Annotated in this window: 57 protein-coding genes; 39 read left to right on the plus strand and 18 right to left on the minus strand. The window is 66.1% G+C overall.

Going from position 1 to position 55661, the window contains the following annotated elements; translation table 11 throughout:
• The first annotated feature begins 220 nt into the window (after positions 1 to 220).
• Positions 221 to 403, plus strand: coding sequence for a CsbD family protein (locus GGR90_RS17005; RefSeq protein ID WP_167922606.1), 183 nt, complete (start codon positions 221 to 223; stop codon positions 401 to 403).
• An 81-nt stretch (positions 404 to 484) separates the two neighbouring features.
• Here GGR90_RS17005 and GGR90_RS17010 read toward each other — a convergent pair whose 3' ends face one another.
• The 3 genes from GGR90_RS17010 to GGR90_RS17020 all read right to left on the minus strand — a co-directional run bounded on the left by GGR90_RS17010 (position 485) and on the right by GGR90_RS17020 (position 2480).
• Positions 485 to 1234, minus strand: coding sequence for a hypothetical protein (locus tag GGR90_RS17010; RefSeq protein ID WP_167922607.1), 750 nt, complete (start codon positions 1232 to 1234; stop codon positions 485 to 487).
• Positions 1235 to 1365: 131 nt separating this feature from the next.
• Entirely contained in the window at positions 1366 to 1917 is a 552-nt protein-coding gene (locus tag GGR90_RS17015; RefSeq protein ID WP_167922608.1) for a GNAT family N-acetyltransferase, read from the minus strand.
• Between the two features lie 164 nt (positions 1918 to 2081).
• Entirely contained in the window at positions 2082 to 2480 is a 399-nt protein-coding gene (locus GGR90_RS17020) for a glycine zipper 2TM domain-containing protein (RefSeq protein ID WP_167922609.1), read from the minus strand.
• 181 nt (positions 2481 to 2661) lie between these two features.
• On the opposite strand from GGR90_RS17020, the gene GGR90_RS17025 reads away from it, so the two are divergent.
• Entirely contained in the window at positions 2662 to 2883 is a 222-nt protein-coding gene (locus GGR90_RS17025) for a hypothetical protein (RefSeq protein WP_136174006.1), read from the plus strand.
• 36 nt (positions 2884 to 2919) lie between these two features.
• A complete protein-coding gene (gene rarD / locus GGR90_RS17030; protein WP_167922610.1) occupies positions 2920 to 3837 on the plus strand; it encodes an EamA family transporter RarD in 918 nt (305 codons plus the stop codon).
• A 34-nt stretch (positions 3838 to 3871) separates the two neighbouring features.
• Here rarD and pyrC read toward each other — a convergent pair whose 3' ends face one another.
• Positions 3872 to 4894, minus strand: coding sequence for a dihydroorotase (gene pyrC / locus GGR90_RS17035; RefSeq protein ID WP_167922611.1), 1023 nt, complete (start codon positions 4892 to 4894; stop codon positions 3872 to 3874).
• 58 nt (positions 4895 to 4952) lie between these two features.
• Between pyrC and ygfZ the strand changes: the two genes are divergently transcribed.
• The 4 genes from ygfZ to GGR90_RS17055 all read left to right on the plus strand — a co-directional run bounded on the left by ygfZ (position 4953) and on the right by GGR90_RS17055 (position 7758).
• Entirely contained in the window at positions 4953 to 5678 is a 726-nt protein-coding gene (gene ygfZ, locus GGR90_RS17040) for a CAF17-like 4Fe-4S cluster assembly/insertion protein YgfZ (protein WP_167922612.1), read from the plus strand.
• Positions 5679 to 5710: 32 nt separating this feature from the next.
• On the plus strand, positions 5711 to 6292 hold the full coding sequence (locus tag GGR90_RS17045; RefSeq protein ID WP_167922613.1) for a hypothetical protein: 582 nt from the start codon (positions 5711 to 5713) through the stop codon (positions 6290 to 6292).
• Between the two features lie 34 nt (positions 6293 to 6326).
• The gene (locus GGR90_RS17050) at positions 6327 to 6887 is read left to right on the plus strand and encodes a retropepsin-like aspartic protease family protein (RefSeq protein WP_167922614.1); all 561 of its coding nucleotides are present in this window, start codon (positions 6327 to 6329) and stop codon (positions 6885 to 6887) included.
• Between the two features lie 205 nt (positions 6888 to 7092).
• Positions 7093 to 7758 carry an MBL fold metallo-hydrolase gene (locus GGR90_RS17055; protein ID WP_167922615.1) on the plus strand — a complete coding sequence of 222 codons (666 nt, stop codon included), beginning with the start codon at positions 7093 to 7095 and terminating at the stop codon, positions 7756 to 7758.
• Between the two features lie 109 nt (positions 7759 to 7867).
• On the opposite strand, the gene GGR90_RS17060 is transcribed toward GGR90_RS17055, so the two are convergent.
• Positions 7868 to 8305: an MAPEG family protein gene (locus GGR90_RS17060; protein ID WP_209023855.1), complete on the minus strand. Its 438-nt coding sequence runs from the start codon at positions 8303 to 8305 to the stop codon at positions 7868 to 7870.
• A gap of 44 nt (positions 8306 to 8349) precedes the next feature.
• Between GGR90_RS17060 and GGR90_RS17065 the strand changes: the two genes are divergently transcribed.
• The 6 genes from GGR90_RS17065 to GGR90_RS17090 all read left to right on the plus strand — a co-directional run bounded on the left by GGR90_RS17065 (position 8350) and on the right by GGR90_RS17090 (position 11693).
• On the plus strand, positions 8350 to 8487 hold the full coding sequence (locus GGR90_RS17065; RefSeq protein ID WP_167922616.1) for a hypothetical protein: 138 nt from the start codon (positions 8350 to 8352) through the stop codon (positions 8485 to 8487).
• A gap of 146 nt (positions 8488 to 8633) precedes the next feature.
• Complete coding sequence (rpmF, locus tag GGR90_RS17070; RefSeq protein ID WP_011541714.1) at positions 8634 to 8813, plus strand: 50S ribosomal protein L32; 180 nt, start codon at positions 8634 to 8636, stop codon at positions 8811 to 8813.
• 22 nt (positions 8814 to 8835) lie between these two features.
• On the plus strand, positions 8836 to 9870 hold the full coding sequence (gene plsX / locus GGR90_RS17075; RefSeq protein ID WP_167922617.1) for a phosphate acyltransferase PlsX: 1035 nt from the start codon (positions 8836 to 8838) through the stop codon (positions 9868 to 9870).
• Positions 9867 to 10832, plus strand: a complete 966-nt coding sequence (locus GGR90_RS17080) for a beta-ketoacyl-ACP synthase III (protein ID WP_167922618.1) — start codon at positions 9867 to 9869, stop codon at positions 10830 to 10832. The genes plsX and GGR90_RS17080 overlap by 4 nt, the downstream gene beginning before the upstream one ends.
• Positions 10833 to 10983: 151 nt before the next feature.
• Positions 10984 to 11277, plus strand: a complete 294-nt coding sequence (locus GGR90_RS17085) for an integration host factor subunit alpha (RefSeq protein ID WP_037556786.1) — start codon at positions 10984 to 10986, stop codon at positions 11275 to 11277.
• A 29-nt stretch (positions 11278 to 11306) separates the two neighbouring features.
• Positions 11307 to 11693 (plus strand): MerR family transcriptional regulator, encoded by a 387-nt coding sequence (locus GGR90_RS17090; protein ID WP_245198786.1) that lies wholly within the window; start codon positions 11307 to 11309, stop codon positions 11691 to 11693.
• A gap of 200 nt (positions 11694 to 11893) precedes the next feature.
• Here GGR90_RS17090 and GGR90_RS17095 read toward each other — a convergent pair whose 3' ends face one another.
• From GGR90_RS17095 to GGR90_RS17105, 3 genes are all read right to left on the minus strand, one after another.
• Positions 11894 to 12445 carry a SixA phosphatase family protein gene (locus tag GGR90_RS17095; RefSeq protein WP_167922620.1) on the minus strand — a complete coding sequence of 184 codons (552 nt, stop codon included), beginning with the start codon at positions 12443 to 12445 and terminating at the stop codon, positions 11894 to 11896.
• 57 nt (positions 12446 to 12502) lie between these two features.
• A complete protein-coding gene (locus tag GGR90_RS17100; protein ID WP_167922621.1) occupies positions 12503 to 15238 on the minus strand; it encodes an ATP-dependent DNA helicase in 2736 nt (911 codons plus the stop codon).
• Positions 15239 to 15424: 186 nt separating this feature from the next.
• Positions 15425 to 15793, minus strand: a complete 369-nt coding sequence (locus tag GGR90_RS17105) for a PilZ domain-containing protein (RefSeq protein WP_167922622.1) — start codon at positions 15791 to 15793, stop codon at positions 15425 to 15427.
• Positions 15794 to 15899: 106 nt separating this feature from the next.
• On the opposite strand from GGR90_RS17105, the gene GGR90_RS17110 reads away from it, so the two are divergent.
• Complete coding sequence (locus GGR90_RS17110; protein ID WP_167922623.1) at positions 15900 to 17516, plus strand: lysine--tRNA ligase; 1617 nt, start codon at positions 15900 to 15902, stop codon at positions 17514 to 17516.
• On the plus strand, positions 17513 to 18004 hold the full coding sequence (locus tag GGR90_RS17115; protein ID WP_167922624.1) for an asparaginase domain-containing protein: 492 nt from the start codon (positions 17513 to 17515) through the stop codon (positions 18002 to 18004). Before GGR90_RS17110 ends, GGR90_RS17115 begins: the two co-directional genes overlap by 4 nt.
• Here GGR90_RS17115 and GGR90_RS17120 read toward each other — a convergent pair whose 3' ends face one another.
• Positions 18005 to 19036 carry a fatty acid desaturase family protein gene (locus GGR90_RS17120; RefSeq protein WP_167922625.1) on the minus strand — a complete coding sequence of 344 codons (1032 nt, stop codon included), beginning with the start codon at positions 19034 to 19036 and terminating at the stop codon, positions 18005 to 18007. It lies immediately after the preceding gene.
• A 147-nt stretch (positions 19037 to 19183) separates the two neighbouring features.
• Between GGR90_RS17120 and GGR90_RS17125 the strand changes: the two genes are divergently transcribed.
• Positions 19184 to 21823 (plus strand): EAL domain-containing protein, encoded by a 2640-nt coding sequence (locus tag GGR90_RS17125; protein WP_167922626.1) that lies wholly within the window; start codon positions 19184 to 19186, stop codon positions 21821 to 21823.
• A 10-nt stretch (positions 21824 to 21833) separates the two neighbouring features.
• Here the strand turns inward: GGR90_RS17125 and GGR90_RS17130 are convergent, their stop codons facing one another.
• The 4 genes from GGR90_RS17130 to GGR90_RS17145 all read right to left on the minus strand — a co-directional run bounded on the left by GGR90_RS17130 (position 21834) and on the right by GGR90_RS17145 (position 25774).
• On the minus strand, positions 21834 to 23105 hold the full coding sequence (locus GGR90_RS17130; protein WP_167922627.1) for a metal-dependent hydrolase family protein: 1272 nt from the start codon (positions 23103 to 23105) through the stop codon (positions 21834 to 21836).
• A 236-nt stretch (positions 23106 to 23341) separates the two neighbouring features.
• Positions 23342 to 24325, minus strand: coding sequence for an RcnB family protein (locus GGR90_RS17135; protein ID WP_245198788.1), 984 nt, complete (start codon positions 24323 to 24325; stop codon positions 23342 to 23344).
• A 111-nt stretch (positions 24326 to 24436) separates the two neighbouring features.
• On the minus strand, positions 24437 to 24982 hold the full coding sequence (locus tag GGR90_RS17140) for a (2Fe-2S)-binding protein (RefSeq protein WP_167922628.1): 546 nt from the start codon (positions 24980 to 24982) through the stop codon (positions 24437 to 24439).
• A 27-nt stretch (positions 24983 to 25009) separates the two neighbouring features.
• Positions 25010 to 25774: a class II aldolase/adducin family protein gene (locus GGR90_RS17145; protein WP_167922629.1), complete on the minus strand. Its 765-nt coding sequence runs from the start codon at positions 25772 to 25774 to the stop codon at positions 25010 to 25012.
• A gap of 276 nt (positions 25775 to 26050) precedes the next feature.
• On the opposite strand from GGR90_RS17145, the gene rpsU reads away from it, so the two are divergent.
• From rpsU to GGR90_RS17160, 3 genes are all read left to right on the plus strand, one after another.
• Positions 26051 to 26257, plus strand: a complete 207-nt coding sequence (gene rpsU / locus GGR90_RS17150) for a 30S ribosomal protein S21 (RefSeq protein ID WP_037510267.1) — start codon at positions 26051 to 26053, stop codon at positions 26255 to 26257.
• Positions 26258 to 26410: 153 nt separating this feature from the next.
• Positions 26411 to 26872 carry a hypothetical protein gene (locus GGR90_RS17155; protein ID WP_167922630.1) on the plus strand — a complete coding sequence of 154 codons (462 nt, stop codon included), beginning with the start codon at positions 26411 to 26413 and terminating at the stop codon, positions 26870 to 26872.
• A 139-nt stretch (positions 26873 to 27011) separates the two neighbouring features.
• Positions 27012 to 27542, plus strand: coding sequence for an FKBP-type peptidyl-prolyl cis-trans isomerase (locus GGR90_RS17160; protein WP_167922631.1), 531 nt, complete (start codon positions 27012 to 27014; stop codon positions 27540 to 27542).
• Positions 27543 to 27579: 37 nt separating this feature from the next.
• On the opposite strand, the gene GGR90_RS17165 is transcribed toward GGR90_RS17160, so the two are convergent.
• From GGR90_RS17165 to pyrE, 5 genes are all read right to left on the minus strand, one after another.
• On the minus strand, positions 27580 to 28701 hold the full coding sequence (locus tag GGR90_RS17165) for an AI-2E family transporter (protein WP_167922632.1): 1122 nt from the start codon (positions 28699 to 28701) through the stop codon (positions 27580 to 27582).
• Between the two features lie 17 nt (positions 28702 to 28718).
• Complete coding sequence (gene lepB / locus GGR90_RS17170) at positions 28719 to 29567, minus strand: signal peptidase I (protein WP_167922633.1); 849 nt, start codon at positions 29565 to 29567, stop codon at positions 28719 to 28721.
• Between the two features lie 7 nt (positions 29568 to 29574).
• The gene (acpS, locus tag GGR90_RS17175) at positions 29575 to 29976 is read right to left on the minus strand and encodes a holo-ACP synthase (protein ID WP_167922634.1); all 402 of its coding nucleotides are present in this window, start codon (positions 29974 to 29976) and stop codon (positions 29575 to 29577) included.
• Between the two features lie 157 nt (positions 29977 to 30133).
• Positions 30134 to 30883 carry a pyridoxine 5'-phosphate synthase gene (locus GGR90_RS17180; RefSeq protein WP_167922635.1) on the minus strand — a complete coding sequence of 250 codons (750 nt, stop codon included), beginning with the start codon at positions 30881 to 30883 and terminating at the stop codon, positions 30134 to 30136.
• Positions 30880 to 31470: an orotate phosphoribosyltransferase gene (gene pyrE, locus GGR90_RS17185; RefSeq protein ID WP_167922636.1), complete on the minus strand. Its 591-nt coding sequence runs from the start codon at positions 31468 to 31470 to the stop codon at positions 30880 to 30882. The genes GGR90_RS17180 and pyrE overlap by 4 nt, the downstream gene beginning before the upstream one ends.
• Positions 31471 to 31703: 233 nt before the next feature.
• Between pyrE and coxB the strand changes: the two genes are divergently transcribed.
• From coxB to GGR90_RS17285, 20 genes are all read left to right on the plus strand, one after another.
• Positions 31704 to 32777, plus strand: coding sequence for a cytochrome c oxidase subunit II (coxB, locus tag GGR90_RS17190; RefSeq protein WP_167922637.1), 1074 nt, complete (start codon positions 31704 to 31706; stop codon positions 32775 to 32777).
• Between the two features lie 15 nt (positions 32778 to 32792).
• Entirely contained in the window at positions 32793 to 34460 is a 1668-nt protein-coding gene (gene ctaD, locus GGR90_RS17195) for a cytochrome c oxidase subunit I (protein WP_167922638.1), read from the plus strand.
• A gap of 59 nt (positions 34461 to 34519) precedes the next feature.
• Positions 34520 to 35431 carry a heme o synthase gene (locus GGR90_RS17200; protein ID WP_167922639.1) on the plus strand — a complete coding sequence of 304 codons (912 nt, stop codon included), beginning with the start codon at positions 34520 to 34522 and terminating at the stop codon, positions 35429 to 35431.
• A complete protein-coding gene (locus GGR90_RS17205; protein ID WP_167922640.1) occupies positions 35428 to 35577 on the plus strand; it encodes a hypothetical protein in 150 nt (49 codons plus the stop codon). The genes GGR90_RS17200 and GGR90_RS17205 overlap by 4 nt, the downstream gene beginning before the upstream one ends.
• Positions 35574 to 36143 (plus strand): cytochrome c oxidase assembly protein, encoded by a 570-nt coding sequence (locus GGR90_RS17210; protein WP_167922641.1) that lies wholly within the window; start codon positions 35574 to 35576, stop codon positions 36141 to 36143. Before GGR90_RS17205 ends, GGR90_RS17210 begins: the two co-directional genes overlap by 4 nt.
• 80 nt (positions 36144 to 36223) lie before the next feature.
• Complete coding sequence (locus GGR90_RS17215) at positions 36224 to 37099, plus strand: cytochrome c oxidase subunit 3 (protein WP_167922642.1); 876 nt, start codon at positions 36224 to 36226, stop codon at positions 37097 to 37099.
• Between the two features lies 1 nt (position 37100).
• Positions 37101 to 37496 (plus strand): DUF983 domain-containing protein, encoded by a 396-nt coding sequence (locus GGR90_RS17220; protein ID WP_245198790.1) that lies wholly within the window; start codon positions 37101 to 37103, stop codon positions 37494 to 37496.
• The gene (locus tag GGR90_RS17225; RefSeq protein ID WP_167922644.1) at positions 37489 to 38133 is read left to right on the plus strand and encodes an SURF1 family protein; all 645 of its coding nucleotides are present in this window, start codon (positions 37489 to 37491) and stop codon (positions 38131 to 38133) included. The genes GGR90_RS17220 and GGR90_RS17225 overlap by 8 nt, the downstream gene beginning before the upstream one ends.
• Before the next feature lie 27 nt (positions 38134 to 38160).
• On the plus strand, positions 38161 to 39558 hold the full coding sequence (gene thrC, locus GGR90_RS17230) for a threonine synthase (RefSeq protein WP_167922645.1): 1398 nt from the start codon (positions 38161 to 38163) through the stop codon (positions 39556 to 39558).
• A 4-nt stretch (positions 39559 to 39562) separates the two neighbouring features.
• Positions 39563 to 40441: a class I SAM-dependent methyltransferase gene (locus GGR90_RS17235; RefSeq protein WP_167922726.1), complete on the plus strand. Its 879-nt coding sequence runs from the start codon at positions 39563 to 39565 to the stop codon at positions 40439 to 40441.
• Positions 40442 to 40612: 171 nt separating this feature from the next.
• Positions 40613 to 43591 (plus strand): TonB-dependent receptor, encoded by a 2979-nt coding sequence (locus GGR90_RS17240; RefSeq protein WP_245198792.1) that lies wholly within the window; start codon positions 40613 to 40615, stop codon positions 43589 to 43591.
• Positions 43592 to 43688: 97 nt separating this feature from the next.
• Positions 43689 to 45224, plus strand: a complete 1536-nt coding sequence (locus GGR90_RS17245) for a tryptophan halogenase family protein (protein WP_167922646.1) — start codon at positions 43689 to 43691, stop codon at positions 45222 to 45224.
• 12 nt (positions 45225 to 45236) lie between these two features.
• Positions 45237 to 45956 carry a SapC family protein gene (locus tag GGR90_RS17250; RefSeq protein ID WP_167922647.1) on the plus strand — a complete coding sequence of 240 codons (720 nt, stop codon included), beginning with the start codon at positions 45237 to 45239 and terminating at the stop codon, positions 45954 to 45956.
• Positions 45949 to 46980, plus strand: a complete 1032-nt coding sequence (locus GGR90_RS17255; RefSeq protein ID WP_167922648.1) for a cupin-like domain-containing protein — start codon at positions 45949 to 45951, stop codon at positions 46978 to 46980. Before GGR90_RS17250 ends, GGR90_RS17255 begins: the two co-directional genes overlap by 8 nt.
• Positions 46977 to 48479 (plus strand): tryptophan halogenase family protein, encoded by a 1503-nt coding sequence (locus GGR90_RS17260; RefSeq protein ID WP_167922649.1) that lies wholly within the window; start codon positions 46977 to 46979, stop codon positions 48477 to 48479. Before GGR90_RS17255 ends, GGR90_RS17260 begins: the two co-directional genes overlap by 4 nt.
• Complete coding sequence (locus tag GGR90_RS17265; RefSeq protein WP_167922650.1) at positions 48479 to 49423, plus strand: glycoside hydrolase family 16 protein; 945 nt, start codon at positions 48479 to 48481, stop codon at positions 49421 to 49423. The genes GGR90_RS17260 and GGR90_RS17265 overlap by 1 nt, the downstream gene beginning before the upstream one ends.
• Positions 49423 to 50484 (plus strand): LacI family DNA-binding transcriptional regulator, encoded by a 1062-nt coding sequence (locus GGR90_RS17270; protein WP_167922651.1) that lies wholly within the window; start codon positions 49423 to 49425, stop codon positions 50482 to 50484. Before GGR90_RS17265 ends, GGR90_RS17270 begins: the two co-directional genes overlap by 1 nt.
• Positions 50477 to 51670: an MFS transporter gene (locus tag GGR90_RS17275; protein ID WP_167922652.1), complete on the plus strand. Its 1194-nt coding sequence runs from the start codon at positions 50477 to 50479 to the stop codon at positions 51668 to 51670. The genes GGR90_RS17270 and GGR90_RS17275 overlap by 8 nt, the downstream gene beginning before the upstream one ends.
• Before the next feature lie 90 nt (positions 51671 to 51760).
• Positions 51761 to 54241 (plus strand): glycoside hydrolase family 3 protein, encoded by a 2481-nt coding sequence (locus GGR90_RS17280; protein ID WP_167922653.1) that lies wholly within the window; start codon positions 51761 to 51763, stop codon positions 54239 to 54241.
• A gap of 46 nt (positions 54242 to 54287) precedes the next feature.
• Positions 54288 to 55595, plus strand: coding sequence for a sugar MFS transporter (locus GGR90_RS17285; protein ID WP_167922654.1), 1308 nt, complete (start codon positions 54288 to 54290; stop codon positions 55593 to 55595).
• Positions 55596 to 55661 lie beyond the last annotated feature (66 nt).

Consider the following 55661-nt stretch of genomic DNA (forward strand, 5'->3'; position numbering starts at 1 on the left):
AGTCATCACTTATGGCCAAGCTTGCGCACTAAGGCGCAAAAGGCACAATCAGCTTTGGAAGCGCGGAGCTAAACGTCCGCTTCCCACCCCAAAGCCGACTTCGGCCAGCGATCTTCGCTCCCGAACGGCTCGCCTCACGCAGCGGAACATATGCGGACGCGCGTCGTTGGTTGGGCAAGAGGCGCGTCCCTACGCCTCTGTAAAAGCAAGGAGATACCCCATGGGTGAATTCACCGAAAAGGCGAAAGGCCTCGCCAACGAAGCCGCCGGCAACGCGAAGCAGGCGACCGGCAAGGCGACCGATAACGAGCGCCTTCGCGCCGAAGGCGAGGCGCAGGAGCGCAAGGGCGAGGCCCAGAATCTGAAGGGCAAGGTCCAGGGCGCGCTCGGCGACAAGATCTGACCGCTTGCTCGTCACGCAAGCCACGAAAAAGGCCCCGGGAACCCTCTCCCCGGGGCCTTTTTCATGTTTGCAAGATGAGGCTTATTTGCCGCCCGAGGCGACGAGATCGACGTCGGTCATGCCGCCGTCGCGGCGCATCATCAGAACATAGGCGAGATCGCCCTTGGTTCCGCCGAGCATATGTTCATTGCCGTTGACGCGGTGGTCGCTGGTATAGCCCGCGCGGATCGCCATCGTGTGATAATAGTCGAGCACCGCCTGCATCGAGGCGGCGGTCTGGAAATTGACGACGCGGATGTTGCATTTGCCGCCGGCGATGCCCGCGGCCTCGCGCAGTGTCGCGCGCGGGTAGACCTTGAACGCAGCGGGCAGGCGGTTCGCCCAGGCGTTGCTGTAGGTCAGCTTGGCGTCGCAGGCGCCCTTTTGCTGATCGCGCGCGAGGGCGCCGATGGTGACCGGGCGGGCCTCTGCCTCGCAGCCGTTGCAGCCGGCCTCCATGGGAAGCGCCTTGGGCGCGGTGAGCAGTTTGCCGGCCTTCAGCGCCGCGGCGGCTTCGGCGGCGGTTGCGGCCTTGCCGCTCCTGACACCGGGGACGCCGCCGTCGATCGGCCGGTTGCCCGGGCCGACGGCGTTGCGGTTCGATTGGCCCGTGAGCGCCGGATCGACCATGATCTTGTCTTCGAGCGAACCCTTGATCGCCGGGTCGGCGTTGGTCAGCCCGTCGTCGAGCGGGGCGAGATCGGCCTCGGCATCGGGGTTGTCGCGGCAGCCGCCGAGCGGCGCCGCCGCGATCAGCAAACCGGCAACGAGCCATTTTCCGCGCAATATCATCGCTAACACTCCCTTAATCTTTTCCCGGAATGCCCGATCCTGGTTAAAAAGGGACAAAGAAAATGCGTTAATATCGGGGGTTTGTTAGCAGAAAACTGTCTCGGGGCGAGACGCTTTTGGATGTTGCGCGCTCAAGGACGGAGTTCGTGGCGCTTGCTCCGCCACGCGTCGGCGCTCTGCGTCCAGGCGTCCACGGGGGCGTCCTCGAACGGGGCGGGGAGTCGGGTCGGGCCACTGTTCGTCGCGCCGAGGCGTTTGGCGAGCGCCTGCGAGCGCGTGTTGGCGGGGTCGATGCTGTGCATCAGTTCGGGCCATTTCAGGAATTCGACCGCGAAGTCGCAGGCGGCGACGCTACCTTCGAACGCATAGCCCTTGCCGGCGAACCGCGCGCTGACGCCATAGCCGATTTCGGGCGCCGGCCAGCCGTCGGGCTCCCACGGGCCGAGGCGGCCGACCCATAGGCCGGTGTCGCGCTCGACCACGGAGAACATCGAAAAGCCGCGGATATGCCACGCGCCCGCGAGCGTGCACCATTGGCGCCACGCCGCCGAGCGCGGGCACGCGCCGCCGATGAAGCGCATCGTTTCCTCTTCGGCGCACATTTCGGCGAAGGCGTCGAAATCCTCGGCCGCGGGCGGGCGGAGGATCAGGCGCTCGGTGACGAGCAAGGGTCCGTTGAGCATGGCGATCCTCTCTCTGCCGCGAGCGTAGGCGACGCTTCTGCGGCAAGAGGCGGCGCGCGGCAAGCGCATACGCTTGAGGACACCGGCGGTAAGCCGGTGTCCTCGCCATCAGCGTGCGCGGGCTGGAGGGGTCTCGAACCCGCGCGCGAGACGGTTTCCGTTATTTAGCGGCAGCGATATTTGTCGCGGTCGATCTCGCGGCCGAGCAGCGCGCCGCCCGCGGCGCCGAGCACGGTGCCGAGCAGCTTGTCGCCGCTGCCGGCGATTTCATGGCCGGCGAGACCGCCCACCGCACCGCCGATCAGGAGGCCGGTCGTGCCATTGTCCTTCTTGCAGCGATAACGGCCGTTGTTATCGCGCCAGATGCGGGTGTCGCGATCGATGCGCTCGTCCCGCGCATAATGGCGGCGATCCTTGCGCTTGCGATAGAAGTCCGACGCCTGCTCGAACTCGTGATAGCCCGGCGCCTTGGCGGGGGTCGTCACGCCGGCGTGGAGCGGCGTGGTGCCAAGGACACTGGCGGCGACGAACGCGCCCATCAGGCCTTTTGTGAAGATACGCATAATATAGTCCTTTCCTGGTTCCGCAATTCCGTCCCTTGGCGAGATCGGGTGCTTCGGGAAGAAAACGACCCGGCTCCCGATCGCGTTGCATGAACCCAAGGCAACAAGACGAAGCGAGCGCGACCATCGACGAACCGAAAGGCTCTTGCCGCATCGCGGGCGGCGTGCGAGAACCATGTCCATGCTCAATATCGGATCGCTCATCATCGGCGCCATCGCCTTGGTTCTGGCTGTTTTTGCGTTCATTCCGCTGCTCGGATGGGCGAATTGGGTGATCATCCCGTTCGCCGTCATCGGGCTCGCACTCGGCGCGATGTCGGACAAGACGAGCGGGCGGAACCTCAATATCGTCGTCATCGTCATCGGCGTCATCCGCCTGATGCTCGGCGGCGGCATCATCTGATCCTTTAGACACCAAATCCTTTAGAGGCCAAAAGCCATGGCACAGACACCGGCCCCCGCGGGGAGCAATGAGGGCGGGCTGCCCTATGCGGTGGCCGCCTATGGCATCTGGGGCTTCGTTCCGCTCTTCTTCAAGCTGATCAGCAGCGTCCCGCCGGTCGAGGTGCTCGCGCAGCGGATCATCTGGTCGCTGCCGCTCTGTTTCGTGATCATGCTCTTTCGGCGGCAGATCGGCGAATATCTGGTCGCGCTCAAGGATTGGCGGACGCTGCGGCTGCTGCTTGCGAGTTCGCTGCTGATCGCGGTCAACTGGCTCGTCTATATCTATTCGATCTTCACCGACCATGTGCTGGCGGCGAGCCTCGGCTATTATCTCAATCCGCTCGTCAATGTGATGCTCGGCATGATCTTCCTCGGCGAACGGCTGTCGCGGCTGCAGCTGGTGGCGGTGGCGATCGCGGGGGTTGGCGTCGCGATCCTGCTCGCGGGGGCGCTCGACACGCTGTGGATCAGCCTGACGCTCGCCTTTTCGTTCGGCACCTATGGCCTCATCCGCAAGGTGGTGCCGGTGGGGTCGCTCCCCGGGCTTTCGGTCGAGACGACGGTGCTGCTTTTGCCGTCGCTTGGCATCGCGGCCTGGTATCTGTGGGCGGGCGACGGGCGCGGTTTTGGGTCGGACAGCTCGATTAGCCTGCTGTTGATGGCGGGCGGCGTCATCACCGCGGTGCCCTTGCTGCTCTTTGCCACCGCAGCGCGGCGGATGAGCTATGCCGCGCTCGGCTTCGTCCAGTTCCTCGCGCCGACGCTCCAGTTCCTGCTCAGCCTGTTCGTTTTTCACGAGCCGCTGAAGCCCGCGCAACTCGCCTGTTTCGTGCTGATCTGGATCAGTATCGCGGTGTTCAGTTTCGACATGCTGCGCAAGATGCGCGCCGAGCGGATGATCGAGGTGGCATAATCACCGTCGCCCCCGCGAAGGCGGGGGCAACGGATCAGGCCAGCCGCCAGCCCAGCGTTTCGCCCGCGTGGAAGGGGACGACTTCGCCGATGCGGTCGGGGACGAGTGTCTCGCCGCGCTCGAGCGTGACCGTGCCGGTATTGAGCGGCAGGCCGTAGAAGCGCGGGCCGTGCTCGCTCGCAAAGCCTTCGAAATGGGCCAGCGCGCCGTCCTCGTCGAAGGCCTGGATATAGCTTTCGAGCGCGTAGGGGGCGTTGAAGATGCCCGCGCAGCCGCACGAGGCTTCCTTCGTGTGAACCGCATGCGGCGCGCTGTCGGTGCCGAGGAAGAATTTGGGCGAGCCCGAGGTCGCGGCGGCGCGCACCGCGAGCCGGTGATGCTCGCGCTTCGCAACGGGCAGGCAATAGGCGTGCGGGCGGATGCCGCCGACGAGCATCGCGTTGCGGTTGATGTGGAGATGCTGCGGCGTGACCGTCGCGGCGACATTGGCGGGGGCGCCCGCGACGAACTGCGCGGCTTCGGCGGTGGTGATATGCTCGACGACGATCTTGAGCGCGGGAAGGGCGCGAACGAGCGGTTCGAGCGTGCGTTCGATGAACACCGCCTCGCGGTCGAAGATGTCGACGTTATGGTCGGTGACTTCGCCGTGGATCAGGAGCGGCATGCCGATGTCCTGCATCCGTTCGAGCACGCCCATGATGTTCGCGACGTCGGTGACGCCGTGCGCGCTGCCGGTGGTCGCGTGCGCGGGATAGAGTTTGGCGGCGGTAAAGACGCCCTCTTCATGGCCGCGCGCGATTTCGTGCGCGTCGCTGTGGTCGGTGAGATAGGCGACGATCAGCGGGGTGAAGTCGAGCTCCGCCGGCACCGCGGCGACGATGCGGTCGCGGTACGCCCGGCCTTCGTCGGCGGTGGTCACCGGCGGCGAGAGGTTCGGCATGACGATCGCGCGCGCGAACTGGCGCGCGGTATATTGCGCGACATGTTCGAGCATCGCGCCGTCGCGCAGATGGACGTGCCAGTCGTCGGGGCGGCGGATCGTCAGGCGGTCGGTCATCGAAAAGACTCGTCGATAGTGGGCTTGGCTTTGGCTGGGGCGTCCCTAGATTATCGCCATGGCCAATACCACCCTTCACGATCGCGCGCTCATCCGTCTCTCCGGGGAGGACGTCCGCGGCTTTCTGCAAGGTCTCGTCACCAACGACACCTCGGGCAATCTGCCGGTGTGGGCGGCGCTGCTGACCGCGCAGGGCAAGGCGTCGTTCGATTTCCTGATCTGGGCCGACGAAGAGGACATCTTGATCGACTGCGAGCGCGATGCGGCCGAGGCGCTGGTCAAGCGCCTGACCCTCTATCGTCTGCGCCGACCGATCATAATCGCGATCGAGCCCGGTCTCGCGGTGCATTGGGCGCCGGCGGGCGACCTGGGCGCGCCCGATCCGCGGCTGGCGGCGCTCGGCCAGCGGTGGCTCGGACCGGCTGGTGAAGGCGGGGGCGCCGACACCGCGTGGCGCGCGCACCGGCTGGCGCTCGGCGTGACCGAGGGGCGCGGCGAACTGGGCGACGGCACGACCTTGTGGCTCGAATGCAATGCCGCCGAACTGAACGGCGTCAGCTTTACCAAGGGCTGTTACGTCGGGCAGGAAAATACCGCGCGGATGAACTGGCGGCAGAAGGTCAACCGGCGGATCGTCGTGGTGCCGATCGCCGAGGCTGATGAAAAGCGGCAGTTGGTCGCCTATTCCGAACTCGGCTGGTCGGTCGAGCATCGGCGAACCGAGAGTATCGACGCCGCCGAGGCGCCGGGATGGATGCGCGAGGGGCTCGCCGCGGGCGCATGACAGACGCAGGCTTTGCTGCTAGATTGACGGCCATGCGCGCCATGCTGATTTCGTCGGCGCTTGCCGCCGCCTTTGCCCTGTCCGCCGCCGCCGGTGCGGCGCCGACCTCTTTATTGCCCGTCGCGCCCGAAGCGCCCGCACCCGCCGCCGCGCTGGCGCCGCTGGCGGAGGATTCGGTCTGGACGCCGCGTTTCGAGGCTGCGGCGGGCGAACTTGCCGCTGCGCTGCGCTCGGGCGACGAGACGCGGTGGGGGCCGCTGCTCGGCGGGAAATGGCTGAGCGCCGCCGATCGCGAGCGGATAAGGAGCCTGCTCGGCGATCGCGACAGCCCGTTTCGCCATGCGCTGTTTGCGAAGAACCTCCAGCATCGCGTCATCCTTGGTTGGGACGCGGCCGCATCGATGAGCGCCGACGAGCGCGCGGCGATCGAGGCGGGGCAGGAGGCCGAGGCGCTGGTTTGTTGGTCGGCGGGCGGGACAGGCGCGTGGCCCGCGACGGCGCGCGAGGCCGACAATCGCCCGGGGCGGCCCTATGCCTGTGCGCGGATTTCCTACAGCGTCCGCGGCGACGCGCCGACATGGCGTGCGTTTATCGAGCGGGGCGAGCCCGCTTAACCAATCTCCAACCCGAATCTGCGACAAGCCGCCCATGATCGGGCGGTTTCTTGGCTTGGCGGTCGCCATCACGGCGGTGTCGGTGGGCGTGGCGAGTATCGCCAGCCGTTCGGCGCGCGATGGAGATGGCGCGCCGGTGGCGGAAGCGCAGGACAATAGCAATTGGACGACGCAGCGAGAAAAGCGCGGCTGGTCTTCGGGGCCTTCGGCGCCGGGCGCGCAGACATCGGGCGGCGAAGTGCGCCTCGGGCGGTCGGGCGACTCGCATTTCTATGCCGATACCGAGGTCGACGGAACCAATATCCGGATGATGGTCGACAGCGGCGCGTCGATCGTGGCGCTGACGCGGCGCGATGCCGAAGCGATCGGGATCGATGTCGACAGCCTGCCGATCGGCGGCATGGCGCGCACCGCGGGCGGCGACGTGCCGATGCGAACCGTCATGCTCGATAGCGTCGTGGTCGAAGGGATCGAGGTCCGGCAGGTTCCGGCGGCGGTGGTCGATGCCGACATGGGGGTGTCGCTGCTGGGGCAGAGCTTTCTGGCGAAGCTCGATGCGGTGAACGTCGAAGGCGACACGATGACGCTGCGCTGAGGCGGTTTAAGGGGTGGAAGGGGACCGCCATCTATTCCCGCTCGTGTCGAGCGAAGTCGAGACGCCCATCGACGTAGCGCCTAGCCCGAGGGGCATCTCGACTTCGCTCGATGCGAACGGGGATTGTGGCTCCTTGGTCCACTTCCGGTCGCTGCTGCCGCTCCCACTCTTGTCATTTCCGCCGTATTTCTCCACATCGGCCGGCATGAACGCTCCCAATCCTCCGATGCGCGCGGCGATCGTGCCGGTTACCGCTTTTCAGCAGAATTGCACCTTGCTGTGGTGCACCGCGACCAACAAGGCGGCCTTCGTCGATCCGGGCGGCGACCTTCCCAAGCTCAAGGAAGCGGTCCAACAGACCGGGGTGGAGGTCGAGAAGATCCTCGTCACCCATGGCCATATGGACCATTGCGGGCAGGCGGGGATGCTCGCGAAGGAATTGGGCGTGCCGATCGAGGGGCCGCACGAGGACGACCGGTTCTGGATCGAACAATTCGCGGAGGATGGCGCGCGTTTCGGCATGGTCGGCGAGGTGTTCGAGCCCGACCGCTGGCTGGTCGATGGCGATACGGTCACCGTCGGCAATCTTAAGATCGATGTCATCCACTGTCCGGGGCACACGCCGGGGCATGTCGTGTTTCATCATGCCCCGTCGAAGCTGGCGATCGTCGGCGATGTGATCTTTCAGGGATCGATCGGGCGCACCGACTTTCCGCGCGGCAATCACCAGCAATTGCTCGATTCGATCACGGGGAAGCTGTGGCCGCTCGGCGGCGACACGACCTTTCTGCCCGGACACGGCGCGCACAGCAATTTCGCGCACGAACGGCGGACGAACCCGTTCGTGAGCGATATGGCTTTGGGCGGCTGAGTCCCCCTCCCGCTTGCGGGAGGGGTTAGGGCAGGGCTTGTCGCTTTTCCCCCAGGTTGGACCGGAACAGGCCCTCCCCCGACCCCTCCCGCAAGCGGGAGGGGAGAAATTACTTCGGCGCCGCTGCCACCGTTTCGACCTCGGTCGCGGTGATGTTCACCGGCGTGAGATAGACGATCGCGAGCGCGGTGAGCGCGAGGCCGAGCTGGGTGAGCATGGTGACGATCGTGCCGACCATGCGGCCCCACATCATCCCGTCCATGCCGAGCGCGTGCAGGATGCGGCCGACGAGGTAGAGCGCGCCGACGCCCCACAGCCAAATCGACGAGCCGAAGCCAAGTTCGACGAGCGCGAGCAGGATCAGCACGAAGGCGGTGTTTTCGACGAAATTGCTGTGCGCGCGCATCCGGCGGGTGAGCAGATCGTTGCCGCCGTCGCCGATGAAGAGCTTTTCCTTCGTGCGCACGCGGCCGACGCGAAGCGCGAGCCACAGGTTGAGCAGCGCCGCGCCGGCGGCGATCGTCAGGCTGATCGGCAAGATTATCATATGGTTTCCCCCCATGCGCCGGTTGGTCCGGCGGTGGGAGAGATGTGGCATTGCCCCGGGAGCAGGGCAAGCCCGCGCCGAAGAATGAAGTCGCCGCCGTCACCGCGCGCAATGGGCTTGCCTTTGCGGGCAAAAACGCTATAGCCGCGCCCGATCCGGCACCCGACACCATCTGGCGTTGAGGCACCTTCCGGCGGAAGATTTTTCCTGCGTCATCTGGGCGGGAATGGGCTTCGGCGCGGCGGGCGGGCCAGTCATTTCCGGCAACGGGCGTGACAAATCCGGGTAGCCGATTCGTGACACACTATTTGAGAATGCAGGAAAAATCATGGCCGTTCCCAAGCGAAAAACCTCGCCCTCGAAGCGCGGCATGCGTCGCAGCCACGACAGCCTGAAGGTTGAAGCCTTTCAGGAATGCCCGAACTGCGGCGAGCTGAAGCGCCCGCACAACCTTTGCAACGCCTGCGGCCATTATAACGGCCGCGAAGTGGTGTCGGTCGGCGCGTAATAAACAGGCCGGAGGGCATTAGATGGCACTGACACCGCGAATCGCAATCGATGCGATGGGCGGTGACGTCGGCGTGCGCATGATGCTCGCCGGCGCCGCGATGGCGCGCCACAAGCACGACGGCCTCCGCTTCATCCTCGTCGGCGACGAGGAGCGGATCAAGGCGGCGCTCGAAAACCACCCGAACCTGCGCGCGGCGTCGGATATCATCCACACCGACGGCGTGGTGACGGGCGAGGACAGGCCGAGCCAGGCGCTGCGCAAGGCGAAGAGCACTTCGATGGGGCTTGCGATCGACGCGGTGAAGCGCGGCGATGCCGGCGGCGCCGTGTCGGCGGGCAACACCGGCGCCTTGATGGCGATGGCGAAGCTCGCGCTGCGCACGATGCCGGGGATCGACCGGCCGGCGCTCGCGGCGCTGCTGCCGACGCTCGGCGACAACGACGTCGTCATGCTCGACCTCGGCGCCAACACCGATTGCGACGCCAACAATCTGATCCAGTTCGCGGTGATGGGCGCCGCCTATGCGCGCACCGCGATGGGGCTCGAGCGCCCGCGCGTCGCGCTGCTCAACATCGGCACCGAGGAGCTGAAGGGCACCGGCGAGATCCGCGATGCGGCCGCGCGGCTGCGCGAGGCGCACGGGCTGCCGATGGAGTTCGCGGGCTTCATCGAGGGCGACAAATTGTCGCGCGGCGATGTCGATGTGATCGTCCACGACGGTTTTTCGGGCAATATCGCGCTCAAGACGATCGAGGGGACGGCGCGTTTCGTGACCGATCTGCTCCGCCGCGCCTTCACCAGTTCGACGCGCTCGAAGATCGGCTTTCTGATCTCGCGCCCCGCGACCGAGCTGCTGCGCCACCATCTCGACCCCAATAATCACAATGGCGCGGTGTTCCTCGGCCTCAACGGCGTGGTGCTCAAGAGCCATGGCAGCGCCGATGCCAAGGGAGTCGCGAACTGCGTCCACCTGTGCGCCGAGCTGATCGAAAAGGATATTACGCGTCAGGTGACCGAGGATCTCGCGAATTTCCGCAGCGGCGGCGCGGCATGACGCGGCGCGCGATCCTGACCGGCACCGGATCGGCCTTGCCGCGCACGCGCGTGTCGAACGCGGAACTGGCGCGGCGCGTCGACACGAGCGACGAGTGGATCGTCGAGCGCACCGGCATCCGTTTCCGCCACATCGCCGAACCCGATGAGACGACCGCGACGCTTGGCGCCGATGCGGCGAAGCAGGCGCTGGCGGCGGCGGGGCTCGAACCCGCTGACATCGGGCTGATCATCGTCGCGACCGCGACCCCCGATAATACGTTCCCGGCGAGCGCGACCAAGGTGCAGGCGCTGCTCGGCGTGCCCGATTGCATCGCCTTCGACGTCGCCGCGGTCTGCTCGGGCTTCCTTTATGCGGTGTCGGTCGCCGATTCGATGCTGCGCACCGGCGCGGCAAAGCACGCGCTGGTGATCGGCAGCGAGACGTTCAGCCGCATCCTCGACTGGGAGGACCGCACGACCTGCGTGTTGTTCGGCGACGGTGCGGGTGCGATCGTCCTGTCGGCCGAAGAGGTCGCCGACGACCGCGGCATCCTCGCGACGCGGCTGCATGCCGAGGGAAAATACGCAGATATGCTCTATGTCGACGGCGGGCCGTCGACCACGGGCACCGTGGGCCATGTCCGGATGCAGGGGCGCGAAGTGTTCCGCCATGCGGTCACCAACCTGGCATCGGTGCTGGGCGAAGTGATGGGCGACGTCGGCCTGTCGGCGGCGGACATCGACTGGGTCGTGCCGCATCAGGCGAACAAGCGGATCATCGATGCGACCGCGAAAAAGCTGGGTTTGCCGGCCGAACGCGTCGTGCTGACGGTCGACCAGCATGCGAACACCTCGGCGGCGTCGGTGCCGCTCGCGCTCGACCTCGCGGTGCGCGACGGGCGCATCAAGCGCGGCGATCTGGTGGTGCTCGAGGCGATGGGCGGCGGCTTCACCTGGGGCGCGGCGGTGCTGCGCGTCTGACGCTTCGCTCCGGCGCGTCAACTTCTCGCTCCATCCGTTTCAGTTTGGCGGATTAATTCCGATTTGTTACATAAGCGCGTGGGACTCGTGACGGTGGGGGCTGTCAGGGAACCAGTCGCGCATTTTCGCTTCAGAGGGGGAAGGGATCAACATGACCGCAGGGACGCTTACGCGAGCCGATATCGCCAGCCGCATCAACCAGCAGATCGGGCTGTCGCGCAATGAATCGGCGGCGATCGTCGAATCGATTCTCGACCATATGTCCGACGCGCTCGCGGTCGGGCAGAATGTGAAGATTTCGGGCTTCGGCACCTTTGTGCTGCGCGACAAGGCGCAGCGGATCGGCCGCAATCCCAAGACGGGGATCGAAGTTCCGATCCTGCCGCGGCGCGTGATGACGTTTCGCGCCAGCCAGACGATGCGAGCGCGCGTTGCCGGCAAATAGGTTCCGCCCTATCGATGTCGGGGTCTGACATGGCCGACGATGACGGCAAGGCGGCGGGCGCCATGCTGGCGATCGGCGAACTCGCGGTGCGCATCGGCGTGCCGACGCATGTGCTGCGATATTGGGAAACGCGTTTCCCGCAACTGAAGCCGCTCCAGCGGTCGGGCCGTCGCCGCTATTACCGCGCCGAGGATGTCGCGCTCGCCGAGCGTATCCATCATTTGCTGCATGTGCAGGGCTTTACGGTCGATGGCGCGCGCAAGGCGCTGTCTTCCGAGCCGGGCGCCGCGCCCGCCGCCCCGCGCCCGCCGTTGCCGCGCGAGACGCTTGAGGCGGGGGCACCGGTACGGGCGGGGGGCATTCCGGTCGAAGCACTCGTGGCGCTGCGCCAGAGGCTGGCTGCGGCGCTGGGTTGAAGTAAGGGCGGTTGCGGCCGGCGAGGCGGCTTTTGGGATGGTGAGCTGTCATTCCCAACATTCGTCATTCCCGCGAAAGCGGGAACCCGGGGTGGGATCAACTGGCGCACGCTCTGGGTTCCCGCTTTCGCGGGAATGACGGGCTAATGAGAAATATGAGGGCCGCAATCGGTCGTTTTCAGCCGGGCCGAAGGATGCGCTCAGTCGTCGTCCATGGCGGGGGCGAGCGCGGGGTCGAGGTCGCGGGGGCGGATGAAGTCCGCGAAACGCGCCACGTCGATGTCGAGACCGTGCCAGTCGGCGATGTCGAGATCGAGGCGCGCGAGCGCCGACGTCGGCAGCTTTTCCTCGACCCTGGCGCGGAGGTCGTCGCCCGGCGTTTCGGGGACGAGCATCAGGATCAGGTCTTCTAGGCCGGGATTATGGCCTGAGATCAGGAGGTGCCCGGCGTCGCGGCCGGTATCGCGGATCACGTCGATCAGCGTCGCGGCGGAGGCGAGATAGATGCGGCGGTCCCAATGGGGTTCGAGCGCGTCGAGGCCGGCGGCGGGCTGGAAGATGTCGAGCGTTTCGGTCACACGCACTGCGGGCGAGGCGATGATGCGGTCGACGGGGAGTTTCTGCCGTTTCAGCCACTGTCCGATCAATTCGGCGCCGCGCGCGCCACGTTTGTTGATCGGACGGTCGAAGTCGCGCTCGACGGCCACGTCCCAACCCGATTTGGCGTGGCGCAGGATGGTCAAACTCTTCAAAATATCTCCCCGCGCCGTTGCGCTATCCCTCGATTTCGCGGGCCTTGTGCCGCAAACTTATGACGGTGAAAAGGCCGGGAAGGCGCTTTTTCTGCGTTCGACGTTCGCCGCGGCGACATGGTTGACCGCTTCGTCGAGCGGCAGGCGGCGAATGGGGGTGCCTTCGGGAAAGGCGCTGAGCAGCCGCGAGGGGAAGCTGGGCGAGAGCATGACGAATTGGCCAAAATCGTCGGCGCGGCGGATCAGGCGTCCGAACGCCTGCCCGATGCGGCCGCGAATGACCATATCGTCATAGGCGCTGCCGCCCTGTGCCGCCCGGCGCGCCGCGTGGAGGATCGTCGGGCGCGGCCACGGCACACCCTCCATCACCACCAGCCGAAGCGAATCGCCCGGGACATCGACGCCGTCGCGCAGCGCATCGGTGCCGAGCAGCGACGCGTGCGGGTCGGCGCGGAAGATGTCGACGAGCGTGCCGGTGTCGAGCGGGTCGACGTGCTGCGCGAACAGCGGCAGCCCGGCGCGCGCGAGCCGGTCGGCGATGCGCGAATGGACGATGCGCAGCCGCCGGATCGCGCTGAACAGCCCGAGCGCGCCGCCGCCCGCCGCCTCGATCAGCCGGCTATAGGCGCCGGCGAGCGCGGGCAGGTCGCCGCGCGCGATGTCGGTGACGATCAGCACTTCGGACTGGCGCGCATAGTCGAACGGGCTCGGCACCGCGAAATGGCCGACGCCGCCCTCCATATGGCGGGCGCCGGTGCGGATGTCGGCGTCGGTCCAGCCACCCCGGCCGTGCCCGCCGCCGCGCAAGGTCGCCGAGGTGACGAGCACGCCCTGCGCAGGGCGATAGACGACCTCGGCGATCGGCCGCGCGGGGTCGAGCCAGTGGCGGTGAAGACCGCAGTCAAACTCGCGCCCGTCGTAACGGTCGACCGCGAGCCAGTCGACGAAATCGGGATCGGCGGGGCCGCCGACGCGGCCGAGCAGCGACAGCCAGCTGCCGAGCGTGTCGATCCGCGTCCCGAGGCTGTGCCGCGCGCCATCGACGCGGGCGCGCGCCTGCCCGTCGAGCCAGTCGGGCGGGTCCTCGATCAACGCTTCAAGCCGTTTGCCGAGCGCCATCAGGGGACGGAGCAGCGCCTCGATCGCATCGCTCGCGCTGGCAGCGGCGGTGACGAGCTGGGGGTCGGGGTCGGCGAGTTCGGTTTCGAGGCCATAGCCGGTGTCGGCGGTGCGGCTGTCGATGCCGCGTGCATAAACCATGGCGCGGACAGCGACGAGCAGCCGTTCGATCGCGCCCCACGGCTCGTTTTCGGACAGGCGGCCGAGCCAGCCGTCGCCGGGGAGTTCGGCGGCGGCTTGGATCGCCGCCTGGATCGCCTTGTCGCCCGCCTCGTCATAGCTTGCCACATCGGCGAGGCGTGCGGCGAGCCCGCGCCGCCGCCCGCGCGACTTGCCTTCGGGGCCGAGCACCCAGCGGCGGATTTCGACCGCTTCCTGTCCGGTGAGCGCGGCGGCGAACATGCTGTCGGCGGCGTCCCACAGATGATGGCCCTCGTCGAAGATCAGCCGCGTCGCGGGAGCCCCGCCGTCACGCGGGCGCGCCGCCTGCACCATCGTCAGCGCATGATTGGCGATGACGATGTCGGCCTGCGTCGCGGCGCGCGCCGAATGTTCGATGAAGCATTTGCGGAAATGCGGGCAGCCGGCATAGATGCACTCGCCGCGCCGGTCGGTGAGCGCGGTGGTGCCGTTGCGGCGGAACAGCGCGGGGAGCCAGCCGGGCAGGTCGCCGCCGACCATGTCGCCGTCGCGGCTGTAGGCGGCCCAGCGCGCGACGAGCTGCGCGAGGATCGCGGCGCGGCCCGAAAAACCGCCCTGCAGCGCGTCCTCGAGATTGAGCAGGCAGAGATAATTTTCGCGGCCCTTGCGCACGACGACCTTTTCGCGGTGCGTCGCGGCGTCGGGGTAGAGCCGCTCGGTCTCGCGCGACAATTGGCGTTGCAGCGCCTTGGTGAAGGTCGAGATGCAGACGCTGCCCGCCGACTGGTCGATCCATTGTTTGGCGGGGGCGAGATAGCCCAATGTCTTGCCGATGCCGGTGCCGGCCTCGGCGACGAGCATCCGCGGCGCGTCCTTGCGCTCGCGCGGGGCGAAGATCGCGGCGGTGGCGCGGGCGTAATCCTGTTGCCCTGGACGGCGTTCGGCGCCGTCGCCGGTCAGGCGGTCGAGCCGCGCCGCAACGTCGGCTTCGTCGATCGTCACCTGGCGCGGCGCGCCGCGCGGCGAGCTTTCCTCCCATTCGGGGAGGCGGGCGAAGAGCCACCGATCGTTGGCGTCGGGGCGGGAGAGGCGCGGCTGGACGAGCGGCGCCCACGACCAGCGTTGGCGCGCCAGTGCTTCGGCACCGTGCCATGCGCCCTCGCGCTCGGGCCAGCCGGGGTCGCCGAGGCTGGCGAGCATCGCCGCGGCCGCTTGGGGCAGGAAGGCGGCGATGTCTTCTTCGGCTTTGGGCGGGGTCAGCCCGACGGCGGCGGCGATTCCCGCCGGGGTCGGCACCGCGAAGCGCGCGGGATAGAGGAAGGCGAAAAGCTCGAGCAGGTCGAGCCCCGAGAGTTCGGGATAGCCGAGCCGGTCGCCGGTCAGCGTCGCATTGAGGAGGAGGTGCGGGGTCGCCGCGACCGCCGCGATCGCCTCGCCGCGTCCGACACGCTGGACGCGGCCGTGCGTGTCGGCGAGCCAGATGCCGATATGGCTCGCGTGGATCGCGGGCAGGGTAAGCGGGTCGGGCGCCATCGCCCTACGCTAGGGACAAAAGAGGAACGCGGCAAGGTTGCCCGATCCTCCCTGTCGCGAAGCGATGGGGAGGGGGACCGTCCGCGCAGCGGATGGTGGAGGGGCGGCAACGGTGGCGCCAAGGCCCCTCCGTCAGCCCTACGGGCTGCCACCTCCCCATCGCTTCGCGACAGGGAGGATCGAAAGTCAGCTCAATCCGCGGCGTCCGAATACCGGCGGGCGGCTGCTGTGGAAGATTTGCGCGGGCTCGATCATCGCCGCGTTCCGCGCGCTCTGGAGCGCGTTGTAGAGCGCGCCTTGCGCCAGCTCATAGGGGAAGCGCACGCCCATGCGGTCGTGCTCCGCCCACATGACCACCGCGTAGGTGACCTGACCGCCATAATGGATTTCGCAGCGCGAACGCGCCGGCATGCTCGCCCCGTCGACGCGCGCGCCGCCTTCGGACAGATCGGTGATCCGGCCGTCGACGAAATTGAGAATGCCGTTGACGGTGACGTCGATCGACACCGGGGTGCGCTTGTGGCCGCGGGCCGCGGGAAGGCGAAAATTGTCCATGGCCGGGACGTTATGCTGTCATGGTAAATTTTCCGGTAATGATGTTGGTTCGCGGCGGGACAATTTTGCCTTTCGATTTGGCCCCGCTTGCCGCTATGGGCGCGGGATGACCGACTTGCACCTTCATCCTTCGCTGCGCGAACCCGCGCAAACGTCCAAGGCCTGGCCGTTCGAGGAAGCGCGCAAGCTGGTCAAACGCTATCCCGATGGAAAGCCCGGCGGCGAGGCGGTGATTTTCGAGACGGGCTATGGCCCGTCGGGGCTGCCGCATATCGGCACGTTCAACGAAGTGCTGCGCACGACGATGGTGCGGCGCGCCTATGAGGCGCTGACCGCCAAAGAATCCGGGGTGGCCGCGCCGACGCGGCTGGTCGCGTTCAGCGACGACATGGACGGTCTGCGCAAGGTTCCCGACAATGTGCCGAACGGCGACATGCTGCGCGAATATCTGGGCAAGCCGCTGACCGCAATCCCCGATCCGTTCGGCAAGTTCGAAAGTTTCGCGCATCATAACAATGCGATGCTGCGCGAGTTTCTCGACCGGTTCGGCTTCGAATATGAATTTGTGAGCTCGACCGAACAATATAAGGCGGGTGCGTTCGACGATGCGCTGAAGAATGTCCTGCGCCACAATCAGGATATCCTCGACATCATGCTGCCGACGCTGCGCGCCGAGCGGGCGGCGACCTATTCGCCGATCTTGCCGGTCAGTCCCAGGTCGGGGATCGTGCTGCAGGTGCCGGTGACGGTGGTCGATGCCGACGCGGGGCTCGTGTCGTTCGAGGACGAAGGCGAGACGATCACGCATTCGGTTTTGGGCGGCGGCGCGAAGTTGCAGTGGAAGGTCGACTGGGCGATGCGCTGGGTCGCGCTGGGCGTCGATTACGAGATGTACGGCAAGGACCTGACCGACAGCGGCGTCCAGTCGGGCAAGATCGCCAAGGCATTGGGCGGGCGCAAGCCCGAGGGGCTGATCTACGAGATGTTCCTCGACGAGAAGGGCGAGAAGATTTCGAAGTCGAAGGGTAATGGCCTGTCGATCGAGGAATGGCTGAGCTATGGCAGCGAGGAAAGCTTGGCTTTCTTCGCGTTCCGCGAGCCCAAGGCGGCGAAGCAGCTGCATATCGGCGTGGTGCCGAAGGCGGTCGACGAATATCTGCAGATGCGTGGCAATTATCCCGGACAGGACGGCGACAAGAAGCTCGGCAATCCGGTGCATCATGTCCATGTCGCGCGCGGGGAGGATGTTCCTGCGACCGAGTTGCCCGTGACCTTCGGGCTGCTACTCAACCTCGTCGGAGTGATGGGTGCCGATGCGTCGAAGGAGCAGATCTGGCGCTACCTCGGCCAATATGTCGCGGGCGCCAATGCCGAGAGTTATCCCGAACTCGACCGGCTGATCGACAATGCGATGGCGTATAACCGCGATTTCGTCGCGCCGACCTTGCAGCGCCGCAAGCCGATGGGCGGCGAGGGGGCGGCATTGGAGGAACTCGACGGCAGGCTGGCTGCGCTGCCCGCCGATGCGTCGGCCGACGACATCCAGAATATCGTTTACGAGATCGGCAAGAACGAGGCCTTTGGCTTTGAAAACCTGCGCGATTGGTTCAAAGCTCTCTACGAGACCCTGCTCGGATCGAGCGCGGGGCCGCGGATGGGGAGCTTCATCGCGCTGTTCGGGATAGACAACACGCGGCGGCTGATCGCCGAGGCTTTGGCATGAGCGATGTCATCGACATTTTCACGACCGGCGGGACGATCGACAAGGTCTATTTCGACGCCTTGAGCGAGTTCCAGATCGGGCCCGCGGCGATCCCCGACATGCTGCGCGAGAATAATGTCCATGTCGCGCACCGCGTGACGCAGCTGATGCGCAAGGACAGCCTCGAATTGGGCGATGCCGACCGTGAGGCGATCCGCGCCGCGGTCGCCGCGAGCGACGCGTCGCGCATCCTCGTCACGCATGGCACCGATACGATGGTCGTCACCGGGCGCGTGCTCGCGGGGATTGCGGGCAAGACGATCGTGATGACGGGTGCGATGCAGCCCGCGTCGGTGCGCGCCAGCGACGCCGAATTCAACGTCGGATTTGCGTTGGCGGCGGTGCAGACGTTGCCGCCCGGGGTCTATGTCGCGATGAACGGGATGATCTTCGATCCGGCGAAGACGGTGAAGGATCGCGCGGGAGCGCGGTTCGTGCAGGAAGGCTGATCAGCCGGCAGCGGTGACCTGCCGCAACACCGCCGTGTAATTCGGCGCGATCGTCATCATATCATGCTTGCCGGAGCGGCCGAGCGCGGCGTGGACCTGGGGCAGGCGGTAGCAGGGCACGCCCATGAACAGGTGATGCTCGGCGTGATAATTCACCCAATATGGAGCGACCGTCGCGCGCGCGAGCCAGCCCGCGTGGGTGGTGCGCGCGTGGGTGAACGGGTCCTCGCTGCCCGTCGTCGTGCAGGCATGTTCGGCGATGTTGCGGACGCGCAGGTAAAGCTGGAAGGTCGTCGCGAGCCCGGCGAGCCAGAGCAGCCAGGGCGTCCAGCCATAGAGCGCGAGCGACAGGGCGAGCAGCCCCGCCTGGACGGTGAGGAAGCGGCCGACCGCGCGCGCCACCGCCATCGCGCCCGCGACGTCGATCGTCGGCGACGTCATGCCGTCGTCCGACTGTTTGTTGAACGGCGTGCCGGCCTTGGTGCTCGCGGCGCCCTTCTGCGCCGCCTCGCCGCGCAGCATCGCCTTGAGACCCGCGAAGGCGAACCCGAACTGCGCCATGCGCTGCTTGAAGAAGGTCTGCCCGGTCAGGTCGCGCAGCATCTTGCGGCGCAGGCTGGCGCGCGTCGTGGGGAAGGGTTTCGACAGCGACAGGTCGGGGTCCTCGGGCTGCTGGGTGAATTTATGATGCTGGAGGTGATAGGTGCGATAGGCGATGAGGTCCGACCCGACCGCGGCGCCGGTCAGCCACTGGCCGAGGAAATTGTTGAGTTTCCGGTTCGGGTGTAGCGCGCCGTGCGCCGCGTCGTGCATCAGGATCGCGAGGCCGAGCTGGCGGCCGCCGACGAAGATCACCGCGATCAGCCATAGCGCGGGGTTTTGCGACCAAGCGGCGAGGCCGACGAGCGCGATGCTGACGATCCATGCGTGCGCCACCAGCCAGATGCCGCGCCACGATGAGGCGCGCGTGATAGCCGACCATTGGGCGCGGTCGAAAAAACGGTCGGGCGGGAACAAGCGAACAGCAGCCATGGCCGACTCATAACAAGTTGCGAACCGAAACGTAACCCCTTCCGTTTTGGCACAATAACGGCGGAAATCGGGGCGCTGCGGTAAGGATTTGGTAACCCCCTTCGACCACTGAAACCGCCATAACGGAAAGCGGGGAATATCGGGAAATTGGGGGTAAGGCGCACCATCATCCGGCCGGGAGCGGGCGATCAGGCGGCGGGCGAGTCGCCGTTCGATTCGCCCGAATTCGTCACCGACGTCATGCGCGTCGCGAAGCTGTGGCATTATGTGCTGATCGGCCGCGTCCTCGCCTTCCTGACCTTTGCCTTCCTGCCGGGCGTCGCCGGCTTCCTCGATCATCGCTCGCACTGGCTGGTGATGGCGGCCGGGCTTCCGTGCGACGTGGTGCTGACCGTGATCGGGCAGGCGATGCGCCGGCCGCGACCGATCGCCCACCAGCGGGTGCGGACGATGGCGATGCTGTGCATGGCGCTGATCGCGCTCGGCACATTGCTCAACGCGGCGGCGATGTTCGCGGCGATCGCGGTTCCCGACGAGGGCAGCTATTTCGACGCTTTCACCGCGATCCATGTCGGCTCGCTGCTGGTCGCGGCGTCGGCGGCGGCGATCGTGCGGCCGGCCTTCTTCACCTTTGCCGGAGCGACCGTGCTCGGGGGCGCGATCGGGGTCGCGTCATGGCCGTTCGGCGTTGCGGGTTTCATCTTCCTCGGCCTGCTGATCGCGATGATGCGCGAGGATGTCCGCCATCAACGGCGCGCGACGCGCGCGGCGCGCCTCGCGATCGGCGATCAGCAGCGCGCGCTCAACCTGATGCGCGATTTCGAACGCGCGGGGCGCGGCTGGTTCTGGGAAACCGATCGCGACGGGCGGCTCGTCTATATCTCGCCGACCGTCGCGGCGCGCCTCGACCGGCCGCTCGCCCACCTGCTCGGCCATCCCTTTACCGACATCATCCGCAAGCGCGTCGGCAAGGACGAGAGCGAGGAGCGCACGCTGGGGTTCAGCCTGTCGTCGCGCACGCCGTTCAAGGAGCTGACGGTGCAGGCGGCGGTGCCCGGCGAGGAACGCTGGTGGTCGATTTCGGGCCAGCCGATCAGCAACGAGTTCGGCAATTTCCAGGGCTTTCGCGGCAGCGGCACCGACCTGACCGACCAGAAAAGGTCGGAGCGGGAGATCAACCAGCTCGCGCGCTATGACACGCTGACCGGCCTGGCCAACCGGCGCCACATCACCGACCTGCTCGAGCGCGCGCTGAAGAGCCATAGCGGCCAGCCGCAGCCCTGCGCGCTGCTGCTGATGGATCTCGACCGGTTCAAGGCGGTGAACGACACGCTGGGGCATCCCGTCGGCGACCAGCTGTTGCAGCAGGTCGCGGGGCGGCTGACGCAGATCGTCGGCGACAAGGGGCAGGTCGGGCGCCTTGGCGGCGACGAGTTCCAGATCGTCGTGCCGCAGATGAGCCAGCCCGAAAAGCTCGCGGGCATCGCCAATGCGATCCTCCTGAGCCTCGCGAAACCGTTCGGAATCGAGGGCGAGCAGGTGCGCGTCGGATCGTCGATCGGCATTGCGGTATCGGAAGGACCGGGAGTGAGCGCGTCGGCGCTCGTCCGCAACGCCGACCTTGCTCTTTATGCGGCGAAGGATGCGGGGCGCGGCGTCTATCGCTTCTATGCCGATGCGATGCACAACCAGGCGAGCGAGCGCAAGGCGATCGAGGACGCGCTGCGCGACGCGCTGGCGAAGGACGAGTTGCAATTGCTCTATCAGCCGATCGTCGACGTCGCGAGCGAGCGGATTTCGGGGTTCGAGGCGCTGATCCGCTGGCATCATGCGACCGCGGGCACGATCAGCCCGTCGAAATTCATCCCCATCGCCGAGGAATCGAACCTGATCGTGCCGATCGGCGAATGGATCATCCGCTCGGCCTGCGCCGCGATTGCGGAGCTCGGCCCGGGCTACCGCGTCGCGGTCAACGTCTCGCCGCGCCAGTTCGCCAACGAAAAGCTGCCCGCGACGATCGTAAACGCGGTGTCGGCGGCGGGGGTCCGGCCCGAGCAACTCGAGCTCGAGATCACCGAGGGGGTATTCCTCGACGAAAGCGCCGAGAATCTGGCGATGTTCCAGAAGCTGAAACGCACCGGCGTGCGCCTCGCGCTCGACGATTTCGGCACCGGTTATTCGGCACTCGGCTATCTGAAGAAGGCGCCGTTCGACAAGATCAAGATCGACCAGAGCTTCGTTCTCGGCGCGGCCGACAAGAACAGCATGAACGCGGCGATCATCTCGTCGATCGTCGGGCTCGCGACCGCGCTCGACATGGAGACGACCGCCGAGGGGGTCGAGACGCACGACGATCTCGCGCTGGTCCGCGGGCTAGGGTGCAGCCATGTCCAGGGCTATATCTATGGCCGTCCGATGGACCTTGCCGAAGTGGTCGCGCTGCTCCGCGAGGGGGGCGGGCGCGTCGAGGCGAAGGGTTTCAAAAGCACGCGCGAGCCGCGGCTGACGGTCTTTCGCACCATCCAGATCGACAGCGGCGGATATCGCTATGAAGCGATCGTCCGCAATATGTCGCCGCGCGGCGCGCTGATCGAAGGACTGTGGAACGTCCCGGCGGGAACGCGCCTGACGCTCGATTTCGGCGCCGGCCAGTCGGTCGACGCCGAGGCGCGCTGGACGGCGGACAACCGCGTCGGCGTCCAGTTCGCCGAGGCGGTCGAGATCGACGCGCTGATCGGGCTGAAGTCGGCCGCGCCGGCGCGGGGACGGGTGCGCCGCGCCGCGTGACCTTGCCGGGTCAGTCGGCGATGCGGCCGCGCGCCATCACCCAGTCGATCTTTTCGAGCGCGGTGACGTCGGCGAGCGGATCGCCGCTCACCGCGATCATGTCGGCGGACATGCCGGGCGCGATCCGGCCGATCTCGTTTTCCATCGACAGCAGCTTCGCGGCGACCGTCGTGGCGCTGGCGAGGGCCTCGCGCGGGGTCAGGCCATATTTGACGAGCAGCGCGAACTCGCCGCCGTTGCGGCCATGTTCGAACACGCCCGCGTCGGTGCCGAAGGCGATCGGAACGCCGAGCGCCTTGGCGCGCGTCACCGCCTTGCCGACGTCGCCGAGCGTCATGCGCACCTTGTCCTCGACCGTCGGGGTATAGATGCCCTTGCCGAGCCGCTCGCGGATCCCCTCGAACGCCATGAGGGTGGGGACGAGATAGGTGCCCTTGGCCTTCATCACCTTCAGCGTCGCGTCGTCGGCGAAGGTGCCATGCTCGATGCTGTCGATGCCCGCCGCGGCCGACGCGGTGATGCCGCCCGCGCCGTGGGCATGCGCCATCACCTTGAGTCCGAGCGAATGGGCGGTGTCGGCGATGCTTTGCAGTTCGGCGCTGGTGAAGTGACCTTCGAGCCCGCGCGCCTGCTGCGACAAGACGCCGCCGGTCGCGGTGATCTTGATCACGTCGGCGCCGGCGCGTGAGGCCTTGCGCACTTTCTCGGCGCATTCGAGCGCGCCGGTGCAGGTATAGCCCGTGTCGAGGACGTCGTGGACATCTTCGCGGAAGCCGGTGACGTCGCCGTGGCCGCCGATGATCGACAGCGCCGGGCCGGCGGCGACGATGCGCGGCCCCTCGATAAAGCCGTTCGCGGTGCCGCGGCGCAGCGCATAGGCGGTATATTGCGCCGACCCCGCCTCGCGCACCGTGGTGAAGCCCGCGCGGAGCGTGATCGCGGCGTTCTTGGCGCCGACGACGACGCCCCATTCGTCGGGATCGACCGCCGCGGCGCGGTAATCGTCGCCCGGATCGCCGGTCAAATGGACGTGGAGATCGACGAGGCCGGGGAGCAAAATCTTGTCGCCGAGGTCGACGACTTCGGCGCCCGCGGGCGCTTCGGCGCGGCCGGTGGCGATCGAGGTGATGCGATCGTCGGTGACGATGACGGTCGAGGGGCCTTGCGCCGGCTTGCTCGCGTCGGTGATGACGCGGGCGGCATAGATGACCGTGGTTTTCGCGTGCGCGGTGGTTCCGAGCAGTGCGAGCGTCGCTGCCGCGACCAATCCCAATTTACGCATGAAGCCTCCCCTGTTTGATCGCGCCATCGTGGCGGAGCGGGTGGGGGAGGGCAAGGGGGAATGGACCAATCGTCGCCCCCGCGAAGGCGGGGGCGGCCGTCGGCCTCGCGCATCCTCTCCAGGCCCCCGCCTTCGCGGGGGGGCGACGGTTATTTTTGGCGACCGTCAATCGCGCAAAAAAAAGGGGGCCGGTCAAGCCGGCCCCTCAGTTTGTCATCTGATAACCGAAAGGAATATTACCAGAAGAAATCGTGGATCACGTCGATGACCTCGCCCGAGTAAGTATCGACCAGAAGCGCGTCGTCATAATAGCGGACCCAGCGCGTACCGCCGTAGGCGGGCGGCAGGCGGTAATAGCTGGGGTCGTTGATCCAGTAACGCTGGCTGTAAAAGAGCGAGCCGAGTGTAAATCCGATGCTGAACCGCGAATAGCCGCGACCGCGATAGGGGTTGTAATAGCGCGGCATGCGGTAATAGCTGCGGTTCCGGTCGCGATAGCTGCGCCAGTCATAGCGGCGGTCGTTGCGCCAGTCGCGGTTCCAGCTGTGCCTGCGGTTGTCGTACCGCCGATCGACGCGGTTATTGTTGTTGCGATCGTAACGCCGGTCGATCCGGCCGTCGCGATTGCGATCGTAACGCCCGTCGCGCCGGTCGACGCGGTTGTTGTTGTTCCGGTCCCAGCGGCGATCGAGATCGCCGTTGCGGTTGCGATCGTAGCGGCGATCGACGCGGCCATTATTGTTGCGATCGTAGCGGCGGTCGACCTGGCCGTTGCGGTTGCGATCCCACTGGCGATCGGTGCGACCGTCGCGGTTGCGGTCATAGGTGCCGCCGCGCTGGCGCTGGACCTGCTGCGCCTGACGCTGCCGCTGTTCGCGGCGCTGTTGCCACTGCTGGCGTTGCTGGTCGGTCCCGCGCTGCTGGCGCTCGGCCCGGCGTTGCTGGTCGTTGCCACGCTGCTGGCGGGTCTCGCTGCGCTGCTGACGCATTTCGCTGCGCTGTTGGCGCTGGACCTGCCGTTGCTCGCTGCGCTGGCGCTGCGGACGGGCTTCGCCGCCGCGATTGCCGCCGCGCCGTACTTCGGGGCCGCGCGGGCCCCGGTCTCCACGGTCGCCGCGCTGCGCGATCTGCACCCTCTCGCCGGCCGCCTGCGCGGCCGCCGGGGCAATGGGGGTCAGGATCGTCGCCGCGATCAGCAACCCTCCGAACATCTTTTTCATCTCGCCATTCTCCAACTCATGTCCCGTGTGCTGGAGACACCAGCCGGGATGATGAAGCGATTCTTACCATTGGCAAGATGATCGATAGCTGACCGAATCGTTGCCTGCGGTTCAGCTACCGCGCGGCGGACGCAGCGCGGGGACGGCGCGCGCGGCGTCTTCGGGCCGGATTCCGGGGGGCGGCGCGGCGGCGATGCGCTCCTCGCCGCGGATCACGCGGCCGGCGAGGCGGATCGCGGTGCGGATGCGCGGATAGGTGCCGCAGCGGCAGATGCCCGTCATCGCGGCGTCGACCTCGGCATCGCTCGGGTTGCTGTTTGCGCGCAGCAGCGCGGCGGCCGACATGATCATCCCCGACTGGCAGAAACCGCACTGCGGCACCTGCTCGGCGACCCACGCCTGCTGCACCGGATGGCTGCGGTCGCGCGACAGGCCCTCGATCGTGGTGACGAAGCGGCCTTCGCATTCGGCAATGGTGACGAGGCAGCTGCGAATCGCCTCGCCGTCGATGTCGACGGTGCAGGCGCCGCAATCGCCGGTGCCGCAGCCATATTTGGTCCCCGTCAGGTTCGACGCGTCGCGCAGCGCCCAGAGCAGGGGCGTTTCGGGGTCCATGCGATATTCGACCGGGCGGTCGTTGACCGAGAATCGCGTCATGCCGCCCCTGTTAGCGCAGCGAGCGGATTAGTCACGCCAACTCGTGTCGAGCTTGTCGACCTTGCGCACCATCGCGTCGAATTCGGCCTTGCCCGCCTGGCCGGGGATCGAGGCCATGAACAGGTCGCGCTGATGGACCGCGATGACCTCCTGGGGAACGGTGATCGGCTTGCCCATGCTCATCGTCGCGAGCTGGATCTCGCACGCGCGCTGGAGCGCCCAATATTTGATGAAGGCTTCGCTCAGCGTCTTGCCCATCACGACGGGGCCGTGGTTCTTGAGCATCAGGATGCGCTTGTCGCCGAGGTTCTCGACGAGCCGTTCGCCCTCTTCCTCGCGCACCGTCACACCCTCGAAATCATGATAGGCGAGCTGGCCGGCGAAGTTGCAGGCGTAGAAGTTCACCGGCTGGAGCCCGCCCTCGAGCGCGCAGACCGCGACCGTCGCGGTGGTGTGGGTGTGGATGATCGCGTGCGCGTCGGGCAGGACGCGGTGGAACAGGCTGTGCTGGACGAAGCCCGCCTTGTTGACGTGCCAGGGATTGTCCTCGTCGACCTTGTTGCCGTCGATGTCGATCTTGATCAGGTTCGACGCGGTGACTTCGCTGAAATGCAGGCCATAGGGGTTGATAAGGAAGGCGCCTTCCTCGTCGGGCACCTTCACCGTGATATGGTTGAAGATCATCTCGTCCCAGCCCATCATCGCGAAGATGCGGTAGCAGGCGGCAAGCTCCTGCCGCGCCGTCCATTCGGCTTCGCTATATTTGCTGTTGCGCTTGAGCTGGGTCGCCATGGCCTGTCCCTCATTATGATGTTAGTTTCGTCCTGCTACCTATGCCATAAGGATGGGGCGCGGCACAATCCCGGGGAGGGCAGGGTGGTCCGACAGCGCGGCGGGTGCGGTTCGCCGCGCAGGGGCTTGCATTTTGGCGCGAATCTCTCTAGTTGGCGCTTCATCGGAACGTCGCGTGATCGCGGCGCTCTTTTTATTGCCCGAATATCGGCGGTTTACGGCAGACCGGAGCATCCGGTGGCCAACCGTTTTGACGAACAGGAGACGACACGGCGTATGCAGATCATCGTTCGCGACAATAATGTCGACCAGGCCCTTCGCGCGCTCAAGAAGAAGCTGCAGCGTGAGGGCGTGTATCGCGAAATGAAGCTGCGCCGTCATTACGAGAAGCCCAGCGAAAAGCGTGCCCGCGAGCACGCCGCCGCCGTCCGCCGCGCCCGCAAGATGGAGCGCAAGCGGATGGAGCGCGACGGTATCAAGTAAGACCGTCTCCCGTTCGGGATCCTGATCGAGAAAAGGGCGCCGCGGCAACGCGGCGCCCTTTTTCGTTGGTGCGGAGCGTGGCGGGTTTCGACCGATTGCTGACTTAGGCGAAGTTGTGCATATTGCCTGTCAACCGACAGGCAAGGAGCGCTAATGGGCGGTTTAATTCGAAAATTTGGCACGAGGCCGTTCTGGAGGCAGGTCACCCAAAGCCTCTTGCTGATGGCGACGGGCGCTTGGCTACTTATTTCGTATATCGACGTGCGCATGCCCTCGACAGACATACCCGGAGATCTACATAATCACGTCCGGCTTGGATGGTGGATCCTGTTCATGGCGTGGTGCGCCACCGCACCTAGCAACAAGAAATCCTATAGAGATTTAAGTCCTGCACGTAGTGGCACCACCGTGGTCGCAGTTTGCGGTGTCACGGCAGCGATTTTTCTTTCGTGGAATGCGGATTGGCCGGAGGGCTTTATTGTTCCGGGACTGATCTTGCTTGGCACCGCTGGTGTCGCAACATTCGTCTACCGGTTCGCGTCCAGCCACGCTTCGGAGATCGGCGAAGCACGCTTCAACACCATGACGACTTCGCAGCGTCAGGCCCCCCGATAGAGTCCGCTTTCCACCCCAATGCCGACTTCGGCGGATACGCGCCGGCGCGCATATTGCCTCTGGACCGCCCGGCGCCGCACCGCCTATAGGCCTCGCCAGCATTTTCGCCCCGGTCGGGGCAGCGGAAGGATCAGCAGACATGAGCGTAACGACGGTTCCATTGCGCCCGGTGAGCAAGGGCGGGTTGTGGCTGCTGGGGCTGGGCGTGCTCGCGCTCATCGGCGTGGCGGCGGCCTTCGCCTGGCACATGACCCCGCGCATCGGGTTCGAGGTGGTCAAGGAAGGCACGGGGCCGAGCCCGACCAAGGCCGATGTCGTGCTGGTCAAATATGAAGGCAAGCTCGACGACGGCACGGTCTTCGACGCGAACGAACAGGCGCCGATGCAGGTCGCGCAGGTCGTTCCGGGCTTTTCCGAAGCACTGACCCGCATGAAGAAGGGCGGCGAATACAAGATCAGCATTCCGCCGCAGCTCGGCTATGGCGACCGCGCCGCTGGGCCGATTCCGGCGAACAGCACGCTGCACTTCACCGTCACCCTGCTCGACTTCCGCTCGGAAGCCGAGGTTCGCGCGATGCAGCAGCAGATGCAGCAAATGCAGCAGCAACAGATGATGCCGGGTGGTCCGGGCGGCCCCGGTGGTCCGCCCCCGGGTGCTCCGCAGCCGTAAAGGCCGGCGGCCAGCGAAGAGTGAAGCGGCGGTGGGGCTAGGTGCCCGCCGCCGTTTTCGTATCCGCCGCGCCCGCATTGCGTTCGGCCTCGCGCTCCAGCGCGACCTTGATCATCGCGACGATCGGGTCGGCGAGGAACAGGCCCATCAGGCCGAGCAGCGCGCCGAAAAGGATCTGCGCGCCCAGCACGAGCGCGGGGGCGAGGTCGACGGTCTTTTTCGCGACCATCGGGACGATCAGATAGCCGTCGACCGTCTGCACGACGAAATAGATCAGGATCGCGTAGAGACCGGTATCCATTCCCGCCGAAAAGCCGACGAGGATGAGCAGAACGCCCGAGACGATCGCGCCGATATTGGGGATGAAGGCGAGGAGGCCGGTGAGGAGTCCCATCAGCGCCGCCATCGGGATGCCGACCGCAAGGCAGGCGAGCCAGGTGCCGATCCCTTCGACGAGCATGCCGAGCAGGCGCCCGGCCATCAGGCGGCGGAGCGTGAAGCCCATGCGCGCGGTGGTGATATAGAAATTCTCGCGCGACTTCATCGGCAGCATCCACGCGACGCCGCGCTCGTAGAGTCGCGGCTCGATCGCGATGAAGATGCCGAGCACGATGATCATCACGAGACTGGTCAGGCCGCCGAGCACGGTGCCCACCGCGGCGGTGACGCGGCCGACGGTGCCGGCGATATTGTCGGTGATCGTCTTGGTGTCGAGCTGGAAACTGCCCATGCCATGATCGCTCGCCCAGGCGGCGATGCGTTCGATCTGCGCCATGACGACGGTTTGCAGCGTCGCGGCCTGATCGGCGATTTGCGAGCCCGCGAACATGACGGTCCAGCCAAGGAAGGCGAGGAGCGACAGGCAGACGATGAGGAGGCGCCAGCCGCGCGCGATCGGCAGGATGCGGCCGAGGAGGCGCGCGCCGCCGTCGAGCATCGATGCCATGACGATGCCGCCGAAGATCAGCAGGATCGGCTGGATCAGGATGATGCAAAGACCGATCAGCAGCGCGAGCCCGAGCCACACGCCGGCCTTGAGCAGTTCGGTGCGGACAAGCTGGCTGCGAATCTCGGTGGGGCCGGGGGCTTCGGTATGCGCGTCGGTCCCGGCGGCGGCAGCGGCGGCGCGTGGTCCCGTCGTCTTTCTCGTCGCCGCCATGTCCGCTCCCTGTTGTCCTATTTGCCCTGACGTTCGGGCCGCAGATCGGTTCCCGCGCGGTCCGATCGGAGCGCGCCGAACCAACTCAAGGGATTATACCATTCGGCGGTCCCATCGGTCGAAAAACTGATGATCTCGGCCCGCCCGGCGATCGCGTCGAAGGGGACGGGGCCGCCGAGCCCCTTCTGGCTGACGTCGACGCGGCTGTCGGCGCTGCCGTCGCGGTTGTCGCCCATCAGGAACAGATGATTGGCGGGCACGGTGACGGGGCCGTAATCGTCGGTCGGATAGCCGGGACCCATGTCGATCGTGTCGAAGGTCGCGCCGCCGGGCAGCGTTTCGCGCACGATCGGCAGTTCGAGGACCTGTTTGCCGCTCGCATCGCGGTTGACGAAGCGGAACAGGCTGCTGTCGGGGCCGGGGAGGTTGGGATCGACGGGGATCGACAGCATCGGCTGGACCTCGCGCTTCACCGGCTTGCCGTTGATGCTGAGTTCACCGTTGCGCAGCGCGATCGTATCGCCGGGCAGGCCGATGACGCGCTTGATGTAATCGATCCGCGTCACCGGATGCTCAAGCACCACGATGTCGCCGCGTTCGGGCAGCTTGGCGAACAGACGGCCTTCAACCTTGGGCGCAAGGTGAAAGCTGACCGACGAATAGGACCAGCCGTAGGGATATTTGCTGACGATGAGTCGGTCGCCGTTGCGCAGCACCGGCATCATCGAGTCGGACGGGATATAGAAGGGCTTGGCGACGCAGCTGTGGATGCCGAGCACGAGCAGCAAAATCACCACGACATCGCGGATCAGCTTGCCCCAGCCGCCGTCGTCTTTCGTCCCGTTTCTCGCACCGCGCTTCGCCATGAAAATGTCAGTCCTTGATTGCTTCGATGATGACGAAGGCCTGCGCCCAGGGATGGTCGTCGGTCAGCGTCAGGTGGATATGCGCGGTGTGGCCCGAGGGGGTTATCTGCGCGAGCCGTTCGGCCGCGCCGCCGGTCAGTGCGAGCGTCGGGGCGCCCGAGGGGGCGTTGACGACGCCGATGTCCTTCATGAACACGCCGCGCTTGAAGCCGGTGCCGACGGCCTTGGAGAAGGCTTCCTTGGCGGCGAAGCGCTTCGCGTAGGTGCCGGCGCGGGTGAAGGGACGGCGCGCGGCCTTGGCGCGCTCGACGTCGGTGAAGACGCGCTTTTCGAAACGCTCGCCGAAGCGGTCGAGCGAATTCTGGATGCGCTCGATATTGCAGAGGTCGGAGCCGAGACCGATGATCAACTGAAATCCTCCCTGTCGCGCAGCGATGGGGAGGGGGACCGTTCGCGAAGCGAATGGTGGAGGGGCGGCGACGTTGCGCCATTAGCCCCTCCGTCAGCGCTTCGCGCTGCCACCTCCCCATGCCTTCGGCACAGGGAGGAGAGAATCGCGCCTCGCTTCATATCGCGCCTCGCGCCTCGTCCATCAGCGCGCGCATCCGGCGCACCGCATCCTCGAGCCCGGTGAAGATCGCCTCGCCGATCAGATAATGGCCGATGTTGAGCTCGGCGAGCTGCGGGATCGCGGCGACCGGGACGACATTCTCGTAAGTCAGCCCGTGGCCGGCGTGGGGTTCGATGCCGTTCTTCCACGCGAGCGCGGCGGCGTCGGCGAGGCGGCGGAGTTCGGCGGCGCGTTCCTCGCCCTCGACATGCGCGTAGCGGCCGGTGTGGAATTCGACGACCGGGGCGCGGAGGCGCATCGCGGCCTCGATCTGGCGCGGATCGGGTTCGATGAACAGGCTGACGCGGATGCCCGCGTCGTTGAGCCGCGTGACGATGGGGGCGAGATGATTGTGCTGGCCCGCGGCGTCGAGCCCGCCCTCGGTCGTGCGCTCCTCGCGCTTTTCGGGGACGATGCACGCCGCGTGCGGCATGTGGCGCAGCGCGATCTCGAGCATCTCGTCGGTCGCCGCCATTTCGAGGTTGAGCGGCAGGTCGGTCGCGGCCTGGATGCGGGCGAGGTCGTCGTCGCGGATATGGCGCCGGTCTTCGCGCAGATGCGCGGTGATGCCGTCGCCGCCGACCGCCGCGACGATCTCCGCCGCGCGCACCGGGTCGGGATGCTCGCCCCCGCGCGCGTTGCGGATCGTCGCGACATGGTCGATGTTGACGCCGAGCCGCAGGCGCGAAGGGGCGCCGCCGCTCAAGCCGCCTGGCTCCGGCTGCCGGGCTTGATCGCTTCGGTTCCTGCCAGCGTTTCGGGCAGTTCATCCTCGGCATAGGTCGGAAAATTGATCGCGACGAGCGGATAGAAAGGCACGCCGAGGTCGATGTTGCTGCCCGCCGAGCGATCGACCAGCGCGGCTTCGGCGACGACTTCGCCGCCCGCGGCGCGCACCGCTTCCATCGCTTCGCGCGAGGAAAGGCCGGTGGTGACGACGTCCTCGACCATCAGCACCTTGGCGCCGGGATCGATCGCGAAGCCGCGGCGCAGTTCGAAGGTGCCGGTCGGGCGTTCGACGAAGATCGCGGGCTTGCCGAGCGCGCGGCCCATTTCGTGGCCGATAATCACGCCGCCCATCGCGGGCGAGACGACGATGTCGATCGTCTGGCGCAGCTCGCGCGGCAGCTTCGCGGCGAGCGCGGTGGCAAGCCGCCCGGCGCGCTCGGTATCCATCAGCACGCGCGCGCACTGCAGATAATATTCGCTGTGGCGGCCCGAGGAGAGAAGGAAATGGCCCTGGAGCAAGGCGTCGGCGGCACGGAATTCGGCCAGAATTTCATCGTCGGTCATGGAGGAATTATTCTTTTATCCTGTGCGCCGCCCATGGCGGGCGAGCGGGTTTGCGCGGCGAAGATTAACCAGCCGCAAAATAGTGTTAGAGATGCTTGAGGCAAGCGGCAAGCGGGTCTATAGCGCCCGCGAGATTCAGCCTGTCCGATGGCTGCGTGGACGCATGTCCGGCAGTGGGGAAAGGCCGGCTGGGGCATCAATAAGAACAACAGGCAACGGGCGGCACTATCCTTATGAAGAGCTTGAAAACCCTTGTAATTGCGGCGGCTTTGTCGCTCGGCGCGGTGGGCGCCGGCCATGCCCAAGCGCCGGCAACGCCGGCCGAAGCGCCCGTGGCAACGGCCCCGGCGAATCCGGCTCCGGCCGCCGCCGATGCAGCGACGACCGCTGCGGCCCCGGCCGGCGACGCCACTTATGTCCCGATGAAGCCGACCCCCGGCGTCGGCCAACCGGTCGATGCGGGTATCGATTTCCAGCCGCAGGTCAGCCCGGTCGGCGAACAGGCTTACTGGTTCAACCATGTCATCCTGCTGCCCGTCATCACGATCATCACGCTGCTCGTCCTCGGCCTGCTGCTCTGGGTCGTGTTCCGCTATCGCGCCAAGGCGAACCCGGTGCCGTCGAAGACGACGCACAACACCTTCATCGAAATCATCTGGACCGCGATCCCGGTGCTGATCCTCGCGGTGATCGCGGTGCCGTCGATCCGGCTTCTGGCCCAGCAATATGAGCCGCCGTCGAAGGAGGCGCTGACGATCAAGGTCACGGGTTACCAGTGGTATTGGGGCTATGCCTATCCCGACCAGGGCATCGGCGAATATGTCTCGAAGATCCTGCCCAAGGACAAGGCCGAAGCGGCGGGCGAGCCCTATCACCTCGCCGTCGACAACCGCATGGTCGTTCCCGTCGGGCGTCAGGTGAAGCTGATCATCACCGGCGCCGACGTCATCCATAGCTTCGCGGTTCCGGCCTTCTGGACCAAGATGGATGCGGTCCCCGGCCGCGCCAACGAAACGACCTTCACCGCGAACAAGGTCGGCGTCTATTACGGCCAATGTTCGGAACTGTGCGGCGTCGATCACGGCTATATGCCGATCGCCGTCGAAGTGCTTCCGGTCGACAAGTGGGAAGCGTGGGTCCGCTCGAAGGGCGGCAACCCGGCAGGCGTCGAGGCCGCGCCCGCTGCCGCCGCGCCGGCCCCCGCTGCCGACGCTCCGGCTGCGGCGCCCGCCGCCGCGCCGGCCGCCACCACGACCGAAGCTGCGCCCGCAGCGGCCCCGGCCGCCGCGCCGGCTACCAAGAATTAACAAGGGGTCCGACAGATGACCGATATCGCAGCGACTGCACCCGCGCACGGCCACGACCATGCGCACGACCATGATCACGACACGCCGGGCTTTTTCGTCCGCTGGTTCATGTCGACGAACCACAAGGACATCGGCACCCTCTACCTGATCTTCGCGATCGTCGCCGGCATCGTCGGCGGCGTGATTTCGGGCATGATGCGCTGGGAGCTGGCGGAGCCCGGCATCCAGCATCTGGTCGGCTGGGCGCAATTCTTCGACGGCGCCGCCGGCGAGGTGCAGGCCAAGCATTTCTGGAACGTGATGATCACCGCGCACGGCCTGATCATGGTGTTCTTCATGGTCATGCCGGCGATGATCGGCGGTTTCGGCAACTGGTTCGTGCCGCTGATGATCGGCGCGCCCGACATGGCGTTCCCGCGCATGAACAACGTCTCCTTCTGGTTGACGTTCGTCGCCTTTTTCATGCTCGTCGGGTCGATGTTCGTCCCGGGCGGCAGCGGCCTTGGCGCCGGCACCGGCTGGACGGTCTATGCGCCGCTGTCGACCAGCGGCTCGCCCGGACCCGCGGTCGACATGGCGATCTTCTCGCTCCACCTTGCGGGTGCGGCGTCGATCCTCGGTGCGATCAACTTCATCACCACCATCTTCAACATGCGCGCGCCGGGCATGACGCTGCACAAGATGCCGCTGTTCGTGTGGTCGGTGCTCGTCACCGCCTTCCTGCTGCTGCTCGCGCTGCCGGTGCTCGCCGCGGCGATCACGATGCTGCTGACCGACCGCAACTTCGGCACCACCTTCTATGATGCGGCCGGCGGCGGCGACCCCGTCCTCTACCAGCATCTCTTCTGGTTCTTCGGCCACCCCGAAGTGTACATCATGATCCTGCCGGGATTCGGCATCGTCAGCCAGATCATCTCGACCTTCAGCCGCAAGCCGGTGTTCGGCTATCTCGGCATGGCCTATGCCATGGTCGCGATCGGCGTCGTCGGCTTCATCGTGTGGGCGCACCACATGTTCACGGTCGGCATGAGCGTGAACCTGAAGATGTATTTCACCGCGGCGACGATGGTGATCGCGGTCCCGACGGGCATCAAGATCTTCAGCTGGATCGCGACGATGTGGGGCGGTTCGATGAGCTTCAAGACCCCGATGGTCTGGTCGCTTGGCTTCATCTTCATGTTCACCGTGGGCGGCGTGACCGGCGTCGTGCTCGCCAATGGCGGCGTCGATACGAACCTGCACGACACCTATTATGTCGTCGCGCACTTCCACTATGTGCTGTCGCTGGGCGCGGTCTTCTCGCTCTTCGCCGGCTTCTATTACTGGTTCCCGAAGATGTCGGGCCGGATGTACAGCGAGTTCCTGGGCCAGCTGCACTTCTGGATCTTCTTCATCGGCGTGAACGTCCTGTTCTTCCCCCAGCATTTCCTGGGCCAGCAGGGCATGCCGCGCCGTTATCCCGACTATGCGGAAGCCTATGCCTTCTGGCACCTGATCTCGTCCTACGGTTATGTGATCATGGGCGTGGGCGTGCTGATCTTCTTCGCGAACATCCTTTACTCGTTGGTCGCGGGCAAGCGCGCCGCCGACAATCCGTGGGGCGAAGGCGCGACGACGCTCGAATGGACGCTGTCGAGCCCGCCGCCGTTCCACCAGTTCAACGAACTGCCGCGTATCGCCTGATTGCGTGCGTCCCCCGCTGATTTCCGGCAGGGGACGCCGCCTTCGGGTTTGGAGTTAGCATGGCGCAGAGCCTGACCCATGGCGAAACGGCGCTTCCCGCCGACTGGCGCGATCTGTTCGCGCTGACCAAGCCGCGCGTCATGTCGCTGGTGGTGTTCACCGCGCTGTGCGGGCTGCTCGCGGCGCCGGGCGAGGTGCATCCGGTGCTCGCCTTCTCGTCGATCCTCGCGATCGCGCTGGGGGCAGGGGCATCGGGCGCGCTCAACCAATGGTATGAGGCGGGGCTCGACGCCAAGATGAAGCGCACCGCGGGGCGGCCGCTGCCCGCCGGGCGCCTCGATCCGCAGACGGCGTTGCAGTTCGGCGTCGGGCTCGCGGCCTTTTCGCTGTTCCTGATGCTCTTCGCGTCGAACTGGCAGGCGACCCTGCTGCTCGCCGCCTCGATCCTCTTCTATGTTTTCGTCTACACGATGTGGCTGAAGCCGCGGACGCCGCAGAATATCGTCATCGGCGGCGCGGCGGGCGCCTTTCCGCCGCTGATCGGCTGGGTCGCGGCGACGGGATCGGTCGCGCCGCTGCCGGTGCTGCTGTTTCTGCTCATCTTCCTGTGGACGCCGCCGCATTTCTGGGCGCTCGCGCTGTTCGTGCGTTCGGACTATGCCGCCGCGGGCATTCCGATGATGCCGGTGGTCGCGGGCGAGACCTCGACACGGCGTCAAATCCTTTTCTATGCGCTGATCATGGCCGCGGCCGCGATCGCGCCGTGGCCGCTGGGCTATACCGGCGCGCTCTATGGCTGGACCGCGGTTGTCCTGTCGGCCGTGTTCGTGCTTCTCTCGATCCAGGTCGGCACGCGCACGACGGGCGAGGGCGATACGATGCAGCCCGAGAAGCGCCTCTTCGCTTATTCGATCGCCTATCTCTTCATTCTTTTCGGCGCCGTCGTCGCCGATCACTGGTGGCCGCTATGACCGAAAAACCCGACCTTGAGCCCTTCGACGAGGCCGAATATCGCCGCCGCCAGCGCAGCCGCGCGAACATGATGGCGTGGATGCTCGGCGCGCTCGCGATCCTCTTTTTCTTCATCACCATCGCCAAGATGCAGATTTTCGCATGATGGGCCGGCTGTCTCCGAACGCGAAGACCGCCAGCCTCGCCTCGTTGATGGCGCTCGCGATGACCGGGCTCGGCTTTGCCGCGGTGCCGCTCTACGATCTTTTCTGCCGCGTCACGGGTTTCGGCGGCACGACGCAGCGGTACGATCCCGTCGCCGCCGCGGCCGAGCCGCAAATCCTTTCGGACACGATCTCGGTGCGCTTCGACGCCAATGTCTCGCCGAACCTGCCGTGGAAATTCTATCCCGAGCATCCGCGCGACACGGTCAGCGTCGGCGCGCGCGACATGGCGATCTTCATCGCCGAGAATAATTCGTCGCAGCCGGTGGTGGGGACGGCGAGCTTCAACGTCACGCCGACCCAGGCGGGCCAATATTTCACCAAGATCCAGTGCTTCTGCTTTACCCAGCAACGGCTGGAGCCGGGGCAGCAAATGCGCATGCCGGTGCTGTTCTTCGTCGACCCCAAGATCAAGGACGATCCCGACGCGCGCGACGTGCAGGAAATCACCCTCAGCTACACCTTCCATCCCTCCGATCCAGTAGACGAGGGTAAAAAGGCGAGCTAAGGCCGCATCCAAGAGTCAATCAAGACCGGCGGGCGATGGGGAATCGCGACGCTGGGGCTGCTAAAAACGGGAAACACGCCATGTCCGGTGCGAAACATCATGACTACCACCTCGTAAACCCCAGCGTCTGGCCGCTGATCGGCTCGGTCGCTGCGCTCGTGATGTTCTTCGGGCTCGTCATGGCGATGCACACCGACCATTTCGGCGGCATCGGCAAATGGGTTCTCGGGCTCGGTTTCATGGGCGTGATTGCGACCTTCTTCAGCTGGTGGTCGGACGTCATCAACGAAGCGCATGCCGGCGACCATACCCCGGTCGTCCAGCTGCACCTGCGTTACGGCATGATCCTGTTCATCGCGTCCGAAGTGATGTTCTTCGTCGGCTGGTTCTGGGCGTGGTTCGACTTCTCGCTCTTCCCGGTGCCGATCGAATATGCCGAAGGCGCGGTCACCTCGCTGTTCGGACAGGACGGCGCCGACGCGATCACCATGTGGCCGCCGAAGGGCATCGAAGTCATCGACGCCTTCTCGCTGCCTTTGCTCAACACGCTGATCCTGCTTTGCTCGGGCACGACGATCACCTGGGCGCACCATTCGCTGATCCACGGCGACCGCGAAGGCCTGAAAAAAGGCTTGTGGCTGACGATCATCCTCGGCGCGGTCTTCTCGACGATCCAGGCCTATGAATATATGCACGCGCCGTTCGGTTTCGGGCAGAGCAACTACAGCTCGGCCTTCTATATGGCGACGGGCTTCCACGGCTTTCACGTTCTGGTCGGCACGATCTTCCTGATCGTCTGCCTCGTGCGCACCTATAAGGGTCATTTCACCCCGCAGCAGCATTTCGGTTTCGAAGCCGCCGCCTGGTATTGGCACTTCGTCGACGTCGTGTGGCTGTTCCTCTTCATCATCGTCTATGTCTGGGGCGGCTGGGGCGCGCCGGTCGCCGCGCATTAAATTGCTGGACAGCGATCAAATCAAAAAGGGGCAGCCGCCGGTCTGGCGCGCTGCCCTTTTTGGCCTTTGCCCCGAATGCGGCGCGCCGACCCTGTTCGACGGACCGGTGAAGTTCCGGGCGAAGTGCGACAGCTGCGGGCTCGACTATGGCCGCTATAATGTCGGCGACGGCCCCGCGGCGTTCCTGACGCTGATCATCGGGGCGCTGCTGATCGCGGTCGCATTGACGCTCGATGCCGTGGTCAGGCCGCCCTTTTGGGTACATGTCGTCCTGTGGGTGCCGCTGACCGCCGCCGCGGTCGTCTATGGCCTTCGCGTCGGCAAGGGCGCGCTGATGGCGAGCGAGCATCAGCGTCAGGCCGCCGAAGGGCGCAAGGTGGACAAAGAAGATGACTGAACCCGCCGAACAGCCCGTGCGCCGCTGGCCGCTGATCCCGACCTTGCTCGTGCTCGCGGCTGTGGCGGTGATGATCGCGCTCGGTGTATGGCAGCTCCAGCGCAAGAGCGAGAAGGAAGCGCTGATCGCGCTTTACCAGCGCAACATGGCGATGTCGTCGCTGGTGACCTATCCTGAACTGCCGCCGGTTCCCGATGCGATGCTCTATCGCAAGAGCAGCGTCGTCTGCCTCGAGCCCGTGCGGTGGGATCCGCGTAGCGGCACCGACCGCAAGGGCCGGTCGGGCATCCGCATGATCGCCGATTGTCGGACGGGCGCCGAGGGGCCGGGCGTGCTCGTCGATGTCGGGATCGGCGACGATTTCAAAACGCCGCAATGGAGCGGCGGCACCGTGCTGGGGACGATCGTTCCCGGCCCGGAGCAGCCGACGGTGATGGCGCGCGCGATGGGCAAGGCGGTGCCCGCGCGCGCGATGCTCGTCGCTGATCGCCCCGTCGCGGGCCTGCGCGCCAGCGGGGTGCCATCGGCCGACGATACGCCGAACAATCATTTCGCCTATGCGGTGCAATGGTTCCTGTTCGCCGCCGCGGCGCTGGTCATCTATATATTGGCGGTCCGTCGCCGCTTGCGGCCTTGAGCCACCATCGCTAGGCGCATCTGCGTCATGGACTATATCAGCACCCGCGGCTCCGCGCCGACCCTCGACTTTCGTGCCGCGACGCTTGCCGGCCTTGCCAGCGACGGCGGGCTTTATGTGCCGGCGAAATGGCCGCGGCTGAGCCTCGATGAAATCCGCGCGCTCGCCGGGCTCGATTATGTCGAGACCGCGGTGCGGGTGATGGCGCCGTTCGTCGAAGGTGCGCTGAGCGAGGACGAACTGCGCGGGCTGTGCAAGGCCGCCTATGGGCGCTTCAATCACGATGCGGTGACGCCGCTGGTGCAGCTCGACCATCGCCATTGGCTGCTCGAGCTGTTCCATGGGCCGACGCTGGCGTTCAAGGATGTCGCGTTGCAACTGCTGGGGCAGTTGTTCGAAAAATTCCTCGCGGGCGGCGAGACCGATATCACGATCGTCGGCGCGACCTCGGGCGATACCGGGTCGGCGGCGATCGAGGCGGTCGCGGGACGCGAGCATATCCGCATCTTCATGCTCCATCCCGAGGGGCGCGTCAGCGATGTTCAGCGGCGCCAGATGACCACCGTCCTCGCGCCGAACGTCCATAATATCGCGATCGACGGCAGCTTCGACGATGCGCAGGCGATGGTGAAGCGGCTGTTCGGCGACGAAGAGGCGCGCGGGCAGGTCACGCTGTCGGCGGTGAACAGCATCAACTGGGCGCGGTTGATGGCGCAGATCGTCTATTATTTCTATGCCGCGGTGCGGCTCGGCGGCCCCGACCGTCCAGTGGCGTTCAGCGTTCCGACGGGCAATTTCGGCGACGTGTTCGCGGGCTATGTCGCGGCGCGGATGGGGCTGCCGGTGGCAAGGCTCGTCGTCGCGACGAACGTCAACGACATCCTCCACCGCGCACTGACCAGCGGCGATTACAGCGCGGGCACGGTCACGGCGACCGCGACGCCGAGCATGGACATTCAGGTGAGCAGCAATTTCGAACGGCTGCTGTTCGACCTCGCGGGGCGCGACGGCGGCGCGATTACCGGCATGATGGGCGAGTTCGACCGGAACCGCGCGATGACGATTCCCGCCGACATGCTGGGCGGCGCGCGCGACCTGTTTTCGAGCGCGAGCATCGACGGCGATGCGATGGCGCTCGCGCTGCGCTGGGCGCAGGAGCGCGGCGGGCAGGTGATCGACCCGCACAGCGCGGTCGGCCTCGCCGCGGCGCGCGCGCTCGACATCGATGCCGACGTTCCCGTCGTCACACTTGCGACGGCGCATCCGGCGAAATTCCGCGAGGCGGTCGAGCGCGCGACCGGCGTGCGCCCGCCGCTGCCCGCGCGCCTCGGCAATCTGTTCGAGCGCGAGGAACGCTATACGAAGCTTCCCGGCGACTATGACGCGGTGAAGGCGTTCATCCTCGCGGAAGCCGCGCGTGGCTGAGCTGCTGCCTCTCGTTACGCTCGTCGGCGAGGCGTGGGACGATTATGGGCTGGTCGACAGCGGGAACGGACGCAAGCTCGAACGTTACGGCCGCTATCGCTTCATCCGTCCCGAACCGCAGGCGATGTGGGCGCCCGCGCTGCCCGCCAGCGAATGGGAAGCCGCCGACGGCGAGTTCATTCCGGCGTCGGACGACGACGGCGGAGGGCGCTGGTATTATAACAAGCCCGTGCCCGCCGAAGGCTGGCCGCTCGCGTGGCGCGAGACGCGCTTCACCGCCCAATGCACGCCGTTTCGCCATCTCGGCTTCTTTCCCGACATGGCGCCGGTGTGGGACTGGCTGCGCGGCCAGGTCGCCGACAAGGCCGATCCCGCTTTCCTCAACCTCTTCGGTTATACCGGCGTCGGCAGCCAGGCGCTCGCCGCCGCGGGGGCGTCGGTGACGCATGTCGATGCGTCGAAGAAGTCGGTGGGGCAGGCGCGCGAAAATGCCGCGCTCGCCGGCATGGCCGACAAGCCGGTGCGCTGGATCCTCGACGATGCGGGCAAATTCACCGCGCGGGAAGTGCGGCGCGAGCGGCGCTACGATGCGATCCTGCTCGATCCGCCGAAGTTCGGGCGCGGTCCGGGCGGCGAGCGGTGGCAGATCGTGGAGGGGCTCGCGCCGCTGCTGGCCGACTGCCGCCAATTGCTTGATGCCGACAGCCGCGCGCTGTTCCTCACCGTCTATGCGGTGCGCATGTCGGCGCTGGCGATCGGCGAGCTGCTCGCGCAGCTTTTCGCCGACCTGCCGGGCCAGGTCGAGTGCGGCGAACTCGCGGTACGCGAGGAGGCGCGGGGGTTGTTGCTGCCGACGGCGATTTTCGCGCGCTGGAGCCGCTGAGCTTTTCGGCGGCGCGCCGTTGCTGCATACGTTTGCTGCACAAATTTGCCCCGCATTGTGGCCCAAAAGCCACGCTCGATGCGTTGACAATGAGAACGTTCCCATTTAGATAACGTTCACATAACGGGAATGCCGCCACCAAAAGAGAGCGGTTAAGTGGGAGGAATGGGGATGCGGGCGTCTCAAAAGCAGTGGCTTGGCAAATTTCTGGCGGGAACTTCGGCGCTGTCGATGATGGGCATGGCGCAGGTCGCGTTCGCGCAGGACGCGCCGGCCGGCAGCGAAGTGAACGGCGACGAGATCATCGTCACCGGTATCCGCGCCTCGCTCGCCGCGTCGGCCGACATCAAGCGTGAAGCGCAGGGCGTCGTGGACGCAATTTCCGCCGAAGACATCGGCAAATTCCCTGACACCAACCTCGCCGAATCGCTCCAGCGCATCACCGGCGTGTCGATCGATCGGTCGCGCGGCGAGGGGTCGCTGGTCACGGTTCGCGGCTTTGGCCCCGAATTCAACCTGGTGACGGTCAATGGCCGCCAGATGCCGACCTCGTTCCTTGGCGATGGTGCCAGCGCGCCGGCGTCGCGTTCGTTCGATTTCGCCAACCTCGCGTCCGAGGGCGTGGCCGGGGTCGAGGTGTACAAGAGCGGCCGGGCGGCGATCGCGTCGGGCGGTATCGGCTCGTCGATCAATATTCGCACGCCGCGTCCGTTCGATCGCCCCGGTCTTCGGGGTAGCATCTCTGCCAAGGCCGTGCTCGACTCGTCGCGAAATCAGGGCAATCCGATCACCCCCGAAGTATCGGGCATCATCAGCAACACTTTTGCCGACGATACCGTCGGTATCCTGCTCGTCGGATCGTATCAGCGGCGCAAGGCGAGCGAGAACAGCTTCAACTCCGACTGGCGCGATGGCTATACCGGCGCCGAAAACAACTGGGGATCGCTGGCGCAGCCGGGCGACCCGCGCTTCGACAACATCACCAACCGTCCCGGCGCGACCGACGTTTATGAAGTGCCGCAGAACGGTTCCTACAATCTCAACGACATCGACCGCGAGCGGATCAACGGCCAGGCGGTCTTGCAGATTCGCCCGGCGGACTCGCTGACCGCGACGCTGGAATATACGTTCTCGCAGAACACCGTCGAAGTACGCAACAGCAACGTGGGCATATGGTTCAACCATAATGACACGAGCAGCGCGTGGACCGACGGACCGATTGCGGGGCCGATATTCTATTCGGAGGCATTCGGCGCCGGCGAACGCAAGGACTTGGCCTATAGCGGGTCGCTTACCGCTAACCGCAGCGTCAATCATTCGATCGCGGGCAATCTGAAATGGGAAGCGCCCGGCGGCGTGACCATGGAACTCGACTATCACCACTCCAGCGCCACATCGAAACCGGCCAACAAATATGGCACCAGCGTGTCGGTCGGCAATTCGGTATTCGGGGTGGCGAACCAGCGGATCAATTTCGAAAGCGATCTGCCGGTCATCTCCTATGAGATGTTCCCGGGGATCGACCCGCTCGACGCATCGCTGATCACGCCCACGGGCAATGCGTTCCGCAACGCGTATTTCCGCAATGAAATCGATCAGATTCAGCTTCGCGGCAGTTACGACCATGACGGATCGTTCCTCGACAGCATTGATTTCGGCGTATCCTATATCGACAGCAATGTGCGTTCCGCTTACGGATTTATTCAGAACGAAACCTGGAGCGGCGCGGGACCGGCGTCGGACATTCCCGACGACATCTTCGAGCAGGTCAGCTTGCCCGACAAGTTCAAGGGCATCGGGGGTTCGAACGATCCGGCGATGATCCAGAGCTTTTACGCGTTCGATTTCGAACGGATGGTCGATCTGATCGACGGGCTTTACGGCACTTGTAACCGCGCGGGTTCGGCGGATAGCTGCCTTGCCGACTATACGGTCGATCGCCGCCTCAATGAAAAGACGCTCGCGCCCTATCTTCAGGTGGCGAACAAATTCGACCTGTTTGGCAACCCGGCGCACCTGGTCGCGGGTGTCCGCTATGAGCATACGTCGGTCGACGCGTCGGCGATCGTTCCCATCCCGAACGGCACGGCGTGGAGCGCCGCGAACGAATTCTATGTGCTCTTTTCGCCGGATAATGACTTTACGCGGTTCAAGGGCGACTATGACAATTGGCTGCCCGCGATCGACTTCGACCTCGAGCCGATCGAGAATGTGAAGCTGCGGGCGTCGTACAGTCACACGATCACCCGCGCCGACTATGCCAGCCTGCAGGGCGGACGGACGATCGACCAGGGTTTCCGTATCGGCGGGGGCACCGGCAGCCAGGGCAATCCGGGCCTGCTTCCTTATAAATCGAAGAATATCGACCTGTCGGCCGAATGGTATTATGCGCCCGCCAGCTATGTTTCGGCAGGCTATTTCCGCAAGAAGGTGTCGAACTTCATCGGGTCACAGCGGGTCGATTCGACCGCTTTCGGCCTGACGCATCCCGCCTTCGGTCCGCGGTATCGGGCGGCCATCGCGGCGCTGGGGGCCAATGCGGGGGCAAATGACATCCGCCAGTATATCTTTGACACCTTCCCGGAGACGACCCGGCCGACGGGCGTCGATCCCGCTGGCTACACAACGGGCGACATCCTGGGCGTGGTGGGCGACGACCTCGTCAATTTCGAGATTGCGACGCCGGTCAACAGCGACCAGAAGGCAACGATCGACGGCTGGGAATTCGCGCTTCAGCACAGCTTCTGGGAAACCGGTTTTGGGGTGATCCTGAACTATACGATCGTCGATGGCAGCGCGACGTTCGACAACAGCTTGCCGGCGAGCGTGGCGCAGTTTGCGCTGCCGGGGCTCAGCGACAGTGCCAATGCGGTCGCTTATTACGACAAGGGCGGGCTGCAGGCTCGCGTCGCATGGAACTGGCGCGACGAGTTTCTGAACACGACCGGCCCGAACCCGGCCTATACCGAAGCCTATTGGCAGATCGACGCCAGCGCGAGCTATGAGTTCGTGCCCGGACTGACAGGATTTGTGGAGGCGATCAACTTGACCGGCGAAAGCCGCCGCGTCCATCGGCGGTCGGATAACAATGTGACGTACGCCTCGCCCGGTTTTGCCCGATATGCCGCAGGGGTCCGGTACAACTTTTAAGCGGTGCGCGGGTCCGCCGCTTTCATAACAAGGGAGCCGCGCCCGGACGGGCGTGGCTCTTTTGCGTGACGCGGGCGATATGCTAGGTCGGACGGCAATGAATGAAGCGATCGAGAGGGTTGTCATCGTGGGCGGCGGGACCGCCGGCTGGTTGACGGCGGCGCGGCTTGCCAGTTCGCCGCGAGCGATGGCGGGCCGGCTTTCGGTCACGCTGATCGAGGCGCCCGATATTCCGACGATCGGCGTCGGCGAGGGCAGCTGGCCGACGATGCGCGCGACGCTGGCGGCGATCGGGATTGGCGAGAGCGAATTTCTCGCCGCGTGCGACGCTTCGTTCAAGCAGGGGTCGCGGTTCGACGGCTGGGTCACCGGCGCGGCGGACGATCGCTACCTGCATCCCTTCACCGCGCCGCCCGCCGCGCCGACGGCCGAATTGCTCGCGGCATGGCGCTCGGGCGCTCCCGACCTGTCGTTCGCCGCGGCGATGACGCCGCAGGCGCATGTCTGCGACCTGGACCTTGCGCCCCGTCAGCGGACGATGCCCGATTATCAGGGCGCGGCGAACTATGCCTATCATCTCGATGCCGGGAAGTTCGCGGCGCTGCTCGCGCGCCATGCGGTCCAGAAGCTGGGCGTGCGGCATATTCCGGATCATGTCACGGCGGTCGGTCCTGACGGCGCCGGCGGGATTGCGTCGGTCGCGACGCGCCAGAACGGCGCGATCGAGGGCGACCTGTTCATCGACTGCACCGGCCATGCGTCGCTGCTGATCGGCGGGCATCTGGGCGTCGAGTGGGTCGATCGCGGCGACACGCTGTTCAACGACCGCGCGCTCGCGGCGCAGGTGCCGGTGGTGCCGGGCGGCCCGATCGCGTCGCAGACTATATCGACCGCGCACGAAGCGGGCTGGATCTGGGACATCGGCCTGCCCGATCGCCGCGGCATCGGCTGCGTCTATGCGAGCCGCTTCATGGAGGATGAGACGGCGGAGGCGGTGCTGCGCGCCTATATCGCGCGCGTGCTGCCGGGTGCACCCGAGGTGCCGGCGCGGCGGCTGAGCTTCCCGACCGGGCACCGCGCCCGCTTCTGGGAAGGCAATTGCATCGCGATCGGCCTGTCGGCGGGCTTCATCGAGCCGCTCGAAGCTTCGGCGATCGTGATGATCGAATTGTCGGTCGATGCGCTGATCGACAATTTCCCCGCGAGCCGCGCGGCCTTGCCGATCCATGCGGCGCGGTTCAACGAATTGTTCGGCTATCGCTGGGACCGCATCGTCGAGTTTCTGAAGCTGCATTATGTGCTCAGCCGGCGCGCCGAGCCCTATTGGCTGGCGCAGCGCGAGGCGGCGCATGTCCCGCCAAGGCTGGCCGAGATGCTGGCGCTGTGGCGCGACCAGCCGCCGTCCGCTTGGGACTTCCCGCGCGTCGACGAGATTTTCTCCGCCGAGAGCCATCAATATATCCTCTATGGCATGGGCTTTCCGGTCCCCGCCGATCTGCCGCCCTGCGAACGTGCGGCGGGCCTGCTCGCCGACAACCACCGGCGCGCCCGGTCGCTCGCCGCGGCGCTGCCCGCCAATCGCGATTATCTGGATGCGCAGCGACCCGGCGCCCCTGCCACCGCTGCGTTTTAAGAAAGCTATTTGATGACCCGCCACGCCGTCCTCGACAACAAGGCCCACAACGACCTGCGCATCCGCACCGACGCGGCGGCGGAACTCGGCGACGACATCATGGCGACGCTGACCGTGCCGAGCGAATTCCGGCGCGTGCAGGCGCATTTCCCGATCCTGTTCCGCCGCGAAACGGGGCGCGACGATTTTACCGCGCTGGCGATGTTCGGGTTTCAGAACGGCGAGAATCTGTTCCTTGAAGGCACGCGCTGGGACGCCGGCTATCGCCCGCTGTCGCTTGCGATCGGGCCGTTCCTGATCGGGCGTCCGGCGGGCGGCGAGGGGCCGGGGCAGGTCCATATCGACATGGAGCACCCGCGCATCGCCGGGGGCGGCGAGGGGGTCCGGCTGTTCGACGAGAATGGCATGGCGACACCCTATCTGGACGAGATTGCCGAGCGGCTCGGCGACCTCGACGAAGGCTATCGCGAGAGCCGCGCCTTCTATGACGCGCTGCTCGCCTATGACCTGCTCGAACCCTTCAGCCTCGAAGTCACGCTCGACGATGGCTCGGTCAACTCGCTCGTCGGCTTTCACATCATCGACGAGGCGAAGCTGCGCGCGCTGGATGCCGAGGCGCTCGGTGCGCTGCACGCGGCGGGGCATGTGATGCCGATGTTCATGGCGCTGGCGTCGCTGTCGCAGCTCTCGGCGCTCGTCGCGCGCAAGAATCGCAGGCTCGGCGGTGGCTGAACAAGGCGGCGCCTTTACCGACCGCCTGGCGCGGGTGCCCGAGCGCGAATGGGATAAGCGGGCGGGGCCGGACGCGTTGCTGGAAGGCGCGCGCGAGCCCTTTGTCCTGCGTGGGCTTGTCGCCGACTGGCCGCTGGTCGAAGCGGGCAAACGCTCGGCGCGCGACGCGCGGCGCTATTTGCTCGATCATGCGCGCGACCGTCCGTTCAAAGTGTCGATCGGCGCGCCGGGCCATGACGGGCGATTGTTCTACGATGCCGAGATGGAGATGAATTTCCGGGTCGGCACGGGCAAGCTCGCCGACATCTTCGGCGGTATCGACAAGGCCGAGGGACAGGGCGAGGCGCGCACCGTCTATCTCGCCTCGATCGACATTCCGTCGCATTTCGACGGGCTCGACGACGCGAATCCGATCGAGCTGGGCGACCGCGATCCGCTGAAGAGCATCTGGATGGGCACGCGCACCAGGATCGCCGCGCATAACGACTTTCCCGACAATCTCGCCTGTTGCGCGGTCGGCCGTCGGCGCTTCACGCTGTTTCCGCCGCACCAGTTCCGCAACCTCTATCTGGGGCCGATCGACCACACGCCGGCGGGCCGCGCGGTGAGCATGGTCGATTTCGATGCACCCGACCTCGCCGCGCATCCGCGCTTCATCGACGCGATGGCGGAGGCACAGACGGTGGAGCTTGAGCCCGGCGACGCGATCTTCATCCCGTCGATGTGGTGGCACCATGTCGAAGGGCTCGCCGACTTCAACATATTGGTCAATTACTGGTGGCGCCGCACGCCCGCCTGGCTGGGCCAGCCGCAGGTCGCGCTTAACCACGCGATCCTCGCGATCCGCGACCTGCCGCCCGAGGACAAGGCGATCTGGCGCGAGCAGTTCGACCATTATGTGTTCGAGAATGACGAGCAGGTCACCGACCATATCCCCGAAAAGGCGCGCAGCATATTGGCGCGGCTCACCCCCGAAAGCGCCGGACGCCTGCGCGCTTTTCTTTTGAGGACACTCAGCCGATGAACGAGAATAAACGGGTCCAGCGCATCGTCATCGCGGGCGGCGGCACTGCGGGCTGGATGGCGGCGGCCGCGATCGCGCGCACGCTGGGGCCGGCGGTCGACCTGACGCTCGTGGAGTCCGAAGCGATCGGGACGATCGGCGTCGGCGAATCGACGATCCCGCCGCTGGTCAATTTCAACCGCATCCTGCGCATCAACGAAGCCGATTTCATGCGCGCGACGCAGGCGACCTTCAAGCTCGGCATCTTGTTCGACGACTGGAAGGATCTGGGGACGCAATATTTCCACAGTTTCGGCCTGACCGGGAAGGATCATTGGTCGGCGGGTTTCCAGCATTTCTGGCTCTATGGCCGGACCAAGGGGCACGAACAGCCCTATGACGATTATTGCATGGAGTTGAAGGCGGCGCTGGAGGGCAAGTTCGCGCATTTGCCCGACGACAGGATGAATTATGCCTATCAGCTCGATTCGGGCCTCTATGCGCGCTTCTTGCGCGGAATGGCCGAGGTCGACGGGACGAAGCGGATCGAGGGCAGGATCGCGCGCGTCGAACTCGATGGGGAGAGCGGCGATATCGCGGCGCTCGTCCTCGACGGCGACCGGCGGATCGAGGGCGATCTGTTCATCGATTGCACGGGGTTCCGCGCGCTGTTGATGGAGGGCGCGCTCCACGCCGGGTTCGACGACTGGACCCACTGGCTGCCGTGCGACAGCGCGATCGCGCTGCAGACGCCGAACGTCCATCCGCCGGTGCCCTATACGCGCGTCATGGCGCACGACGCGGGCTGGCAATGGCGCATTCCGTTGCAGCACCGCACCGGCAACGGCATCGTCTATTGCAGCCGCTATCTGGACAAGGACGCGGCGCTCGACCGGTTGCTCGGCAATATCGAAGGCGAACCGCTGACCGAGCCCAATGTCCTGCGCTTCACCGCGGGCACGCGGCGGCACCAATGGTATCGCAATTGCGTCGCCGTCGGTCTGTCGGCGGGTTTCATGGAGCCGCTGGAATCGACCGCGATCCACCTGATCCAGAGGTCGGTGCTGCGTTTCATCCGCATGTTGCCGGCGGGAAGGGTGAGTGAACGCGATATCGCCGAGTATAACGAGCAGCAGATGCAGGACATGGTCCAGATCCGCGATTTCCTCGTCCTCCACTATAAGGTCACCAACCGCCGCGACAGCCCGTTCTGGCGTCATTGCGCGGCGATGCCGATCCCCGATACGCTGGCGCAGAAGATCGAGCTGTTCCGCGAAACGGGGCGCGTGTTCCGCAAGAATGAGGAATTGTTCGCGGAGAATAGCTGGGTGCAGGTGATGATGGGGCAGGGAATCGAGCCGCAAAGCTGGCACCCGATCGCCGAAAAATTGCGCGACGACGAGCTTGCGCGGCTGCTCGAAACGATCCGCGGCGAGGTGCGCCAGACGGTCGACAGCCTGCCCGCGCATCAGGACTATGTCGCCCGTTATTGCGGCGCGGCGGTCCCGCAAGCGGCCTGATGCGCGGCGTCGCCTTTCTGGCACTGACCATGGCGTTCGCCGGCGTCGCCGATGCGCGCGAGCCCGCGAAGGGCGGCTGGCGGCTCGTCTGGTCGGACGAGTTCGATGGAAGCGTGATCGATCGCGGCAAATGGGATTTCGACGTCGATTGCTGGGGCGGCGGAAATAGCGAGCGCCAATGCTATACCGATCGGCCCGCCAATGCGGCGATCGAGGACGGCAAGCTGATCATCACCGCGCGCAAGGAGGCGATGACCGGACCCGCCTTTCCGCTGTCGCAGCGCGGCGATCCTGAAAAGGCGAAGGCGGAGGCGACGAAGCCGTTCACCTCGGCGCGGCTTGTCACGCGCGGCAAGTCGGCGTGGACCTATGGCCGGATCGAGGTGCGCGCGAAGCTGCCGCAAGGGCAGGGGATTTGGCCCGCGATCTGGATGCTGCCCGAGACTAATCATTACGGCGGCTGGGCGGCGTCGGGCGAGATCGACATATTGGAGGCGGTGAACCTCGGCGTGCGGTGCGACGAGTGCGCGGGCGGGATCGAGAACCGCATTCTCGGCACGCTGCATTTCGGCGGGCAATGGCCGGACAATGTATATAAGGGCGACGAGACCGCGCTGCCGGCGCCGCTCGACGGTTTCCATATCTTCGGCATCGTCTGGGAAAAGGGCAAGATCGTCTGGACGGTCGACGGCAAACCCTATGCGACGCGCGTCGCGAGCGAGTGGACGACGAGCGGGTCGAGCGATCCCGCGGCGCCGTTCGATCGGCCCTTTCACCTGATCCTGAACCTCGCGGTCGGCGGCGGGCTCGCCGAGGGGCGCGGGCTGAAGGGTGTCGATGAAAAGGGTTATCCGAAATTTATGGAAATAGATTGGGTTCGCGTCTGGCAATGCGGCGGCGATGGCGTTAGCGATTGCGGCACCACGGGGGATCAAGACAAATAATGGGGCGTCGGCGGCAGTCGGTCACGATCAAGCATGTTGCAGCCGACGCGGGCGTGTCGCTGCAGACGGTGAGCCGCGTCATCAACGACGAGCCCAACGTCCGGCCCGAAATGAAGGAGCGCGTCCAGGCGTCGATCGACAAGCTGGGCTATGTGCCGTCGATCGCGGCGCAGCGGATGAGCGGATCGCGATCCTATCTGATCCTCGCGATCAACGACCGCGAGCGCACGATCGCCGACTGGCAGGGGCGGCAGGGGGTCGACTGGGTCGACCAGATGCTGCTCGGCGGGATGCTGAAATGCGCCGAATATGGCTATCGCATGATCTTCGAACTGGTCGACACGCATAACGACCATGTCGAGCGCGAATTGCGCGCGGCGATCGCGGCGCTCCAGCCCGACGGGGTGATCCTGACCCCGCCGCATTCGGACAACCCCCTGATCGTCGGGCTGCTCGACCAGCAGAAAATCCCGTTCGCGCGCATCGGGTCGCGCGGCGGCGCGGCGGGAATCGCGCTGACGATGGACGACGAGGGATCGGCGCGGCGCGCGACGCGGCACCTGATCGACCTGGGCCACAAGCGCATCGGCTTTATCGCGGGATCGCCCGAATATAGCCTCAGCCGCTGGCGCATCGACGGGTGGAAGGGCGAGATGGGGGGCGAGAGGCTGGCCACGGACGGGCTGCTCGTCGAGGGCGATTTCACCTTTGCGTCGGGCGCCGCCGCCGCGCGGCAGTTGCTGGATCGTGCGAACCCGCCGACCGCGATCATCGCGAGCAGCGACCAGATGGCGCTCGCGACGCTGGAGGTCGCCCGCGACAGGGGCCTGGGCGTGCCCGATCAACTCTCGATCGTCAGCTTCGACAACACGCCCGTCGTGCGCTTCACCCAGCCGGCGCTGACCGCGGTCGACCAGTCGGTCGCCGAGACCGCGTCGCGCGCGGTCGAACTGATCATCGCGGCGCAGCGCGGCGCCCCGCGCCCGACCGAGCCGACGCGCGTGCGGGGCGGATTGGTTCTGCGCGGCTCGACCGCCGCGCCGGCGGTCGCCCATGGCTGACGGGGCCGCAGCGCGGCGCCAGTCTCTCCCGTTCCTGGTCCTCTATGCGCTCGCCTGGGCAGGCGGGGCGATCGCCTATGTCCCGTTTCTGACGATCTGGCTGCCGTCACGGATGACCGAGCTCGCCGGATCGGCCGATATCCAGACCCTGGGCTATGTCACCTTCTTTGGCGCGATCGCGGCGAGCGCCGGGGGCATCGTCTTCGGCTGGCTCAGCGACCGCACGCATAGCCGGCGTGCATGGGTGCTCGCGGGGCTGGTCCTCAGCATCGCCTTGCTGATCCTCGTTCCGCTGGCGGAGGATGTCTGGACGCTCGTCGGCATCATCATCGCGTGGCAACTCGCGCTCAACATGATGCTCGGGCCGCTCGCCGCCTGGGCGGGCGACTGCGTCCCCGACGATCAAAAGGGGCTGCTCGGCGGGCTGCTCGCTTTCTCGCCCGCGCTCGGCGCCTGGTCGGGCGCGCTCGTGACCTGGCCGGGACTGGTCGCGGGCGAGAGCCGCCTGATCGTCATCGCGCTGCTCGTCGCGGGGGCCGTGCTTCCGGTCCTGCTGTTCGGCCGCCCGCGCGCTTTTCCGGAGCTGACCGCGCCCCCCGCACGCGCCGTCGATGCGCCGCCGCAGCGCCCGAGCGGGCCCGCGGTACGGATGTGGCTCGCACGCCTGCTCGTCCAGATCGCGGAGGCGGCGCTGTTCGCCTATCTCTATTTCTGGTTCCGGTCGATCGATCCCGATATGCAGGACAATGAAAAGGCGCGCATTTTCGGGATCGCGCTGACGCTCGCGGTGCCGATCGCGCTGGCGAGCGGCCGCTGGGCCGACCGTAACGATCGGCCCTTCCTGCCGCTCGTCGTCAGCGCGGCGGTTTCGGCGGCGGGGATGGCCGGCATGGCGCTGGCGACCGAGCTCGATCTGGCGAAGGCGAGCTACCTCGTCTTCGGCGTCGCGACGACGGTCTTCCTGTCGCTCCATTCCAGTCAGACGCTGCGCATATTGCCGCGTTCGGACCGGCGCGGTCGCGATCTCGGCATCTTCAACCTCACCAATACGGTGCCGTCGCTGATCATGCCCTGGCTGACCATTTCGCTCGTCCCCGGCTTTGGGTTCGACGCGCTTTTCCTGTTGCTTGCCGGGCTGACCATGATCGCGATGCTGCTGCTCGCGACGATGCCGCGCCCGCGCTGATCCCGCCCTGAACAGATTGCTTGATTTCATTTGGCCGCTATGCGACACGAAATCTTGATAACGTTCACATTATGAGGGATGGGAGAGACGATGCGCCGACAGGCAATGGTGATCGCGACCGCGCTGCTGATCGCGGGAACCGCAATGGCAGCGACGCAGGACGCAGGCGAGGCCGCGGCCGTTCATCCCGACCTCTGGCCCGCGGCGAAGAGCCCCGCCGCCATCACCGACGCCGCGACCGAGGCGCGCATCGACGCGCTGATGAAGAAGATGACGGTCGAGCAGAAGGTCGGCCAGCTGATCCAGGGCGATATCAGCACGATCACGCCCAAGGACCTCGAAACCTATCCGCTCGGCTCGATCCTCGCCGGCGGCAACAGCGGGCCCAACGGCAATGAACGGTCGAGCGCGGCCGACTGGGCGAAGCTCGTCGGCGAGTTTCGCGCCGTCTCGATGAAACCGCAGGCGAATGGCGTCGCGATCCCGATCATTTTCGGGGTCGATGCGGTTCACGGGCACAACAATATCCCCGGCGCGACGCTGTTCCCGCACAATATCGGGCTGGGCGCGGCGCGCGATCCCGAGCTGATCCAGCGCATTGGCGCGGTCACCGGCGCCGAAATCGCGGGCAGCGGCATCGAATGGACCTTTGCGCCGACGCTCGCGGTGCCGCAGGATCTGCGCTGGGGGCGGAGCTATGAGGGATATGCCGCCGATCCCAAGCTCGTCGCCGATTATGCGACGGCGATGGTGCTCGGGCTGCAGGGGCCGCTCGTCGCGGGCAAGACCGTCGATGCGCAGCACGTTGCCGCGACCGCCAAGCATTTCCTCGCCGATGGCGGGACGTTCGAGGGCAAGGATCAGGGCGATGCCAAGATCGACGAGAAGGAGCTGATCGCGAAGCACGCCATGGGCTATCCCGCCGCGATCGACGCCGGCGCGCTGACGGTGATGGCGAGCTTTTCGAGCTGGCAGGGGGTCAAGCATCACGGCAACAAGGGGCTGCTCACCGACGCGCTCAAGACGAAGATGGGGTTCGAGGGCTTCGTCGTCGGCGACTGGAATGGCCATGGGCAGGTCGCGGGGTGCAGCGTCACCGACTGCGCGCAGTCGATCAACGCGGGGCTCGACATGTTCATGGCGCCCGACAGCTGGAAGGGCCTCTATGAAACGACGCTGAAGCAGGCGAAGGACGGGACGATCCCGGTCGCGCGCCTCGACGATGCGGTGCGGCGCATCCTGCGGGTGAAATACAAGCTCGGCCTGTTTCCCGAGGGCCATGTCGACCGCAGCGTCGTGAAGGCGGTCGGAACGCCCGAGCATCTGGCGGTGGCGCGCGAAGCGGTGGCCAAGTCGCTGGTGCTGCTCAAGAACAACGGCAGCGTCCTGCCGGTCAAGCCCGGCGCGCGGGTGCTCGTCACCGGGCCGGGTGCCGACAATATGGCGATGCAATCGGGCGGCTGGACGATCAGTTGGCAGGGCACCGACGTCGTGCGCTCCGACTTCCCGAACGGGCAGACGATCTGGGAAGCACTCGACAAGTCGGTGCGTGACGCGGGCGGCGTTGCGACGCTCTCCGAGGGCGGCGTCTTCAAGGAAAAGCCCGACGTCGCGATCGTCGTGTTCGGCGAGGCGCCCTATGCCGAGTTCCAGGGCGACGTCGCGACGCTCGATTATCAGCCGACCGAAGCGAGTGATCTGGCGACGCTCAAGAAGCTGAAGGCGGCGGGGATTCCCGTCGTCGCGCTCTTCCTGTCGGGGCGACCGATGTTCACCAATCCCGAGATCAATGCCGCCGACGCCTTCGTCGCGGGCTGGCTGCCGGGCTCGCAGGGCGCCGGCGTCGCCGACGTGCTGATCGCGGGCAAGGATGGCAAGACGGTGCGCGGCTTTACGGGCACGCTGCCTTTCGCCTGGCCCGCCGATGCGCGCTCGCCGGTCGAAAAGCCGCAGTTCGCGGTCGGCTACGGGCTGAAATATGGTGCGACGACGACGGTGCCGCAGCTTTCGGAAGAGCTGGGCGTCGATATTTCGGCGGCGCTGAACGTCGAGAATTTCTTCGCGGGCGGCCGCGCGCGGTCGCCGTGGGTGCTCTCGATCACCGACGCGGGCGGCAAGCGCCCGGTCGAATCGGCACCGATCGAGAGCCCCGGCGGCATGATCGCGGCGCGCTCGGTCGACGTGCGCGCGCAGGAGGATGGCAAGTCCTTCGTCTGGACCGGTCCCGCGACGCTCGAACTGACGGGCCCCTATGCCGACCTGTCGCGCCAGCTGAACAACAGCTTCGCGCTGCGTGTCGACTGGCGGATCGATGCGGCCGGCACTGCGCCGGTCAGCCTCGCGCTCGGCGGCAGGGCGTTCGACGTTTCGGCGGCGGTCAAGGCGGCGGCGCAGGGGCAGGTTTCGACGATCAAGGTGCCGCTACGCTGCTTCGCCGATGCGGGGGCCAATCTGCGCCAAATCGACAATGCGGTGACGGTCAAGGCCGACAAGGGCTTCGCCGCGACCCTGTTGAATACGAATGTCGAGGCCGTCGGCGAGAATCTGCCTTGCCCGCCCGCCGCAAAATGACAAGACCGGGCGCGGGATAGCCAGAAAACAGGGTTGGGAGAGAGACATGGCATTGGCGCCGAGTGTTGCGACGAGTGTGGACCCGGGTGCGGCCGAACAGCCGGGCAAGGGAGGGGGCGGCACCAAGGTCGTGCTGATCCTCGCCTTTGCGGTGTTTTTCCTGCTCGGCGGGGTGACGAACATCAACGACCTGCTGGTCGGCAAATTCAAGCCGATGTTCCATTTGACGCATGCCGAGGCGAACCTCGTGCAGATGGCGTTTTTCATCGCCTATGGCGCCTTTTCGATCCCCGCCGGCATCATCATGTCGAAGCTCGGTTATATCCGCACCTTCGTGCTCGGCTTCATCATCGTGGCGGCCGCCGCATTCCTGTTCATCCCGGCGTCGGCGGCGGCGTCCTACCCCGGATTCCTCGCGGCGCTCTTTTGCATCGGCGCGGGGATCACGGTTTTGCAGGTGGCGATGAATCCGGTGATCACGACGCTGGGTCCGGTCGAAACCTCGCACAGCCGGCTGACCTTTGCGCAGGCGTTCAATTCGATCGGCGTGTTCCTGATGGTCTATGGCGGCGCGGCCTTCCTGCTCGGCGATGAGCAGCCGATCGATGCCGAGACCTCCACCGAGGCGCAAATTCAGGCCTATCGCGTCGCCGAGGGGGCGTCGATCGGCACCGCCTATATGTGGCTCGGGGTGCTGATGCTGGTGATCGCGGCGGTGTTCTGGATGTACCGGTCGGCGATCGACCACGCCAAGACCGACGCCGTGAAGCTCGAGGGCACCTGGGGTTTGTTGACCCACAACCGCCGCGTCCAGTTCGGCGCGCTGTGCATCTTCGTCTATGTCGGCGCCGAAGTGGCGATCGGTTCGAACCTGATGGCCTATCTCGCCGAGCCCAGCGTGATGGGACTGGGGCTCCAGGCGGCGGGCAAGCTGGTCGCGATGTACTGGTTGGGCGCGCTGGTCGGCCGGTTGCTCGGCGGCTTCATCCTGCGGCTGGCCAAGCCGGGTCGCGTGCTCACGACCTTTGCGGCGGGCGCGATTTCGCTGATCATCCTGTCGGCGGTGACGGCGGGTGCGCTGTCGGGTTGGGCGCTGATTCTGGTCGGCTTCTGCAATTCGCTGATGTTTCCGACGATCTTCAGCCTCGCGACCGAAGGGCTCGGCGAACGGACGCCGCAGGGATCGGGCATCATGTGCACCGCGATCATCGGCGGAGCGATCGTCCCGTTTCTGTTCGGAACGGTGGCCGACCTCAGCGGCGACATCCGTCTCGCGCTGGCGGTCCCGCTGATCTGCTATGCGATCATCGCGAGCTTCGGCCTGTGGACGGCGGCGCGTCCGGCGACGGCGTAATGGCTAAAGCCGCGGACGATCGGCGCTGGTGCACGATCGTCCGCGGCTCCCCGCCCCCTCGCGGGA

The sequence above is a fragment of the Sphingopyxis italica genome (assembly GCF_011926545.1).
Taxonomy (GTDB): domain Bacteria; phylum Pseudomonadota; class Alphaproteobacteria; order Sphingomonadales; family Sphingomonadaceae; genus Sphingopyxis; species Sphingopyxis italica.

Excerpts from the sequence above, each read along its gene's own strand:
- GGR90_RS17005 (WP_167922606.1), top strand. The coding sequence starts at position 221 with ATGGGTGAATTCACCGAAAAGGCGAAAGGCCTCGCCAACGAAGCCGCC.
- GGR90_RS17010 (WP_167922607.1), bottom strand. The coding sequence starts at position 1,234 with ATGATATTGCGCGGAAAATGGCTCGTTGCCGGTTTGCTGATCGCGGCG.
- GGR90_RS17015 (WP_167922608.1), bottom strand. The coding sequence starts at position 1,917 with ATGCTCAACGGACCCTTGCTCGTCACCGAGCGCCTGATCCTCCGCCCG.
- GGR90_RS17020 (WP_167922609.1), bottom strand. The coding sequence starts at position 2,480 with ATGCGTATCTTCACAAAAGGCCTGATGGGCGCGTTCGTCGCCGCCAGT.
- GGR90_RS17025 (WP_136174006.1), top strand. The coding sequence starts at position 2,662 with ATGCTCAATATCGGATCGCTCATCATCGGCGCCATCGCCTTGGTTCTG.
- rarD (WP_167922610.1), top strand. The coding sequence starts at position 2,920 with ATGGCACAGACACCGGCCCCCGCGGGGAGCAATGAGGGCGGGCTGCCC.
- pyrC (WP_167922611.1), bottom strand. The coding sequence starts at position 4,894 with ATGACCGACCGCCTGACGATCCGCCGCCCCGACGACTGGCACGTCCAT.
- ygfZ (WP_167922612.1), top strand. The coding sequence starts at position 4,953 with ATGGCCAATACCACCCTTCACGATCGCGCGCTCATCCGTCTCTCCGGG.
- GGR90_RS17045 (WP_167922613.1), top strand. The coding sequence starts at position 5,711 with ATGCGCGCCATGCTGATTTCGTCGGCGCTTGCCGCCGCCTTTGCCCTG.
- GGR90_RS17050 (WP_167922614.1), top strand. The coding sequence starts at position 6,327 with ATGATCGGGCGGTTTCTTGGCTTGGCGGTCGCCATCACGGCGGTGTCG.
- GGR90_RS17055 (WP_167922615.1), top strand. The coding sequence starts at position 7,093 with ATGAACGCTCCCAATCCTCCGATGCGCGCGGCGATCGTGCCGGTTACC.
- GGR90_RS17060 (WP_209023855.1), bottom strand. The coding sequence starts at position 8,305 with ATGATAATCTTGCCGATCAGCCTGACGATCGCCGCCGGCGCGGCGCTG.
- rpmF (WP_011541714.1), top strand. The coding sequence starts at position 8,634 with ATGGCCGTTCCCAAGCGAAAAACCTCGCCCTCGAAGCGCGGCATGCGT.
- plsX (WP_167922617.1), top strand. The coding sequence starts at position 8,836 with ATGGCACTGACACCGCGAATCGCAATCGATGCGATGGGCGGTGACGTC.
- GGR90_RS17080 (WP_167922618.1), top strand. The coding sequence starts at position 9,867 with ATGACGCGGCGCGCGATCCTGACCGGCACCGGATCGGCCTTGCCGCGC.
- GGR90_RS17085 (WP_037556786.1), top strand. The coding sequence starts at position 10,984 with ATGACCGCAGGGACGCTTACGCGAGCCGATATCGCCAGCCGCATCAAC.
- GGR90_RS17090 (WP_245198786.1), top strand. The coding sequence starts at position 11,307 with ATGGCCGACGATGACGGCAAGGCGGCGGGCGCCATGCTGGCGATCGGC.
- GGR90_RS17100 (WP_167922621.1), bottom strand. The coding sequence starts at position 15,238 with ATGGCGCCCGACCCGCTTACCCTGCCCGCGATCCACGCGAGCCATATC.
- GGR90_RS17105 (WP_167922622.1), bottom strand. The coding sequence starts at position 15,793 with ATGGACAATTTTCGCCTTCCCGCGGCCCGCGGCCACAAGCGCACCCCG.
- GGR90_RS17110 (WP_167922623.1), top strand. The coding sequence starts at position 15,900 with ATGACCGACTTGCACCTTCATCCTTCGCTGCGCGAACCCGCGCAAACG.
- GGR90_RS17115 (WP_167922624.1), top strand. The coding sequence starts at position 17,513 with ATGAGCGATGTCATCGACATTTTCACGACCGGCGGGACGATCGACAAG.
- GGR90_RS17120 (WP_167922625.1), bottom strand. The coding sequence starts at position 19,036 with ATGGCTGCTGTTCGCTTGTTCCCGCCCGACCGTTTTTTCGACCGCGCC.
- GGR90_RS17130 (WP_167922627.1), bottom strand. The coding sequence starts at position 23,105 with ATGCGTAAATTGGGATTGGTCGCGGCAGCGACGCTCGCACTGCTCGGA.
- GGR90_RS17135 (WP_245198788.1), bottom strand. The coding sequence starts at position 24,325 with ATGAAAAAGATGTTCGGAGGGTTGCTGATCGCGGCGACGATCCTGACC.
- GGR90_RS17140 (WP_167922628.1), bottom strand. The coding sequence starts at position 24,982 with ATGACGCGATTCTCGGTCAACGACCGCCCGGTCGAATATCGCATGGAC.
- GGR90_RS17145 (WP_167922629.1), bottom strand. The coding sequence starts at position 25,774 with ATGGCGACCCAGCTCAAGCGCAACAGCAAATATAGCGAAGCCGAATGG.
- rpsU (WP_037510267.1), top strand. The coding sequence starts at position 26,051 with ATGCAGATCATCGTTCGCGACAATAATGTCGACCAGGCCCTTCGCGCG.
- GGR90_RS17155 (WP_167922630.1), top strand. The coding sequence starts at position 26,411 with ATGGGCGGTTTAATTCGAAAATTTGGCACGAGGCCGTTCTGGAGGCAG.
- GGR90_RS17160 (WP_167922631.1), top strand. The coding sequence starts at position 27,012 with ATGAGCGTAACGACGGTTCCATTGCGCCCGGTGAGCAAGGGCGGGTTG.
- GGR90_RS17165 (WP_167922632.1), bottom strand. The coding sequence starts at position 28,701 with ATGGCGGCGACGAGAAAGACGACGGGACCACGCGCCGCCGCTGCCGCC.
- lepB (WP_167922633.1), bottom strand. The coding sequence starts at position 29,567 with ATGGCGAAGCGCGGTGCGAGAAACGGGACGAAAGACGACGGCGGCTGG.
- pyrE (WP_167922636.1), bottom strand. The coding sequence starts at position 31,470 with ATGACCGACGATGAAATTCTGGCCGAATTCCGTGCCGCCGACGCCTTG.
- coxB (WP_167922637.1), top strand. The coding sequence starts at position 31,704 with ATGAAGAGCTTGAAAACCCTTGTAATTGCGGCGGCTTTGTCGCTCGGC.
- ctaD (WP_167922638.1), top strand. The coding sequence starts at position 32,793 with ATGACCGATATCGCAGCGACTGCACCCGCGCACGGCCACGACCATGCG.
- GGR90_RS17200 (WP_167922639.1), top strand. The coding sequence starts at position 34,520 with ATGGCGCAGAGCCTGACCCATGGCGAAACGGCGCTTCCCGCCGACTGG.
- GGR90_RS17205 (WP_167922640.1), top strand. The coding sequence starts at position 35,428 with ATGACCGAAAAACCCGACCTTGAGCCCTTCGACGAGGCCGAATATCGC.
- GGR90_RS17210 (WP_167922641.1), top strand. The coding sequence starts at position 35,574 with ATGATGGGCCGGCTGTCTCCGAACGCGAAGACCGCCAGCCTCGCCTCG.
- GGR90_RS17215 (WP_167922642.1), top strand. The coding sequence starts at position 36,224 with ATGTCCGGTGCGAAACATCATGACTACCACCTCGTAAACCCCAGCGTC.
- GGR90_RS17225 (WP_167922644.1), top strand. The coding sequence starts at position 37,489 with ATGACTGAACCCGCCGAACAGCCCGTGCGCCGCTGGCCGCTGATCCCG.
- thrC (WP_167922645.1), top strand. The coding sequence starts at position 38,161 with ATGGACTATATCAGCACCCGCGGCTCCGCGCCGACCCTCGACTTTCGT.
- GGR90_RS17240 (WP_245198792.1), top strand. The coding sequence starts at position 40,613 with ATGCGGGCGTCTCAAAAGCAGTGGCTTGGCAAATTTCTGGCGGGAACT.
- GGR90_RS17245 (WP_167922646.1), top strand. The coding sequence starts at position 43,689 with ATGAATGAAGCGATCGAGAGGGTTGTCATCGTGGGCGGCGGGACCGCC.
- GGR90_RS17250 (WP_167922647.1), top strand. The coding sequence starts at position 45,237 with ATGACCCGCCACGCCGTCCTCGACAACAAGGCCCACAACGACCTGCGC.
- GGR90_RS17260 (WP_167922649.1), top strand. The coding sequence starts at position 46,977 with ATGAACGAGAATAAACGGGTCCAGCGCATCGTCATCGCGGGCGGCGGC.
- GGR90_RS17265 (WP_167922650.1), top strand. The coding sequence starts at position 48,479 with ATGCGCGGCGTCGCCTTTCTGGCACTGACCATGGCGTTCGCCGGCGTC.
- GGR90_RS17270 (WP_167922651.1), top strand. The coding sequence starts at position 49,423 with ATGGGGCGTCGGCGGCAGTCGGTCACGATCAAGCATGTTGCAGCCGAC.
- GGR90_RS17275 (WP_167922652.1), top strand. The coding sequence starts at position 50,477 with ATGGCTGACGGGGCCGCAGCGCGGCGCCAGTCTCTCCCGTTCCTGGTC.
- GGR90_RS17280 (WP_167922653.1), top strand. The coding sequence starts at position 51,761 with ATGCGCCGACAGGCAATGGTGATCGCGACCGCGCTGCTGATCGCGGGA.
- GGR90_RS17285 (WP_167922654.1), top strand. The coding sequence starts at position 54,288 with ATGGCATTGGCGCCGAGTGTTGCGACGAGTGTGGACCCGGGTGCGGCC.